This is a genomic window from Streptomyces sp. NPDC004111, assembly GCF_042874215.1.
Taxonomy (GTDB): Bacteria; Actinomycetota; Actinomycetes; order Streptomycetales; family Streptomycetaceae; genus Streptomyces.
Genome location: NZ_JBIAMU010000001.1, coordinates 622,645 through 666,757 on the forward strand (window position 1 = coordinate 622,645; position 44,113 = coordinate 666,757).

General features: G+C 72.3%; 42 protein-coding genes (1 of these 42 cut by a window edge). 16 read left to right on the forward strand and 26 right to left on the reverse strand.

Translation table 11 applies throughout. The annotated features are described in order from the left end of the window. On the reverse strand, nucleotides 1–1,440 hold the 5' end (the start) of the coding sequence (locus ACFYVL_RS02765) for a nitrate reductase subunit alpha (protein WP_389240950.1). The gene continues 2,202 nt to the left of window position 1, outside the view; 1,440 of the gene's 3,642 nt are visible here — the first part of the coding sequence; its start codon is at nucleotides 1,438–1,440; the stop codon falls past the left edge of the window. A 254-nt stretch (nucleotides 1,441–1,694) separates the two neighbouring features. Between ACFYVL_RS02765 and ACFYVL_RS02770 the strand changes: the two genes are divergently transcribed. After that, entirely contained in the window at nucleotides 1,695–3,059 is a 1,365-nt protein-coding gene (locus tag ACFYVL_RS02770; RefSeq protein ID WP_389240951.1) for a molybdopterin molybdotransferase MoeA, read from the forward strand. Further along, nucleotides 3,056–3,874: a YwiC-like family protein gene (locus ACFYVL_RS02775; protein WP_389240952.1), complete on the forward strand. Its 819-nt coding sequence runs from the start codon at nucleotides 3,056–3,058 to the stop codon at nucleotides 3,872–3,874. The genes ACFYVL_RS02770 and ACFYVL_RS02775 overlap by 4 nt, the downstream gene beginning before the upstream one ends. On the opposite strand, the gene cobG is transcribed toward ACFYVL_RS02775, so the two are convergent. After that, nucleotides 3,849–5,156: a precorrin-3B synthase gene (cobG, locus tag ACFYVL_RS02780; RefSeq protein ID WP_389240953.1), complete on the reverse strand. Its 1,308-nt coding sequence runs from the start codon at nucleotides 5,154–5,156 to the stop codon at nucleotides 3,849–3,851. The two genes, ACFYVL_RS02775 and cobG, sit on opposite strands and share 26 nt — an antisense overlap. A 180-nt stretch (nucleotides 5,157–5,336) precedes the next feature. Between cobG and ACFYVL_RS02785 the strand changes: the two genes are divergently transcribed. Both ACFYVL_RS02785 and ACFYVL_RS02790 read left to right on the forward strand, forming a co-directional pair. Then, entirely contained in the window at nucleotides 5,337–6,680 is a 1,344-nt protein-coding gene (locus tag ACFYVL_RS02785) for an anaerobic C4-dicarboxylate transporter family protein (protein WP_389240954.1), read from the forward strand. Between the two features lie 101 nt (nucleotides 6,681–6,781). Further along, on the forward strand, nucleotides 6,782–8,182 hold the full coding sequence (locus ACFYVL_RS02790) for a M20/M25/M40 family metallo-hydrolase (RefSeq protein ID WP_389240955.1): 1,401 nt from the start codon (nucleotides 6,782–6,784) through the stop codon (nucleotides 8,180–8,182). Nucleotides 8,183–8,269: 87 nt separating this feature from the next. Here the strand turns inward: ACFYVL_RS02790 and ACFYVL_RS02795 are convergent, their stop codons facing one another. Both ACFYVL_RS02795 and ACFYVL_RS02800 read right to left on the reverse strand, forming a co-directional pair. After that, entirely contained in the window at nucleotides 8,270–9,007 is a 738-nt protein-coding gene (locus ACFYVL_RS02795) for a universal stress protein (protein ID WP_389240956.1), read from the reverse strand. A gap of 156 nt (nucleotides 9,008–9,163) precedes the next feature. Continuing rightward, nucleotides 9,164–10,090: a universal stress protein gene (locus ACFYVL_RS02800; protein WP_389240957.1), complete on the reverse strand. Its 927-nt coding sequence runs from the start codon at nucleotides 10,088–10,090 to the stop codon at nucleotides 9,164–9,166. 264 nt (nucleotides 10,091–10,354) lie between these two features. Between ACFYVL_RS02800 and ACFYVL_RS02805 the strand changes: the two genes are divergently transcribed. Both ACFYVL_RS02805 and ACFYVL_RS02810 read left to right on the forward strand, forming a co-directional pair. Then, entirely contained in the window at nucleotides 10,355–11,299 is a 945-nt protein-coding gene (locus ACFYVL_RS02805; RefSeq protein WP_389240958.1) for a ribose-phosphate diphosphokinase, read from the forward strand. 128 nt (nucleotides 11,300–11,427) lie between these two features. Beyond that, nucleotides 11,428–12,369, forward strand: a complete 942-nt coding sequence (locus ACFYVL_RS02810) for a MerR family transcriptional regulator (protein WP_389240959.1) — start codon at nucleotides 11,428–11,430, stop codon at nucleotides 12,367–12,369. A gap of 65 nt (nucleotides 12,370–12,434) precedes the next feature. On the opposite strand, the gene ACFYVL_RS02815 is transcribed toward ACFYVL_RS02810, so the two are convergent. Continuing rightward, the gene (locus ACFYVL_RS02815; protein WP_389240960.1) at nucleotides 12,435–12,800 is read right to left on the reverse strand and encodes a hypothetical protein; all 366 of its coding nucleotides are present in this window, start codon (nucleotides 12,798–12,800) and stop codon (nucleotides 12,435–12,437) included. A 178-nt stretch (nucleotides 12,801–12,978) separates the two neighbouring features. On the opposite strand from ACFYVL_RS02815, the gene ACFYVL_RS02820 reads away from it, so the two are divergent. Continuing rightward, nucleotides 12,979–13,449 (forward strand): hypothetical protein, encoded by a 471-nt coding sequence (locus tag ACFYVL_RS02820; RefSeq protein WP_389240961.1) that lies wholly within the window; start codon nucleotides 12,979–12,981, stop codon nucleotides 13,447–13,449. Between the two features lie 17 nt (nucleotides 13,450–13,466). On the opposite strand, the gene ACFYVL_RS02825 is transcribed toward ACFYVL_RS02820, so the two are convergent. Together ACFYVL_RS02825 and ACFYVL_RS02830 are read right to left on the reverse strand one after the other, a co-directional pair. After that, nucleotides 13,467–13,703, reverse strand: coding sequence for a hypothetical protein (locus ACFYVL_RS02825; protein WP_389240962.1), 237 nt, complete (start codon nucleotides 13,701–13,703; stop codon nucleotides 13,467–13,469). A 58-nt stretch (nucleotides 13,704–13,761) separates the two neighbouring features. Further along, a complete protein-coding gene (locus ACFYVL_RS02830) occupies nucleotides 13,762–14,529 on the reverse strand; it encodes a class I SAM-dependent methyltransferase (protein ID WP_389240963.1) in 768 nt (255 codons plus the stop codon). A 93-nt stretch (nucleotides 14,530–14,622) separates the two neighbouring features. On the opposite strand from ACFYVL_RS02830, the gene ACFYVL_RS02835 reads away from it, so the two are divergent. Then, nucleotides 14,623–15,129 carry a winged helix-turn-helix transcriptional regulator gene (locus ACFYVL_RS02835; RefSeq protein WP_389240964.1) on the forward strand — a complete coding sequence of 169 codons (507 nt, stop codon included), beginning with the start codon at nucleotides 14,623–14,625 and terminating at the stop codon, nucleotides 15,127–15,129. Nucleotides 15,130–15,161: 32 nt separating this feature from the next. On the opposite strand, the gene ACFYVL_RS02840 is transcribed toward ACFYVL_RS02835, so the two are convergent. After that, on the reverse strand, nucleotides 15,162–15,530 hold the full coding sequence (locus ACFYVL_RS02840; RefSeq protein ID WP_389240965.1) for a winged helix-turn-helix transcriptional regulator: 369 nt from the start codon (nucleotides 15,528–15,530) through the stop codon (nucleotides 15,162–15,164). A gap of 69 nt (nucleotides 15,531–15,599) precedes the next feature. Between ACFYVL_RS02840 and ACFYVL_RS02845 the strand changes: the two genes are divergently transcribed. Continuing rightward, the gene (locus ACFYVL_RS02845) at nucleotides 15,600–16,040 is read left to right on the forward strand and encodes a YybH family protein (protein ID WP_389240966.1); all 441 of its coding nucleotides are present in this window, start codon (nucleotides 15,600–15,602) and stop codon (nucleotides 16,038–16,040) included. A gap of 151 nt (nucleotides 16,041–16,191) precedes the next feature. Continuing rightward, nucleotides 16,192–18,495, forward strand: coding sequence for a DUF4157 domain-containing protein (locus ACFYVL_RS02850; protein WP_389240967.1), 2,304 nt, complete (start codon nucleotides 16,192–16,194; stop codon nucleotides 18,493–18,495). Between the two features lie 114 nt (nucleotides 18,496–18,609). Here ACFYVL_RS02850 and ACFYVL_RS02855 read toward each other — a convergent pair whose 3' ends face one another. The 12 genes from ACFYVL_RS02855 to hemA form a co-directional block, all read right to left on the reverse strand. Next, nucleotides 18,610–19,158 carry a nitroreductase family protein gene (locus ACFYVL_RS02855; RefSeq protein WP_389240968.1) on the reverse strand — a complete coding sequence of 183 codons (549 nt, stop codon included), beginning with the start codon at nucleotides 19,156–19,158 and terminating at the stop codon, nucleotides 18,610–18,612. Nucleotides 19,159–19,276: 118 nt separating this feature from the next. Further along, complete coding sequence (locus ACFYVL_RS02860; RefSeq protein ID WP_389240969.1) at nucleotides 19,277–19,912, reverse strand: O-methyltransferase; 636 nt, start codon at nucleotides 19,910–19,912, stop codon at nucleotides 19,277–19,279. Then, on the reverse strand, nucleotides 19,909–20,679 hold the full coding sequence (locus tag ACFYVL_RS02865) for a sulfite exporter TauE/SafE family protein (protein WP_389240970.1): 771 nt from the start codon (nucleotides 20,677–20,679) through the stop codon (nucleotides 19,909–19,911). The genes ACFYVL_RS02860 and ACFYVL_RS02865 overlap by 4 nt, the downstream gene beginning before the upstream one ends. Next, complete coding sequence (locus ACFYVL_RS02870; RefSeq protein WP_389240971.1) at nucleotides 20,676–21,203, reverse strand: cupin domain-containing protein; 528 nt, start codon at nucleotides 21,201–21,203, stop codon at nucleotides 20,676–20,678. Before ACFYVL_RS02870 ends, ACFYVL_RS02865 begins: the two co-directional genes overlap by 4 nt. A 3-nt stretch (nucleotides 21,204–21,206) precedes the next feature. Next, the gene (locus ACFYVL_RS02875; RefSeq protein ID WP_389240972.1) at nucleotides 21,207–23,003 is read right to left on the reverse strand and encodes an FAD/NAD(P)-binding protein; all 1,797 of its coding nucleotides are present in this window, start codon (nucleotides 23,001–23,003) and stop codon (nucleotides 21,207–21,209) included. Nucleotides 23,004–23,019: 16 nt separating this feature from the next. Continuing rightward, nucleotides 23,020–24,300: a pyridoxal phosphate-dependent aminotransferase gene (locus ACFYVL_RS02880; protein WP_389240973.1), complete on the reverse strand. Its 1,281-nt coding sequence runs from the start codon at nucleotides 24,298–24,300 to the stop codon at nucleotides 23,020–23,022. 55 nt (nucleotides 24,301–24,355) lie between these two features. Then, entirely contained in the window at nucleotides 24,356–25,114 is a 759-nt protein-coding gene (locus ACFYVL_RS02885) for an iron-containing redox enzyme family protein (protein WP_389240974.1), read from the reverse strand. A gap of 654 nt (nucleotides 25,115–25,768) precedes the next feature. Next, entirely contained in the window at nucleotides 25,769–26,677 is a 909-nt protein-coding gene (locus ACFYVL_RS02890; protein ID WP_389240975.1) for a LysR family transcriptional regulator, read from the reverse strand. Nucleotides 26,678–26,714: 37 nt separating this feature from the next. Further along, a complete protein-coding gene (locus ACFYVL_RS02895; RefSeq protein WP_389240976.1) occupies nucleotides 26,715–27,959 on the reverse strand; it encodes an MFS transporter in 1,245 nt (414 codons plus the stop codon). Beyond that, complete coding sequence (locus ACFYVL_RS02900; RefSeq protein WP_389240977.1) at nucleotides 27,956–29,137, reverse strand: Gfo/Idh/MocA family oxidoreductase; 1,182 nt, start codon at nucleotides 29,135–29,137, stop codon at nucleotides 27,956–27,958. The genes ACFYVL_RS02895 and ACFYVL_RS02900 overlap by 4 nt, the downstream gene beginning before the upstream one ends. Next, on the reverse strand, nucleotides 29,134–29,745 hold the full coding sequence (locus tag ACFYVL_RS02905; protein ID WP_389240978.1) for a GNAT family N-acetyltransferase: 612 nt from the start codon (nucleotides 29,743–29,745) through the stop codon (nucleotides 29,134–29,136). Before ACFYVL_RS02905 ends, ACFYVL_RS02900 begins: the two co-directional genes overlap by 4 nt. Next, nucleotides 29,742–30,959 carry a 5-aminolevulinate synthase gene (gene hemA, locus ACFYVL_RS02910; protein ID WP_389240979.1) on the reverse strand — a complete coding sequence of 406 codons (1,218 nt, stop codon included), beginning with the start codon at nucleotides 30,957–30,959 and terminating at the stop codon, nucleotides 29,742–29,744. The genes ACFYVL_RS02905 and hemA overlap by 4 nt, the downstream gene beginning before the upstream one ends. 340 nt (nucleotides 30,960–31,299) lie before the next feature. Between hemA and ACFYVL_RS02915 the strand changes: the two genes are divergently transcribed. Continuing rightward, nucleotides 31,300–31,974 carry a DedA family protein gene (locus ACFYVL_RS02915; RefSeq protein WP_389240980.1) on the forward strand — a complete coding sequence of 225 codons (675 nt, stop codon included), beginning with the start codon at nucleotides 31,300–31,302 and terminating at the stop codon, nucleotides 31,972–31,974. A 100-nt stretch (nucleotides 31,975–32,074) separates the two neighbouring features. Here the strand turns inward: ACFYVL_RS02915 and ACFYVL_RS02920 are convergent, their stop codons facing one another. After that, a complete protein-coding gene (locus ACFYVL_RS02920) occupies nucleotides 32,075–33,136 on the reverse strand; it encodes an AraC family transcriptional regulator (protein ID WP_389240981.1) in 1,062 nt (353 codons plus the stop codon). A gap of 664 nt (nucleotides 33,137–33,800) precedes the next feature. On the opposite strand from ACFYVL_RS02920, the gene ACFYVL_RS02925 reads away from it, so the two are divergent. Both ACFYVL_RS02925 and ACFYVL_RS02930 read left to right on the forward strand, forming a co-directional pair. Further along, the gene (locus ACFYVL_RS02925; RefSeq protein ID WP_389240982.1) at nucleotides 33,801–33,935 is read left to right on the forward strand and encodes a hypothetical protein; all 135 of its coding nucleotides are present in this window, start codon (nucleotides 33,801–33,803) and stop codon (nucleotides 33,933–33,935) included. Between the two features lie 152 nt (nucleotides 33,936–34,087). Next, nucleotides 34,088–36,154 (forward strand): ATP-binding protein, encoded by a 2,067-nt coding sequence (locus ACFYVL_RS02930; protein ID WP_389240983.1) that lies wholly within the window; start codon nucleotides 34,088–34,090, stop codon nucleotides 36,152–36,154. A gap of 154 nt (nucleotides 36,155–36,308) precedes the next feature. Here the strand turns inward: ACFYVL_RS02930 and ACFYVL_RS02935 are convergent, their stop codons facing one another. The 4 genes from ACFYVL_RS02935 to ACFYVL_RS02950 form a co-directional block, all read right to left on the reverse strand. Then, complete coding sequence (locus ACFYVL_RS02935; protein ID WP_389240984.1) at nucleotides 36,309–36,644, reverse strand: peptidase inhibitor family I36 protein; 336 nt, start codon at nucleotides 36,642–36,644, stop codon at nucleotides 36,309–36,311. A 198-nt stretch (nucleotides 36,645–36,842) separates the two neighbouring features. Then, on the reverse strand, nucleotides 36,843–37,451 hold the full coding sequence (locus tag ACFYVL_RS02940; RefSeq protein ID WP_389240985.1) for a GNAT family N-acetyltransferase: 609 nt from the start codon (nucleotides 37,449–37,451) through the stop codon (nucleotides 36,843–36,845). Nucleotides 37,452–37,525: 74 nt separating this feature from the next. Further along, nucleotides 37,526–38,587, reverse strand: coding sequence for a methyltransferase (locus ACFYVL_RS02945; RefSeq protein ID WP_389240986.1), 1,062 nt, complete (start codon nucleotides 38,585–38,587; stop codon nucleotides 37,526–37,528). A 149-nt stretch (nucleotides 38,588–38,736) separates the two neighbouring features. Continuing rightward, complete coding sequence (locus tag ACFYVL_RS02950; protein ID WP_389240987.1) at nucleotides 38,737–39,519, reverse strand: class I SAM-dependent methyltransferase; 783 nt, start codon at nucleotides 39,517–39,519, stop codon at nucleotides 38,737–38,739. 94 nt (nucleotides 39,520–39,613) lie between these two features. On the opposite strand from ACFYVL_RS02950, the gene ACFYVL_RS02955 reads away from it, so the two are divergent. After that, a complete protein-coding gene (locus tag ACFYVL_RS02955) occupies nucleotides 39,614–39,868 on the forward strand; it encodes a hypothetical protein (RefSeq protein WP_389240988.1) in 255 nt (84 codons plus the stop codon). A gap of 28 nt (nucleotides 39,869–39,896) precedes the next feature. On the opposite strand, the gene ACFYVL_RS02960 is transcribed toward ACFYVL_RS02955, so the two are convergent. Next, nucleotides 39,897–41,234: a cytochrome P450 gene (locus ACFYVL_RS02960; protein WP_389240989.1), complete on the reverse strand. Its 1,338-nt coding sequence runs from the start codon at nucleotides 41,232–41,234 to the stop codon at nucleotides 39,897–39,899. 222 nt (nucleotides 41,235–41,456) lie between these two features. Here ACFYVL_RS02960 and ACFYVL_RS02965 point away from each other — a divergent pair, with 222 nt between their 5' ends. Together ACFYVL_RS02965 and ACFYVL_RS02970 are read left to right on the forward strand one after the other, a co-directional pair. Then, complete coding sequence (locus ACFYVL_RS02965; RefSeq protein WP_389240990.1) at nucleotides 41,457–42,326, forward strand: hypothetical protein; 870 nt, start codon at nucleotides 41,457–41,459, stop codon at nucleotides 42,324–42,326. Between the two features lie 248 nt (nucleotides 42,327–42,574). Next, nucleotides 42,575–43,915 (forward strand): esterase-like activity of phytase family protein, encoded by a 1,341-nt coding sequence (locus ACFYVL_RS02970; protein ID WP_389240991.1) that lies wholly within the window; start codon nucleotides 42,575–42,577, stop codon nucleotides 43,913–43,915. The last annotated feature ends 198 nt before the right edge of the window (nucleotides 43,916–44,113 follow it).

Genomic DNA, 44,113 nt, shown 5'->3' on the forward strand with positions numbered 1-44,113 from the left:
GGTGGGCCACTCGCCCGGCAGTCCCTCGCGGCCGACCCCGTACTGGGCGAGCATCAGGTCGTACACGGTGGTGACCAGCCGGTCGCCGATCCGGCGGACGGGGACGCCGCGCCGTACGGTGCCGGGCCGGTCCTCCTCGAAGCGGGGCAGCACGATCTCCGCCGCGCCCTCGCCGTACAGGGACAGCCGCGGAACCGTGTCGCCGAGGTCGAGGTGCCACTCGGGCGTCTCGTTCCTGCCCCAGCGGTGGCCGAGGGTGCCGTGCGGGACGACGGGCTCACCGGTGGTGTCGTCGACCAGGACGGTTTTCCACTGGGCGTTCTCGGTGTCCTGCCCGAGGTCGGCCGCATTGAGGAACTTGTGCGGCACCAGGCCCTGTTCCGTTTCGCGCAGGGTGACCAGGAAGGGGAGGTCGGTGTACTGCCGTACGTAATCCCGGAAGAAGGGGGTCTCGCGGTCGACGAAGAATTCCTTGAGGATGACGTGGCCCAGGGAGAGGGCGAGCGCACCGTCCGTTCCGGGGTGCGGGTGCATCCATTCGTCGGCGAATTTGGTGTTGTCCGCGAAGTCCGGGGAAACCGTGACGACCTTCTGCCCCCGGTAACGGGCCTCCGCCATCCAGTGGGCGTCCGGGGTGCGGGTGACGGGGACGTTCGAGCCCCACATCATCAGATACGCGGCGTCCCACCAGTCCCCCGACTCGGGCACGTCCGTCTGGTCGCCGAAGACCTGCGGCGAGGCCACCGGCAGGTCCGCGTACCAGTCGTAGAACGACAGCATCGGCGCGCCGATGAGCGAGTGGAAGCGGGCGCCCGCCGCGTGCGAGGCCATCGACATCGCGGGGATCGGGGAGAACCCGGCGACCCGGTCGGGACCGTGCTCCCCGATGGTGTGCACGTGCGCGGCGGCGGCGATCTCCAGCGCCTCGTCCCAACTCGCCCGCACCAGACCGCCCTTGCCGCGCGCCTGCTGGTAGGTGCGCCGGCGCTTCGGGTCGTGCTGGATGTCCGCCCAGGCCAGGACGGGGTCCCCGAGCCGCTGCTTCGCCTCCCGGTACATCGACAGCAGGGTGCCGCGCACATAGGGGTGGCGCACCCGGGTCGGCGAGTAGCTGTACCAGGAGAAGGAGGCGCCCCGCGGGCAGCCGCGCGGCTCGTACTCGGGCCGGTCGGGGCCCACGGAGGGGTAGTCGGTCGCCTGGGTCTCCCAGGTGATGATCCCGTCCTTGACGAAGACCTTCCAGCGGCACGAGCCCGTGCAGTTCACGCCGTGCGTGGAGTTCACGACCTTGTCGTGGCTCCAGCGGTCCCGGTAGAACGCTTCGGCGTCCCGGCCGCCGGTACGGTGCACCGACCGCAGATCGTCGGACACCTCGGACTTGGTGAAATACCGTCCGGCCTTGAGCAGTGCTTCCGCGGCGCCGCTCTGGTTCTGCCGCAACTTGATCCTCCGGGAAAAGAAAGAACTCCGGGCCGGGACCCACCGGCGGCTCGCCGGTGCATTCCATGGCCGCGTTCCGACCCTATGCCCCCGTTTGCGCGCCCCCCGGGGACTTTGGTCCCGCCGGACAGTGACCTAATTCCACAATCCGGCCCACCGGCTGGTGACAAGGTGGAATTCGACGACAAAGTGTTTGCTGAAAAGGGCTTTTGGCCCTGAAGAAGGCCCGATGGCCCCCGAGGACGGTCGATTTCATGCTCACCTGGGTGCAAGCCCGCTCGGTCGCCGCCACCGCCGGCCCGGCCCTGCTCGCGGAACGCAGGCCGCTGGCCGGCGCCGTGGGACGGGCGCTGGTCGTACCGCTGACCGCGCTCACCGACCTCCCCGCCTTCGACAGTTCCGCGATGGACGGCTGGGCGGTGCGGGGTCCGGGCCCCTGGCGGGTCCGGGGCCGGGTGCTGGCGGGCGGTGTGCCGGGCCCCCTGGCGGCGGGCGAGGCGGTGGCCATCGCCACCGGGGCGCCGGTGCCGGACGGGGCGGAACAGGTGCTGCGCAGCGAGGAGGGGGAGCTGAGCGGGGGCGATCCGGCCGGGGGCGGTGGGGTGGCCGGGAGCGGTGAGCCCGGTGGGTGCGGGCCGCTGCTGGTGTCCCGTACCCCCGTCGGTCCTCCCGGCCGGGACGTCCGGCCGCGCGGCCAGGAGTGCCGGGCCGGGGACCCGCTGCTCCCCGCGGGCACCCTTGTCACCCCCGCCGTCGCGGGACTCGCCGCCGCCTGCGGGTACGACGCCCTCACCGTGACCGCCCTGCCCAGCGCCGACCTGCTGGTGCTCGGCGACGAACTCCTCGACCGGGGCCTGCCGGGGCGCGGCCGGGTGCGCGACGCGCTGGGACCGCTGCTGGTGCCGTGGCTGGAGGCGCTCGGCGTCCGGATCGCCGGTCACCAACGGGTGCCGGACGACCTCGACGCGCTGTGCGCGGCCCTGGCGGGGGCGAGGGGGGACGTGGTGCTCACCACCGGCGGTTCCGCGCGCGGCCCGGTGGACCATGTGCGCCGGGCGCTGGCCGCGCTGGGCGCGCGGATGCTGGTGGACAGCGTGGCCGTACGCCCCGGGCATCCGATGCTGCTGGCGCTGCTGCCGGACGGCAGGCCCGTCGTCGGTCTGCCGGGCAATCCGCTGGCCGCCGTCGCCGCGACCGCGACCCTGGCGGTACCGGTGCTGCGCGGGCTGACGGGTCTGCCGCCGGCCGCCGTCGTCGGGCTTCCCTCGGCGGTACGGATCGCGGGGCGCGCCCCGTCCACCGCGCTGGTGCCGGTGGCCGTACGCAAGGGAGCGGTGCATCCGCTGGACCACCGCGGGCCGGCCATGCTGCGCGGCCTGGCGGCGTGCGACGCGCTGGCCGTCGTACCGCCGGAGGGCGCGGAAGAAGGCACCGTACTGGAACTGCTGGCGAGGCCGGGGGACACGGAGGCCCCGGGCGCGGAACTGGGCCGGACGGTGGCCGAATCCCCGGCCGCCGCTCTCGCCTCCGCTGCGAATCCGAATCCAGCTGCGACTTCGGCTCCGGCTCCGGCTCCGGCTCCGGTGCGGAACGCGAAGGACGTGGGGGCAGCGGTATGACCGACCGCGCCGCCGGGCCCCCGAAGCGCACCGCACCCGCCGGGCCCGCCCGGCGCGAGCCCGTAAAGCCCGCCCGGCGCAAGCCCGTCAAGTGGCTGCCCGATCAGCACGGGGCCTGGGCCATGCTCGCCGTGCCCTTCGCCGCGGGCACCTTCCTCGGCTCGCCCACCTGGCTGCATCTGCCGCTGTTCGGCGCCTGGTTGCTCGCGTACGTCACGGCCTTCCACCTCCAGCAGTACGTACGGCTGCGCAGGCTGTCGCGCAATCCGCGGGCGGCGGGGCGGCACGTGCGCCCGCTGCTGACGTTCGGGGCGGCGCTGGCGGTCCTCGGGGCGCCGTTGCTGGTGGTGCGGCCGTGGCTGCTGGTGGCGGTGGCCGCAGCGCTGCCGTTCTTCGCGGTGAACACCCTGTACGCGTGGCGCAACAACGAACGGGCCCTGGTCAACGGGCTGGTGGCGGTGGTGCCCGCGTGCGCCGTGCTGCTGGTGGCCCTGCGGCTGGGCGGCGGGACCCTCACCGACGGGCTGGAGCCCGCCGCCGCCTGTCTCCTCTGCTTCTCCGGCACGGTCCTCCATGTGAAGACCATGATCCGGGAGCGCCGCAACCCGCGTTACCTGTACGGCTCGGTGGCGTACCACGGCGCCGCGCTGGTCGGCGGGGTGCTGCTGAGCCCGTGGTACGCGGCCCTGTTCGCCCTCTGCCTGGGCCGGGCGGTGCTGCTGCCGGGCCGGGAGGTGCGGGTGCGGACGGTGGGGCTGATCGAGCTGGGCTGCTCGGTCGCACTGCTGGTCACCGTGCTGGCCGCGGGAGTGTGACGGTACGGGCGGCCCGGACGCGCTCCGCCAGGGTGCCGTGCGTCACCGGGATGTCCGGCTGCGCCGTGCCGCGCGCCCGTACCCGTACCTCGTAGTGCCCGTGGGCGGTCGCCACCACGTCCACCCGGTCGCCGTGCGGATGTCCGCAGCGCCTCGCGCAGCCGGACCAGTGCACCGGCAGCCCGCGGGCCCCGGCCCCGGTCCCGGTCGCGGGGACGGCGTCCGCGCGGACGTCGGCGTGGGCCCGTACACAGCCGGGCAGTCCGGTGCAGGCGCTCACGCCCGCCCAGGGCGACGCCGGGTCGGTGAGGAGTCCCGCCTCGCGCAGTACCTCCCGCCGCACCGGCAGCGCCGCCGGGGCGAAGCCGGGCACGACGAATCCGCGCCACGGTGTGACCCGCACCCATCCCCGGGGGCCGCGCAGCAGGCGCAGTTGGGCGGCGGTGAGCCGGCCGAGGCGGGGTGCCACGTTCAGTGCGTACGTGCCGTCGGCCGCCGGGTGCGCGCCGAGGGGCAGGGGCGCGGTCCGCCTCTCGGGCAGGGCGGCGGGAAGCCACGGCACGGCGGCCGTGTCGAGGGCGGCGGTGAGCCGGACGGGGTGGTCCGCGGGGAGTTCGGACACGCGCCAGGCGCCGGTGCCCGTCGCGTCCCGGGCGTCGAGGAAGGCCTCGGCGGCGGCGACCGCGGCCCTCGCCGCGTACTCGCCGGCTATCCGTACGGTCTCGTCGCCGACCTTGAGCCGGGTGGCGGCGGCCTCGCCGCCGTGGCCCATCAGCGTGATGTCGCCGCCGAGTCCGGTGACGTCCCCGCGTCCGTCGTCGAGCACGAAGAGGAACCGGCCGGACAGTTCGGCGGTCCTGGGGCGCTCGCGCAGCAGGGCGTCCAGTTCCCGCACCCGCGCGCCGAGGCCCGTGCCGCTGGGGGTGTCGAGGCCGGCCAGTGGCGAGGCGACGATGTTGCGCATGCGTTCGTGCGGGGCGGACGGGAGCAGTCCGGCCTCCTTGAGCAGCCATCGGAGCTGCGGCGTCCGGTGGGCGCCGATGCCGCGCAGTTCCAGGTTGCCGCGCGAGGTGACGCTCAGCCGTCCGTCGGCGAACCGTTCCGCGGCGGCGGCCAGCGCGGAGAGCTGATCGTTCGTCAGGAAGCCGCCGGGCACGCGGAGCCGGACGAGTTCGCCGTCCGCGGCCGAGTGCGCGCGCAGCACGCCAGGACAGGCGTCGCCGCCCGCTCCGCGTACCGGGGTGAGGGGCGCGGGAACGGCGCCATCGCTGTGTGAGTACATGCCTTTGAATCTACCCATTCAATGACAAGCAGCGTTTCAGGACTTAAGTCACGAGATCTATGGACTTTACGCGTGAATACCGCTTTAACCCGCCCACATATGATCCATTTACTTTCTACGGGTTTGGCGGCACTCGTGCTCCGCGGGTGTGCGACGTGCCCACGCCGACGGGATTCCCGCATGGAACTGTGGAAGATCATTCTTGAAGCGGCGATCGTGCTGGTGGCCATCGCGCTCGGTGTCCGCACCGGTGGCATCGGACTGGGTCTGTGGGGCGTGTTCGGCACCGGACTCCTGGTCTTCGGCTTCGGCCTCGCGCCCGGCTCCCCACCGGTCGCCGCGTTCTTCATCATCATCGCGGTCATCTCGGCGTCGGCCGCCATGCAGTCCGCCCGCGGCATCGACCACCTCGTGCGGATCGCCTCACGGATCATCAGACGGCGGCCCGAACGCATCACGTACGTGGCACCGTTCGTCACCTTCGTCTTCACCGTGGGCTCCGGCACGTCCAACATCTTCTTCGCCCTGATGCCGGTCATCTACGAGACGTCCCACCGCAGCGGCGTACGTCCCGAACGGCCGCTGACCGCCTCCACGGTGGCGTCCGGTCTCGGCATCACGGCCTCCCCGGTGTCCGCCGCGATGGCCGCGTACCTGACCCTGCTGCCCGCCGACTTCACCCTGGCCAAGATCCTCGCGATCACCGTGCCGTCCGCGATCGTCGCTATCCTCGCGGTCTCCGTCGTCCAGTCCCGGGTCGGCAAGGACCTCGCGGACGACCCCGAGTTCGCCCGCCGGGTGGCCGAGGGAGTGGTCGAGCCCGTCCCCGCGCGGACGGACGCGGGCACCGGACCCGGCGAGGAGTCCGACCTGCCGGCCGGGGCCGCCCGCAGCGCCTGGCTGTTCCTGGCCGGTGTGGCCGTGGTGGTGCTGCTGGGCCTGTTCGAGGGGCTGCGGCCGGTCGTGACGGTCGGCGACAAGTCCGGCCCCCTGGACATGTCCACGGTGATCCAGATCGTCATGTTCACCGTCGCACTGCTGATCATCCTGACCAACAGGCTGGATCCGGCCGACGTCATCAGGCAGCCGCTGATGACCGCGGGACTGGTGGCCGCCATCGCGCTGTTCGGCATCGCCTGGATGGCCGACACCTTCATCTCGGGCAACCAGACGACGATCATCGATCCGCTCACCGAGCTGATCAAGGACCACGCCTATCTGGTGGCCGTGGGCTTCTTCCTCGTCGTCGGTCTGACGACGAGCCAGTCCACCGCGACCCGCACCATCGCGCCGATCGGTCTCGCCGCGCTGAGTCCCGCCGTGGTCACCGCCATGTGGACGTCACTGACCGGTGTGTGGCTGTTCCCCGCCAACGGGTCGCAGATCGCCGCCGTGGAGCTGGACAAGACCGGCTCCACCCGGCTTTCGAAGTTTCCGCTCTACCACTCCTTCACCCTCCCCATGCTGGTGTCCTGGGTGGTCTCGGTCGGTGTCGGCCTCCTGATCGCGACGTTCGTCGCATGAGCCCGCGCACCGGCCCACGGGCATCTCCCACCGGCCCCTCCCGGGCCCCTTCACCGCACTCCGCACACTCCTGCGTCCCCGCAGTCGGAAAGGACCGCGCCATGGACACCACCGCTTCACCGCTCTCCCCCGGCACCCGCGAGGCCGCCGCACGCGTGGCGGGCCTGATGCCCGAACTGACCGAGGAGCTCACCGCCCTGGTCGCGCTGGACTCCGTCGCCTTCCCCGGGTTCCCCGCGGAACCGGTGCTGCGGACCGCGCGGGCCACCGCCGAACTGCTGCGGCGCAGCGGCGCCACCGACGCCCGGCTGCTCGACATCCCGGACGGCTACCCGGCCGTGTACGCGGAGGTGCCCGGTCCGCCCGGGGCGCCGACCGTCCTGCTGTACGCGCACTACGACGTCCAGCCCGCTCCCGAGGAACAGGAGTGGGAGACCGACCCGTGGACCGCGACGACGGGTGCCGACGGGCGGCTGTACGGCCGGGGCGCGGCCGACGACAAGAGCGGCGTCGTCGCGCACGCCGCGACCCTGCGGGCGTACGAGGGCAGGCCCCCGGTCACCCTCAGGATCCTGATCGAGGGCGAGGAGGAGACCGTCAGCCACCTCGGCCCCTATGTCACCGCCCACCCCGAACTGTTCGCCTGCGACGCCTTCGTGATCGCCGACATGGGCAACATCCGCACCGGGGAGCCCGCGCTGACGACGACGCTGCGCGGCACCGCGGTGTGCGACCTCAGGGTGACGACCCTGCGCGCCCCGGTGCACTCCGGGGTCTTCGGCGGCCCGGTGCCGGACGCGTTCGTCGCCCTCAGCCGCATCGTGGCCTCCCTGCACGACGACGCGGGCAATGTGGCGGTGCCCGGACTGCACGGGGCCGACTGGCCGGGGGCGGACATGGAGGCGGGCGAACTGCGGGCCGCTTCGGGGCTGGTCGAGGGGGTCGAGGTGATCGGCTCCGGGTCGGTCGCCTCCCACCTGTGGTCCCGCCCCTCGGTGAGCGTGCTCGGCGTGGACGTCCCGCCGCGCGACGGCGCCCCCAACGTCCTGCACGCCTCGGCCGCCGCCCGGATCTCCCTGCGGGTGCCGCCCGGCGCGGACGCGGCACACGAACTGGGCCTCCTCATGGAGCATTTGCACGCGGTCGCGCCGTGGGGCGTACGGGTGGAGACCGAGGCGGTCAAGGCAGGCTCCCCCTTCCGCGCCGATACCGAACACCCGGCGCTCGCCGCCGCGCAGCAGGCCCTGAGCACGGCGTTCGACCGCCCCGCGGGCCGGATCGGCAGTGGTGGCGCCATCGGCCTGGTGGCCACGCTGCACTCCGTGGCACCGGGTGCGGGCGTGATCCTGTGGGGCGCCGAGGACATGGCGGGCGCACGCATCCACGCGGGCAACGAGAGCGTGGACCTGGACGAACTGCGGCGGATCATCGAGGCACAGACCCTGTTCCTCGGCCTGTTCGCGGCAGGGGCGGACGGGGCGGGGTCGAGGGACGGGGGCTGACGGGGCGGACCGGGGCGGGGTCGGCGGACGGGGGCTGACGGGGCGGACCGGGGCCGGGTCGGCTGGGGCTGACCCTTCCGGTTGCCGTTACCGCGCGGGCACGAGCCCCTCGCCGTCCCGGTCGCCGCGCGACCCCTGGCTGGAATCGCCACGCGGATCCGTACGTGAGCCGGCCCGGGGGTCCGTACGCGAACCGGCCCGGGGGTCCGTACGCAAGCCGGCACGCGAGTCGGCCCGCGACCCGGGACGCGACTCAGTGCGTGAGCCGGTGCGCGACTCCGCACTCGAATCCGTACGCGATTCCGCACGCGGACGGACGCGGGCAGCCGCCGGGAACGCACCCGCCCGGCCCTCCCGTACGACCACGACCGTGCACGGGGCGTGTGCCACGACGTCCCGGCTCACCGAGCCGAACAGCATCCGCTTGGCTCCCACGTAGCCGCGCGTACCGACCACCAGGAGTTCCGCGTTCTCCGCCGCCAGGGCGAGCGCCTGTGGCACCGCACCCTGCACCACTTTGCACTGGATCTGGACCGGCGGGTGCTCGCCGACGGCGTCGGCGACGCTCTCCCGCAGCCGCAGTTCGGTCAGCTCCTCCAGGGTGAGCATGTCCCGCCGGCCACCGCGTCGCGCACCGGAGCCCCGCCCGCCGGCAGCCCGCTTCTCGGCGGCGAACCTCGCCCCGAACGGGCTCCACGCCCAGGTCCAGCACATCACCGCACGCACCCGGCCGCTGCGGGCCGCCGCCTCGGCGACCGCCCACCGCAGCGCCGCCCCGGACCTGCGCGAGCCGTCCACACCCACCACGATCAGCGGCGGGCCCACGGGAGGAACCGCGTCCGACGTCCGCGCGTGAGCCGCGCTCGTGCGAGCCGATCCCGTTCGAGCCGTGCTCGTGCGAGCCGTGTTCGTGTACGTCATGTTCACCGGACTCCTCCCACGGGCCGAGGCCCTTGTCTGCGTACGTCCGTCCGAGCCCGCTCAGCCCAGCGGGCTCGCGGGCTGCGGCGGTACCACGGCGACGGGGCAGTGCGCGTGCTGGAGCACCGCGTTGGCCGCCGAGCCGAGGAACGTGTCGGCGCTGAGGCGCCGCCGGTGCCGACCCACCACCAGCAGCCCGGCCGTCTGCGAGGCGACGACGAGCCGGCCGGCCGCGTCGGACGCGGCGACCACCTGCTGGACCTGCACCTCCTCGTACCGCTGCACGAAGGGCCGCAGGCGGTGGCTCTGGGTCTCCCGCAGGTCGGCCTCGATCTCGGGCCGGCCCGTGGCGCCCGCGCCCTCGATGTCACCGCCCATCAGCGCGAGCGTGGACAACGGGACGGGGTACGTGGTGATGACCTGGAGCGGCGCCCCGCGCCGCTTCGCCTCCTCGAAGGCGAACTCCACGACGACGTCGCTGGTCTCCTCCAGCGAGAACCCCAGCACCACCGGCGCGGGCCCGTCCGCCTTCGCCGCTTCGGCCTCCTCGGTGCGGGCCGCGTGCGGTACGACGACGACCGGACAGGCCGCCCGCGCGGTGCACGCACGGCTGACGGAACCGAGCAGCAGACTCGCGAAGCCGCCGCGCCCGCGCGAACCGAGCACGAGGAGCTGTCCGCGTTCGCTGAGCGCCACCAGCCCGGAGCCGGGGCTTCCGTCGACCGTCTCGTAACGCACCGGCGGCAGTTCGGCGCTGTCCTCCCGGGCCTCGATCTGCTCCTGGACGTGGGTCAGGAGCGGTACCGAGTCGACCGGCGGCAGGATCGGCACGGAGCCGGCCATCGGCAGTGCCTTGGTGTGGTCGGTCCTGATGTGGGCGACGAGCAGCTCCGTACCGCGGCTGCGCGCGGCTGCCAGCGCCCATTCGAGGGCCCGGAGGCTGTGGTCGGATCCGTCGACTGCGGTGATGACCGGGAGGTTGTCCATACCTCCATCCTGGGGTGATCAAGGCGTTCAGGGCAGGGACGAAAGTCCCTTGTGTCCCGATTTCCCGAAGCGAACCGCACCCGGAACGGCGCCCCCGCACGCTCCCGCGCTCCCACCCGGGTCACTCGCGTCCCGCCGGCCCCACCCGCCTCCGCCACCCGCACCCGGCGCGCCCGCCGGGCTCTGCCATCATGCACCCGTAGCCCGCCTTCGCCGCCCCAGCAGCCAGCAGCCAGCAGCCAGCAGCCAGCAAGGAGCTATCTCGTGCGTGACATCGCCGTGTTCAGCGGGAGTGCCCATCCGGAGCTCGCGGAGGAGGTGTGTGCGCACCTGGGGGTGCCGTTGAGCCCGGTACGGATCGACCGGTTCGCCAACGACTGTCTGGAGGCCCAGCTCCAGGCCAACTGCCGGGAGCGCGACGTCTTCCTGATCCAGCCTCTGGTGGCCCCGGTCCAGGAGAACCTGTTCGAACTCCTGCTGATGTGCGACGCGGCGCGCGGCGCGTCCGCCGGGCGGATCACGGTGGTGTTGCCGCACTACGCGTACGCCCGGTCGGACAAGAAGGACGCGCCGCGGATCTCGATCGGCGGCCGCCTGGTCGCCGACCTGCTGGCGACGTCGGGGGCGGGCCGGGTGCTGGCGATGACGCTGCACTCGCCGCAGGTCCACGGGTTCTTCTCGGTACCGGTCGACCACCTGCACGCGCTGCGCGAACTCGCGGAGCACTTCCGCGGGTGCGACCTGTCGCGGACCACGGTGGTCTCCCCCGACCTCGGCAACGCCAAGGAGGCCGCGGCGTTCGCGCGACTGCTGGGCGTACAGGTGGCGGCCGGGGCGAAGCAGCGTTTCGCGGACGACAAGGTCAAGATCAGTTCGGTGATCGGCGAAGTCGCGGACCGGGACGTCATCGTCCTGGACGACGAGATCGCGAAGGGCAGTACGGTCATCGAACTCCTGCAGAGGCTTCGGGAGTTGGGGGTCCGCAGCGTGCGCGTGGCGTGCACGCACGGCCTGTTCGCGGCGGGTGCGCTGAAGCGGCTGTCCGAGCAGCCGGACGTACTGGAGATCGTCTGCACCAACACGGTGCCGGTGCCCATGGCCGAACGCACCGACAAGCTCCGCGTCCTGTCGATCGCGCCGGCCCTGGCGGAGGCGGTGCGCCGCATCCACAACGGCGAGTCGGTCAGCGCCCTGTTCGACCCGTCGTAGAACCCGGGGGCCGGACGCAGCCTTCCCCCACCCACACCCCCGAACAAACCCCAACAAACAGCCCCCTGCCTCCCTCATCCCTCCCCGGCCTTGAGTCTCCAGTAACTGGAGACCCGATGCTGGGGCGCATGAACGGCAACGACACCTCCCTGTGCTCGATCGGCGACCTGTCCCGGCTCACCGGGCTCCCGGTCAGGACCATCCGCTTCTACTCCGACTCCGGCATCGTCACCCCGGCGGTACGGAGCCCGGCCGGGTACCGGCGCTACGGCAAGGACGCCGTGGTCCGGCTGGGTCTCGTGCGGACCCTGCGCGAACTGGGCATCGACCTCCCGGCCATCCGCAAGGTCATGGACCGGGAGGTCGCACTGCCCGAGGTCGCCGCGGTGCACGCCGAGGCGCTCGACGTACAGATCCACCATCTGCGTCTGCGCCGGGCGCTGCTCACGGTGGTCGCCGAGCGCGGCTCCACACCGGAGGAGCTGGACCTGATGTTCCGGCTCGCCCAGCTGTCCGAGGAGGAACGCACCCGGCTGATCGGCGACTTCCTCGACTCGGTCTTCGACGGACTGCGGTCGCACCCCGCGTTCTCCGCGGTCACCCGCTCGATGACCCCCGAACTCCCCGACCACCCCGAACCCGAGCAGTTGACGGCCTGGGTGGAGCTGGCCCAGCTCTGCCAGGACCCGGAATTCCGCGACTCCATGCGCGGCATGGCCGAGAACCTGGCCACCGACCGGATCACCGAGACCGCCACCGGCATCCCGCTCGTCCTCGCCGCGGCCGTACGCTCCCTGGTCGAGCCCGCCCTGGCCGACGGCATCGCACCGGCCTCGCCCGAGGCCGCGCCGGTGATCGCCCTGCTCACGGCCCACTACGCGAAGATCACCGGCGCCCCGGACGACCCCGCCCTCCGCGTCCGCCTGGCCGCCCACCTGGAATCCATGAACGACCCCCGCAGGGACCACTACCTGCACCTGCTCGCCCTCATCAACGGCTGGCCGCCCCCGGACACCATGGCCCCGGTCCTCGACTGGGCGGTACGGGCACTGCGGGCGGAGGGACGGTGAAAGCCCCCGGCCGAAGCGCCGGACCGGCTGCCTCTCCCCGGCCAACGGCTCGCCCCGTGATGGGACTACGCACCCGTTTCCACGCGCACCGCGACACCTTGGCTCCGCAGGCGGACCGCCAGGACCTCCATCTCGACGAGCGTTCCGACGAGCCCGGTCCCGACGAGTTCCACGGCCCGCGCCCGCGCTTCACCGAGTGACAGCCCGAGTCCGGTACGCAGCGCCCGCATCACGGGAACGAGCGTCGGCACCTCGGCGTCCGGCCGAAGGCGCGCGGGACCGTACGCGCGCAGCAGAGCTTGCCGGACGTGCTGGGGCGTGACACCACTCCCTGTTTCGCACCACGCGTTCGGACAGCCCGCACAACTGCCTTCGGTGCCCCAGCGGAGCACATCGCGGTCGAAGAACTGGCCGACGTCGAAGCCGGTCACGGACCCGCACTCACCGCACCGGCCAGTGGCCCATACCCCTTGGCTGATCAATGAGGACTCCTCGGAACTGGGTGCGGCACGGCCACACGGGCAGGACAGGGCGGCTCGATCGGGAACCAGGGTGATCGCCGTGTGGTCAGTGTGGGTGAAGCCGCCCGGTCACGGGCAGGGTCGACCCGTGCGCGCGTTCGACACGTCACACGACTTCGAGGGAGGAACCCCGAGGATGCGCGAAGCCGGGACGGAGGTCGAGGCGCGCGCTTCTGCCCCTGGGTGCGGTGGATACGTACTCGCTGCCTTCCTCGCCACGATCGGCTCGTTCGCCGGCACGGTGTGGACGATTCACTCGTGGGCGGATTGTCCACTCGGGAACGACGCAGGCGGCAACCTGGGGCTGCATGCCCTCCTGCTCGTCATGTGGCTCTGCATGACTCTGCTGCTGGCTCTGCTCCAGTTCGTCATCCAGCGATGGCCCCTTCCTGGCGGGCGAGCGACCAGGTGGCTCGTGCTGCTCGTGGGTGCTGTCGCCCTGACCCTGTTGTACCGCGTAGGGATGGACTGGCCGTACTACCCTGCCGCGGGCCCCTGCGTGGACGGCTATCCGCTGTTTCCCTTCACCGGCAAGACGGGACCGGGGTACGCCGGGTAGGCATGGCCGGCGGGCCGTCAGCGTGCGTCCCGTTCTGCCTCCGCCCTCGCCTCGCGGCGGAGGTCGGGGCGGGTTGTGCGGGTGCGGCCGTCCGCCGCCGTCCAGTGGGGGTGGCGCTCGATGCGGACCGAGAGGCGGCGGAGGCGGCGGCGCAGGGCCGTGCGGGTCGGGTCCTGGGCGAGCAGCTCATAGGCGGCGGTCCAGTCGCGCTGGAGTTGGATCAGGTCGGCGGGGAAGGGGTGGGATCGAGCCATGGCTTAAATTAGAGCACGTGTTCGATTTACTGGGTGGGACGGCTGGGCGCGTGGCGTGTCACGGTCCGGGGACCGCGTACCCCAGATACGTCACCACCGCTCTCCCCTCCGGCTCCAGGACCATGTCGACCAGCTCCGGCAGCTGCGCGTCGGTCAGTGTGCCGCGCCTGCGGCCCCGTGCCGCCCGCACCAGGGCGCGTACGTCGCGCGGCTTGAACGCCGAGACGTCCCGCGCCGACAGCCCCACCCTCCCCAGGGCCTCCGCCAGCTCCGCCGGGGTGCGCAGCCGGGCGGCGGCGTATCGGCCCCGGGGCATGATCCGGGTGCCGGGGAAGGTCTGGAACGCGCCGAGGTAGACGAGGCGGGCGACGGCGGTGCGGTTCACCGTGTCGTAGACGAAGGCGCCACCGGGGCGCAGTACGCGTGCCGCCTCCGCGAGGACCGCGTCCGGGCGTGCGGTGATCTCCAGCGTGTCGGCGCAGTAGACGAGATCGAACGAGTCGTCGGGCAGGGCGAGTTGTTCGGCGGGGGCGGTGAGGTAGGTGATGCCGAGCCCTTCGTCCGCCTCCCCGGCGAGGGCCGTCGCGGCGGGCGACGGGTCGGTGGCGACCACCTCGAAGCCCAGCCGGGCCAGGCCGCGCGCGGGGAGTCCTCGCCCGCTGCCGACCACGAGCGCCGTCCCGCCCGCCGCGGCGAGGCCCACCTCCGCGAGTACGTGCCGCACGTACTCCAGCCGTACGGACTGGAACGTCAGGGCCCGGATGTGGCGGCCGTCCACGGTTCCGGGTCCGGAGGTGTCGACTGCGATGTGCGGGGCGGTGGCCATGCCGGTCTCCCTCGACGCTGCGGGTCAGGTTCCCCGAGTGAACCTAGCATCGGCGAGTTCCCTCAGGGAACCCTTCGCACTACGATGCTTCCCGTGACCCGTACTCCCCTCTCCGGCGTCGCGTGCTCGATCGCCCGCGCGACCGACCTGTTCGGCGACGCCTGGACGGCGCTGATCATGCGCGACGTGCTCCTCGGCGTCCGCCGCTTCGACGAGCTCGCGCACGACCTCGGGCTGTCCCGCAAGGTGCTCGCCGCCCGGCTGGCCAGGCTGGTCGAGGAGGGCGTGCTGACCCGCGAGCGGTACCAGGACAGCCCGCCCCGGGAGGAGTACCGCGCCACGGAGAAGGGCCGCGAGCTCTACCCCGTACTGCTGGCGCTGATGGCCTGGGGCGACAAGTGGTACGCGGAGCCCGCGGGTCCGCCCGCGCTCGTCCGCCACGACACCTGTGGGCACACCACGACGCCCGTCGTCGCCTGCGACTCCTGCGGAGCGCCGCTCACGGTGGCCGACACCACGCAACTGCCGGGCCCCGGCGGGCGGGTGGGGCCGGGCACCCGGGTGCTCGGACCGCTGATCGCCGCGCGGCAGGAGGAGTAGCGGAGCAAGGGAAGAAGGTGCTGGTGGGGCTCTCAGTGTTCGGGCTGCGAGCCCCAGTCCCACAGTGCCTGCAGCACCGGGCCCAGCCGGCGCCCGCGCGGGGTGAGCGCGTAGCGCACCCGGGGCGGCCAGCCCGCGCGGCGGTCGCGCTCGACCACCCCCGTCGCGATGAGCTGCGCCAGCCGGTCCGACAGCACCTTGTCCGACAGCCCGGTCAGCGCCGCGCGCAGCTCGCTGTACGAGTGGTCGCCGCGCAGCAGTTCGCGTACCACCAGCGTCGTCCAGCGGCCCTGGAGCGCCGCCATCGTGATCTCCACCGGGCAGTCGGGCGCGGGTGCCCCGGCGTTCGCGTGCGGGTCGTCGGGAAGTCCTGCCGGGTGACCAACCGTTCGGTGAGCCACGAGATCGCCTCCTAGCGTGTGGGCGTCCCATTCTCCCGGCACCCGAGCACGGAAGGACGTCCGTCGATCATGCGAGAACTGGCCGAACGGCCCGAAGAAGTACCCGCGGTGTTCGCCGCGCGGTTCAACAGCGGCGACGCGCGAGCGCTGGCCCAGGTGTACGAGGACGCGGCGGTACTGGTCCCGCAGCCGGGCACGCCGGTCACCGGGCCCGACGTACGCACCGCCAACAGCCGCCTCCAGCAGCTCGGCGTACCCATCTCGGTCCGGCCACGGCACGTCTACCGCAACGGGGACCTGGCCCTGCTGATCGTGGACTGGACCATCGCCGGAACCGGCCCCGACGGCCTGCCCGTGCACGTCGAGGGCACCGCTACCGACATCGCCCGGCGCGGCCCGGACGGCCGCTGGCGCTACGCCATCGACAACCCCTTCGGCACGGCACGGGCGGGGGAAGCGGGCGGGGCGGGCTGCCCCGTACGCGGTGCGGGTGCCACACCCGCCAAATAAGTCGGGTGACGACCCGGTCCACCTCCCCCACCGCACCCCTCACTGCCCTCGCCGCCCCTCCAACTGCCTCCAACCCTGCCCTCTTTGCCACCTCCCCCGCCTACCCGCGCCCCTACCCTGGCGCGAAGGACCAGCGAGACCGAGGACCGCGATGAGCATCCGCAAGAACCGGGACCAGCAGGAGGCGGCCAAGTCCGCACCGGTGTCCCGGCAGCCGTCGCCCGCGCCGCAGCAGCGGCTGCTCGCGCTCCAGCGCTCGGTGGGCAACGCCGCCGTCGTTCAGGCGCTGCGGCAGTCCGGGCACCTCTCCTCCGTCGAGGGGGTGGAGGAGACCGCGCGGCCGGACGCCGGCGCGGAGATCAAGGACGTGACGTCCCGGAGCGGCACACCGCTGGACCCGGCGAAGCGCGCGAAGGCCGAGTCCGTCTTCAAGGAGGACTTCTCCGACGTACGGCTGCACACGGACGCGGTGGCCCAGCGGTCCGCCGCGAACATGGACGCGCACGCCTACACCGTGGGCAACAACATCGTCGCCGGGTCGGGCGGCATCGACGACCGGACCCTGTTCCACGAGCTGACCCACGTCTCCCAGCAGCGCAGGGGCCCGGTCGCGGGCACCGACCGCGGCGACGGCGTACGGGTGTCGGACCCCGGCGACCCCTTCGAACGGGCGGCCAGCGCCAACGAGCGGCTGGCCGACGTCCCGTCACCCGTACAGCACCACGCCGGTGACGGACACGACCACGGCCACGACCACGCACCGGGCTCCGCCGTGCAGCGCAGCACCGCACGGCCCGGCACCGCCGTACAGCGCGCCAAGCAGGACGGCGGCAAGGAGGAGTCCGGCGAGGGCGAGCCCCGCCGCAGGGTGCTGGTGGTCTGCGACGAGAGCGGGCTCGGTCTCGGCGGCGTCCCGGTCTTCAACATGGAGCTGGTCAAGGGGCTCCAGCACGACCACGACGTCTCCCTCCTCACCGTCAACAGCAACAAGGACTACGACCACGAGGAGACCACCGCCCAGCACGGCGGCGCCAACATCGTCAACGCCTCGGTGCCCGGGGTGAAGGAGGGCCGGGACCGCCTCGACGTCGTCGCCTCCGGCTCCCCGGGCCAGTACAAGCTGCCCAGCGGCCCCGACTCGTTCGACATCGTCATCGGGCACTCCCGCTTCTCCGGCCCCGCCGCGCAGAAGATCCGCGACTCCTGGTACCCGAGCGCACGCGTGGTGCACTTCCTGCACACCAGCCCCGTACGGCTGGACAAGATCAAGCAGAAGCCGGAGAAGGGCGCCGAGAAGGCCACCACGGAACGCCGGGCGATGCAGAAGGCCGACCTGGTGGCCGGTGTGGGATCGCTGCTCGCCAAGGAGGCCGAACGGCTGTCGGCGGGTGTGCTGCGCACCCCCGCGCTGCACGACTTCGTCCCCGGCACCGAGGTCGGCGCACCGATCGAGCCGTCCCTCACCAACCGGGCCAAGCACATGCTGCACCTGCCGCGGAAGCTGAAGGTGCTGCTGCCCGGACGGGCCGCCGACGAGATCAAGGGCGTCGAGGCGGCCGTGCAGGCCATCGGCATCCTGCGCCGCCCGAAGAAGCAGGGCGGTCGCGGCCTCGACGTCCGTATGACGATCCGCGGCACTCCGGACCCGCAGAAGGAGCCGGAGGTCTTCGCCAAGTGGCAGTCCCTCGTCGACACCTACGGCGCGGGCGGGGTCGTCATGCGGCCCTTCAGCAAGAACTCCGAGGACCTGGTGCGGGACCGGGAGGAGACCCACGCGGTGATCATGCCGTCGCTGCACGAGGGCTTCGGACTGGTCGCCACCGAGGGAGCGGGACGCGGCCTGCCCGTCCTGGTCAACGGCGAGAGCGGGGCCGCCCAGTTCCTGTCGCAGGTGACCAGCGGTTCCTTCACGGGCGTCGTCGAGACCCCGTACAACGTGGACTCCGAAGGCGGCAAGGAGGTCGAGGGCGGCGCCGACGCGCGGGCGCAGGCGTGGGCCGGGGCCATCGAGGGCCTGCGGGACAACCTGCCGGACGCGCGCGGCGAGGCCGGGCAGCTGTACGAGCTGCTCAAGGGCTACTCCTGGCAGCACGCCGCGCAGGCGCTGGTGGCGGCCACCATGGCGACCGCGCCGCCGCTCAACGGGAGGTCGCAGCCCGCGACGGAGGCCCAGCGCGGCGCGGTCACCCGGCAGGGCCCGAACGGCACCGTGGAGCAGGTCCAGGGCGAGCGGGACGACTGGTCGGCGCACGACTACTGGGACGGCTCCACCCCGGAACCGGCCGTCTGGAAGGAGGAGGACCAGGTCGCCCACCTGAAGAAGCTGGTCGTCGCCATGCGGCCGGACCCCAGGAGGAGCAAGTCGGCCGAGGTCCTGCACTCGGGCCGCCACACCGGCATCGACGGCAAGGAACGGCCGAGGCCGCCGAAGAAGAAGGAAAAGGAAGAGGAGTGAACGGGTCGGGCCGGGTCAGGGGTGTCCTGCCCCAGACCCGGCCCGTCCCTGACCCGGCCCGTCCCTGACCCGTCCCGTCCCGTCCCGATGACGCGGAAGCGGGGCGCCCGGACGTCAGGTGCGCAGGACGCACATGCGGTCCGTGACGTCCTCGACCCTCCGGCGGTCCGGCCGCACCCGGACGCCGGGCGTCCCGATGTCCAGGGAGCCCAGCAGCTGTTCGTCCGGGCCGATGCCCAGCAGCTCCCGGCTCCGCTCGCTGCGGCACCACCGCCCCTTGCGCCAGACGCTGCCGAAGCCGCGGGCGTGCAGCAGCAGCATCAGGCCGTAGGCGACGTTGCTCGCCGCGGCGAGCTGCTCCCACTCGGGCACCCCGCCCTCCTCGCTCGGCGAGAAGACGAGCACCGCCTTCAGGGGTGCCCGTACGGACTCCTCCCCGGCCGGGGTTCCTTCCGCGGCGTCCCCGCCGTCCTCCGCGTCGGCGCCGAGCCGGTCGCCCACCGCCGCGAGTTCCGCGTCCCGGAGCAGGATCCAGCGCCACGGGCGCAGTCCGCCGTGGTCGGGGGCGGCGGCAGCCCCCTTGAGCAGGTAGGCGAACTCCTGGTCGGAGGGTGCCGGACCGGCGAGTTCGTGGATGCTGCGGCGCGTCAGAATGGCCGTCATGACGTCCAAGGCAGGTACTCCTCAGTACGGATCCGGGTACGGATGAGGCTGCGGATACGGGCCCGGTACGACATCGGATACGGGTACGGGCCCGGTGCGAAATCGGGTACGGGTACGGCTAGGACGCGCTCCCGGACTCCTTGAGGAGCACCAGCTCGCCCTTGCCCACGGGCAGCAGGACTCCGGAGAAGTCGTCCGACGCCTCGACCAGCTTGGTGAACTCCTCCAGCTGGTGGGCGTGCGAGACGGCGTTGTCGATCACGAGCAGGCAGCCGTCCGCGAGGATCCGCCGCAGCGAGTCCCACCAGCCGACGTACTGCGCGCGGTTGCTGTCCAGGAAGAGGAAGTCGTACTCGCCGGCGTCGCGTCCGGCGATGAACCGGCCCGCGTCGTCGGTGATCTGCCGGATGCGGGAGTCGAGTCCGGCGCGCCGGAAGTTCTCTCTTGCCATCTCCGCCTTGTCCTCGGCCAGTTCGACCGTGGTGACCGTGCCGCCCTCGCCCACGGCGTCGGCGAGCCACAGCGTCGAGTAGCCGTTGGAGGTGCCGATCTCCAGGACGTTGCGCGCCTTGCACGCCTTGACGAGCACCGCGAGGAACGCGCCGGTGTCGTGCGTGATGTTGAGCATCTTCCGGCTGCGCTCGTCCGTGGACGAGTCGTTGGCCTCGCCGAATTCCTCCAGCTCGCGCAGTAACTCGGTGAAGGCCTGTTCCATGATGTGTGTCTCCTCGTCAATTAACTGGTCCGGTGTCATTTGGCAAGATTCTGGACCGTGATGTAGAGGCCCAGCAGCACCAGAGCGGTACAGAGTACCGTGTGGAATTTCTCCTCGGGAATGCTGCGGCGGATCTTGTTTCCGAGCGACATTCCCAGAAATGCCGGTACCAGGGCCGCCGCCGACATGAGGAGGAGGTTCACTTCCAGGAGGTCCTGGGTGCGCAGCGACCACGCCAGGGAAACCGTCGACAGCGTGAACAGGATCCCCATGCTCTGGATCAGCTGGTCCCGCAGCAGACCGATCGACTGAAGGTAGAAAACACCCGGTACGGCCGAGGATCCGGTCATTCCGGTAAGGAATCCGTTGACCGCTCCGAGAAGGACGCCGACCGGGTGGTTCCACCATTTTCCCCTGATGTTCACCCGCAGTCGGAAAAGGCCGAGAATTCCGTAGACGGCGAGCCCGACGCCGAGCAGGGCGGACATCACGTTCGCCCGGAAGTAGCTCAGCGTCAGGGCCCCCGACAGGGTGAACACGGTGGCGGCCAGGAGGAACGGCCAGGTGAGCCGGATGATTCTGCGGCCGTGGCCGCCCCGGACCGCCTGGGCGACGTTGGTCAGGAACGTCGGGATGACGATCAGCGCCTTGGCGGGCTCGATGCCGATCGTCGCGGTGAGCACACCGAGCACGACGGGCGGCAGGCCCAGACCGGTCAGTCCCTTGAACAGGCCGCCCACGAAGAACGTGAGGACGATCAGTACGAAGGTGGTCGGCCCGAACGAGAAGGGAGCGGCGTCGGTCACGGCTGGACGGCGGCCCTCGGGTGCTCGGCGGCGATCCCGCGGTCCACGAAGCAGCGCAGCGCCTGCACCACGTCGCCCTGTTCCTCCTCGGTCAGGACCTCGGGCCGCTTCGCCGCGAAGTGTTCGGCGAGCTTGCGGATGTCCCCCTCGCGGTTCTCGATGTACACCTCGGCGTCCGCCACGTGCGTGGCCTCGCGGTCGGCGACCTTGTCCGCGAGCCCTTCGGCGGGCGGTACGAAGTTGATGTCGAACGCGCCGATCTGGAGGAGGACGTACCGCGAATGGGTTCCGACGGGGGCTCCGTTGACGAACCGGTGCTTGTTCGTGCGGGGCACCTGGAAGACCTGTCCGGGGTGCACGGTGAACACCTCGCCGGCCTCCGGGAGTTCGATGGCTATCTGCCCCCGGGAGCAGTACACCATGTCGGACACCTCGTTGTGGAAGTGGTAGGGCACCGCTTCGTGGTCGAGGTTGAAGACGCTGACCCGCAGACCGTCCTGGTAGTAGAACTCTTTCATTTCCATGGTTCAGCTCCGTGTTTCGGTGGTGATCAGCTCTGAGTCGTCCGGGACGGGGGTGCTCTCGGGGTTCTGGGGCTGCTGCGCAATTCCTCTCGCGGTCTGGGCCCAGTCGGCGGCGACCTGTTGGGCGGCTCGCACGAAGGCCCCGGCGTAGTTGTTCTCGGTCTGCCAGAACCTGACGGGGGAACCGTACGACGACAGGTGCGGCGAGGGGCCGGTGATTCCCCCCACGCGCCTGGTCACCCGGTAGTCGCCGTGCGGGTCGAGGGCGAGTCCGCCGGTGGCGTAGCCCGCTTCCTCGTGGCGCACGATCTCGCCCCGCCGCAGCAGGTTGCGCACGAGGGGCGAGGGGTGGCGCTCCAGGCCGAAGTCGTGCGCCTTGGCCCGTACGACGCAGTCGGCCCGCAGCCGGGACCGCTCCCCGTCGGCCGTCTCGTGGGCGATCACGAATCCGCCGTCCTCGTGCACGCCGACCGGTGGGTCCGCGTAGCCGTGCCGCACGGTGGACAGGACGCCGGCGTCCATGAGGGCGAGCAGCTTCTCCGCGTTGGCCGTCGGCATCGGTACCGCGGTGCGGATGAAGTGCGTGTCGAAATGCCGGTCGTACAGTGCTTTGTCGGCGGATGTCAGTTCCCGGTAGAAGCACATGCGGCGTGCTTTCAGGACGAGCGTGTAGACGAGGTTGCCGTGGCGTGCGTCGTGGAGGTCGCTTTCGAGCTTCTCCCTGGCCGAGGCGAAGCGGGGCTTCTCCACGTCGTGCCACCCGAGCGCCCCGTCGGTCGCCCGGCGCAGGTCCTTGTCCAGCAGGTCCAGCACGGGTTCGAGCCGCAGCTGCCCCCGGTTCTCGCTCCGGATGCCGGCCAGGGCGTCCGGGGTGAGATGGTGCGGTTCGTGGTCGGTGAGCGGGCCCCGGACGGGTGGGAAGAAGCCGGAGCGCGACCCGACGACGATGTGCAGGGGTTCCGTCCCCCCGGCCGTCGGGGCGGGCCGGTAGGAGTCGATGTGTCCGTCGGCGGTGTATGTGAACGTGCCCTCGTCGCACAGGGTCATGACGGCGTCGATGCCGCTGGGCCCCATGCCCTGGACGTAGACCCGCGGACGGTCGCCCGCACCGCGCCGCGCGCGGACGCGGTCGGCGACGGCGGGCAGGATCCTGCCCGGCGGGTAGGGCGCCGCGAAGTAGCCCGGGTGTTCCGCGAGCGGGTCGCCCTGCGCGGACTGCCAGTGCCCGGTGCTCAGCAGCACCCGGTCCAGCCCGTCCAGGTCGAACTCGCGGCCCGTCGCCAGGTCGCGGAGCCGTACGCGGAAGCCGTCCCGCGCGCTCCACCCGTCGACGGCCTCGTGCTCCGTGTACTGCCGCACGTCGATGCCGTGCTCCCGGGCGGTCCGCACGGCGTCCTGGAACCGGTGCTCCAGGTACAGGCCGAACAGGGCGCGCGGGTAGAACTCGCCGTTCTCCGGCCGCCATTGCTCCAGATCGGTCCCGGGGTGGGTCTCCAGGACGAGTTCCGGGTGGTCGGCGACGAGCCGGGGCTTGTTCTCGGCGAGCCAGTCGACGAAGTCGTTGCCATGGATGCCCATGGTGCTCGCCTCGTTGTTGCACCGGTGCCCGAGCTGGGCGTTGTCCTTGGCGTAGGGGTATCCGGGGCCGCTGACCGGCCCCCGCTCCACCGTGGCGATCGAGACCGCCGTACGGGAGAGCGGGGACCGACGGCCGGGAGCGGTCAGTTCTCGGACCAGGTGCCACAGCGCGCAGGTTCCGGCGAATCCGGTGCCGATGACGCCGTACCTGACAGTTCCCACCGTGTTGGCTTTCAGCTCAGGACTCCAGACGGCTGAGGGCACCCCTGATGCGTGTGCCGGCTTGGCTCAGGGTGGAACCCGTACGGCCGCAGTTGATCCGTACGTAGTGGTCGAACTCCTTCTCCTGGGCGAAGTGGTTGCCGCAGATGGTGGCGACCCTCGCCTCCTCCAGCAGGAACTGGTCCGCCGTGACGTACCCGTGCTGCTGGTAGGCGTGGGCGTAGTGCGACAGGTCGACGAAGAGGAAGTAGCCGCCGTCGGGGGGCCTGACCCGCAGTGCGGGCACGGACTCCAGTTCGCGGAGCATGACCTCCAGGTTCGCCCGCGCGGACCTGGCCCGTTCGGTGGCCACCTCGTCCATGTCCGGCTGGAGCGCGAGGTGCGTCGCGACCTGGCCGTAGGTGGAGGCGAACGACGTGAGGTTGACCTGGGCACGAGCGGCGGCCTCGACGATGTCGGGCGGTCCGCACAGGTAGCCGATCCGGTCGCCGTGCATGCCGTACGTCTTGCCGGGGCCGGTCACCGTCAGCGTCCACGGCCGCATCGGGGCGGGGGTCCCGTCGGGGAGGGTGGCCTCGATGGCGGCGAAGGTCCGGGCGCGCTCGCCCAGGACGTGGGCCTCGTAGGGACAGTCGAACAGGACGTAGACCGGGCTCGCGCCGTCGGCCTCGCGGCGCTGGTTGTGCCGGGCGAGGACCTGGGCGAGCGCGGAGAGCTCCTGGGTGGAGTAGATCTTGCCGGTCGGGTTGACGCAGTCGCCGAGCACCACGATCTTGGTGCGGTCGTTGAGCGCCTGCTCCAGGGCCGGCGCCGTCAGCCCGTCCTCGGCAGTGACGCGGACCGTCGTCGGCACGGCCTCGTGGAGCAGCACCATGTCCCCGTAGTGGGGCCAGTTGGGCACCGGGACGACGACCTCGTCGCCCGGGTCCAGCAGGGCGTGGAAGGCCACGGAGATGGAGCCCTTGACGCCGCCGGGCGTCACCAGGATCTCGGTCTCCGGGTCGTAGGAGATGTCGTGCAGGCGGTTCACGCGCGCCGCGACGGACTCCCGCAGGAAGGGGAATCCCTTGATGGGGGCGAACGCGTGGAGCACCTCGGGCCGCGTGCGGATGAAGTCGATCACGCCGCGGTCGATCCGGGGGTCGGCGGGCGTGTCCAGGGCACCGATGCTGAGGTCGATGACCTGGTCCTCCGGGGCGAGCGTGCTGTTCATCGCCAGGAGTTTCGCGGCGGTGCCGTGGGTCACCGATTCCGGGATGTTCAGGATGGCGCGGGAGATTCCTCGGTTCTTCTGCACAGTCGTGCGGTCTACCTCTCTGGAGTCGTGCGGGCAGCCTCGGGGAACCGCTGACTCAGTTGGTGACGGCCTTGTGCATCGCGTTCCACATGCGCAGCTGGATGTCCAGCGTCTCCGTCGCGGCGGCGGCGATGGCCGCCACGTCCGCCTCGCTGTGGCAGTTGTTCACCACGCACTTCTTGGCGTCCGCGGCGTGGCGTTCCTCGACGCCCGCGTCGCCGACGTGGACGTTGAAGTAGACCTCGACGTCGTGGACGAACTTGTCCTGCGGCAGGTTCTTGTTGGTGTTGCGGAACGCCGTGCGGCAGATCTTGAGCATCCGGTCGGCGTGGGACTCCAGGGCCATCGCGACGCCCAGCATGCTGTGGTAGCCGGCCGTCAGCAGGTCCAGCGTGCGCTGCCGGTACTCCAGGGTCTCCGGGATGACGAGCTTGCTCTCCCGCGCCTCCTTGACCAGCATCGGAGCCACCCCGAACTCGACCTGGCCGTGCAGGTTGTGGGTGTTCTCCATCAGCACCTCGTGGCAGTGCGCCCGGTTTCCGTCGCCGGTCTCCTCGTTGAGGATGTGCGAGAACAGGACGAGGGTGTCCATGTCGTCGTGGGCCGCGGCCTGGGCGCACACGTGGGCTATGCCCTTCACGGTGCCTTCGGTGCGGTGGTAGAAGTTCGCCCGGTGGAAGTCGAACGCGTCACCGGTCCAGGGCGTTCCCTCAAGGAGCTTGAAGTACTCGTTCTCGTAGACCGGGTGCCGGTCCAGGTCGTCGATGAGCGTGGTGACCGAGTCGTGGATGGCCGTGCTGGGAAACGTTGTCATTCGTGTGTCCACTCTGTTTTCAGGCGCGGTTGACTGACGGAACGACTTTGCCGAGCAAATGGAACGGGAACGCAACTGGTCGATGCACGGATCGGACCGGGAGAAGAAGGGCTCCTCCACCCGTTTCCTTGCGGACCCGGATGAGTGCTGCACCGTTCCTCCACTCGTCGGCGTGCCTGCCGCCGACCCGTCACGATCATCCTGACGGACGGATCTTGGGCCCCACAGGACGGAAACTCGCCATTGCCAGCACGAACGCGGGCCGGGCGGGCGCACGGGGGAGGCGCACAGGGGGATCGGAGCGCCTGGTCTGCGGAAACGAATGCGCCCACCAACTATCAACACCGCGATTCAGGACAGGACCGCCGTGGAGATCAGGACACCGCTCGTACGGGGGCCGACGTGCGGAGAACTCCCTTCGCTCGCACACTCGTTCTTCGCGATGGCGATCGTTCGACGGCGGCACCGGGCCCCAACTGCGGGTTTCCCCGGCGGGCCGGGGCGGCCGGAGGGGCGGGTGCCCGTACGACCGCCGGATGCGCGACCGGTCGTCCTGATCGCGCCCTTGCGAGCGATGTAAGCGCCGTCATCGCGGAAGCAGGGCGTCCGAACGCTTTCCGAAAGAGGCGCCCGAGCCCTGGCCCGGCACTCCCCTCACGCCTCCGCCGGGGCCGTCAGCCGGGCCTCCGGCAGGTCGGGCCGGGCGGGGGCCCGTTCGGCGGTCCGGCCCTCCCGCAGCGCGCGGCCGAAGACGGCCGCCGAGGGATGCGGGTTGCTGCGCGGATAGGCGTACGTGAGGACGGCGGGCGGGGCGCCCGTCAGCGGCAGGTACAGGACGTCCGGGTCCGGGTGCTGCGCGGCCACCGACACCGGGAGCAGGCCGACCCCGCGCCGGGCCGCGACGGCGTGCAGGTACTCCTCGATGTTGGCGGCCTCGGCCCCGATCTCGGGGGTGGCGTCTGCGGGCCAGTCCTGCGGGGTGAGCGAGCAGCTGACGGTGTTGACGACCAGACAGCGGCGCCCCAGGTCGCGCCAGGTGACCCGGTCGCGCGCGGCCAGGGTCGAACTGCGGGAGACGGCCGCGATGCGCGGTTCCCGCAGGATCTCGGTGGTCACCAGCCGCGGGTCGCGCACCGCCCCCCAGAGCAGCGCCGCGTCGACGGACCCGTCGCGCAGTCCCGCGGTGCGGTCGTCCCTGCGCACGATCTGTACGAGGACGTGGTGCCGCTCCTCCAGCATGGCCTGCGCCTGCCGGCCGCGCTGGAGGGGGAAGCCCCACGCGTAGCCGAGCCGCAGCGAGGGCTGCGGCTCGGCGGGCTGGAGCGCGTTTTCGAGCTGGGGCAGCAGGACTTGGAGATCGGCCCGCAGCCGGTCGCCCTCGGCGGTGAGCCGGGGGTGCCGGGTGCTGCGGTCCAACAGGGTCTGGCCGAGGACCCCTTCGAGCCGCTGGATGTGCCGGCTCAGGGTGGGCTGCGAGATGCCGAGACGGTCGGCGGCCCAGGTGAAGTGCTTTTCCTCCGCCAGGGTGAGGAAACATCTCAGGTGCTGCAAACCGATATCCATGGCCCCAATGCTAGCCATTTTCGACTGTTTTCCCAGCTCAGGGGGTTGTGGCGGCCCTCTCACCGCGCCGGGTCGCGCCCCGTACGACGGTCAGGTGCAGGACGAGGGCGAGGGCGGTGAGGGCCGCCGTCCAGTAGGGCAGCGCCGCCGCGTCGGTGCCCAGCCCCAGCACGACTCCGCCGAGCGCGGACCCGATGCCGCTGCCGAGGTAGACGGCGGAGCTGTTGAGGGAGACGGCGACCGTGGCCTGTTGGGGCTGGGCCGCGATGAGCTGGTGCTGCTGCGGCACCTGTACGGCCCAGCCGGCCGCGCCCCAGATCACCAGGGGCACCACCGCCAGGGCGGCTGCGGTGTGCGCGGCGACGGGCAGCACCGCCTGGCTGACCACGATGAGCACCAGGATGCAGGTGACCGCGGCGAAGGGTCGGCGGGTGCGGTCCACGACCGGACCGATGAGGAGGCTGCCGAGGATGCCGCCCGCGCCCCAGGCCCACATGGCCCAGACCGTCCGATCGGTGTGTGCGGCGTCGGCCAGGAACTCGGCGAGGTAGGTGTACAGGCCGAGGCTGGAGATGCCGCCGAGCAGCGAGACGGTGACGATGCCGGCGACCCGGCCACTCGCGAGCGCGCGTACCCGGCGGCCCAGCGGGGGCGGCGGGCTCACCTCGATCCTCGGCAGCCGGACGATGCCGATCAGCGCGACCGCACCCAGTGCGGTGATCAGCCACATCGTGCCGCGCCACCCCACGTCGGAGGCGAGCAGCATGCCGGCCGGCACGCCGATGACCGTACCGATGCTCAGTCCGCCCATGACGGTGGCCAGGGCACGGCCGCGGCGCTCGGGGGTGGTGAGGCCGGCCGCGGTGGCGGCGGCGATGGGCGAGTAGACGCCCGCGCCGATGCCCGCCACCGCGCGGGCGATCAGCAGTACGGCCAGGGAGGGGGCGAGGGCGGTCAGCGCGTTGCCGAGGGTGAAGACCACCAGGGCGACGGCGAGCAGCACCTTCGCGGACCGCTTGGCCAGGACGGTCGCGAAGACGGGTCCGCCGAGCGCGTAGCAGAGCGTGAAGACGGTGACCATCTGGCCGGCCGAGGACGCCGAGATGTTCAGGTCCCGCGACACCTGGGGCAGCAGTCCGGCCATCACATAGGCGTCGACGCCCAGGGCGAACGTGCCGAGCGCGAGCAGCGGGATGAACCTGCCGCGGCCCGCCGCCCTCTCCTCCCCCGGTGCGTTCGTGGGTGCGTGCGGCCCGGTGGCCGACTTCTCCGTGGTGCTCATCCCAGGCGCTCCAGGTCCGTTTCCGCGGTGGTCTGCCGGCCGTGCGGGAAGTAGCCGGCCGGTCCGGTCGGCAGGGCCGACCGCTCGATGTCGTTGAGCAGGCGCTGAAGCCGTACGGACTCCTCGATCCCGGCGAACGGCACGACGGGCCGCTGCCGGTGGTGCGCGAAACGTACGGCGTCGGCGACGATGCGGCGCAGTCCGACGATGGTGTCCAGCCCTTCGGGCACGGGGTCGTGGCGGGTGTCCACCGCGCAGAGCGTCTCCTCCTGGCCGTCCACCACCCGCCAGATCCGCAACTGGTCGGCGTCCCACGTGGGGTTGGAGTACTCCGCCGCGGCGTAGACCAGTCCGCCCTCCTGGTCGCGGAAGACGCAGTCGATGGTGCGCTGCCGGGTGACGTTGACGAAGCTGCTGTACGCGCTGACCACGGCGTCGCCCAGCCGGGCGGTCAGCGCGACGCTGTCCAGTACCTCGGGGCCGGAGACGGAGTAGTCGGAGGTGACACCGACGGCGTTCTCCAACTGGAGGTGCTGGCCGTAGAGGCCGAGCCGCTGGACGAGGTCCAGGGAGTGGATCACTTCGCTGGTGACGCCCACCGTGGGCCGGTGGTCGTTGATCCGGTTCTTGCCCCAGGTGGCGTGGGCGCGCACCAGGGTCAGCCGGTGGCGGTGCACGTACGCGTGGAGGGCGGTGCTCGCTTCGGAGTACCGGCCCACCAGGTCGAGGGCGAACCCGGAGACCTCGGAGAGCGCCTCCGTCACGGCGTCGAGGTCGTCGTGGACCGAGGTGAGCGGCTTCTCGGCGAGGACGAAGCCCCGGTAGCCCCCCAGCCGCGTCAGGATCTCGGCGTGCGCGGAGTCGGTCACGGCGACGACGACGAGGTCGGGCGCGAAGTCGTCGAGCGCGCCCTCGACCGTCGGGTAGTACGGGATGTCCTCGACCGTGCGGTGCCGGGCGTGGTACGCGATCTCGATGTGCGGGCCCAGCTCGTGCGGTCCCGAGAGGCTGCGCAGGGCGTTCCGGAAGCGGGTGCCGGCGTAACCCATGCCCGCGATCAGGACCTTGACGGTGCTCGGGCCGTCCCCGGCGTCCGTGGGCTCCACGGTTTCCCCGAGGTCCCGCACGTCGGCGAGGTGCACGGCTTCCGCGGGGTTCCTGGTGTTCCTGTCGTTCACGGGGTTCGGTCCTCCGTCCGGCCCGGGGCGACCGGCTGGTAGTAGAGGCCCTCGCCGGTGGGCAGCCAGCCGGCCCGGCGGTGGAACTCCACCGCCCCGTCGGCGCTCTGCATCACGGCGACGTCCACCCCGCGCGCTCGCGCCCAGTCGAAGAGGTGGTCGACGACGGCGGTGCCGAGCCCCTGGCCCCGGTCGCGCGGATCGGTGACCAGCGTCTGCATCCAGGCGGCCCGGCCGCTGGGGTACGCGGGCGACGGGGGCCGCTGGTCGAGCACCGCGAGGGCGCAGGCGCGGAGCCGGCCGGGGCCGGGCGCGACCGCGACGCACACCTCGGCGTCGTGCGGCAGCTTCTCCTGGAGCCAGGCCCGGTAGCCGGCCCGCCAGGCGGCACGCGCCGCCGCGCCGGTGGCGGTGTACGGGAGGGGTACGGAGCCGCCCCCGCGGTCCGCCGCGCCTCTGCCCTGCTCGCCCGGCCCGCTCCCAGGGCCGGCTCTCCCGTCGTCGTCGGGTCCGTCGCCATCCAGCAAGTAGGCGCGCAGCCGGATGAGTTCGTCGATGTCGGCGGGCTCGGCCGCCCGGACGAGGGGGGTGGTGGTCGCTGTCGTCACGCGGTCCTCCCGTGGACGCCGAAGTGGGTGAAAACCTCGTCCAGGCTGCGGACCAGGTGGGCGATGTCGTCGTCGGAGTGGTGCGGCGTCACGTTGACGCGGAACCGCTCGGTGCCGACGGGGACGGTGGGCGAGTTGATCGGCTGCAGATAGACGTCGTGCACGTCCAGCAGGCGGGCGGCGGACCGCTTGCACAGTTCGGAGTCGCCGATCAGGACCGGCAGTACGTGGGTCGTGCTCTGCGGCATGACCTCGATCCCGGCGGCTTCCAGGGCGGCGCGCAGGAGGGCGGTCTTGCCCTGGAGGGCGTCGCGTTCGGCGGTGGAGGTCTTCAGGTGCTCCACACTGGCGTGGCAGGCGGCCACGACCGCGGGCGGCAGCGAGGTGGTGAAGATGAAGCCCGAGGCGAAGCTGCGGACGGTGTCGACGAGAGTGGTCGATGCTGTGATGTACCCGCCGATGACGCCCAGGCCCTTGGCCATGGTGCCCTGGATGATGTCGACGAGGTGGTCGACGTTCAGCTGGGCGGCCATGCCGGCGCCCCGGGGGCCGTACATGCCGATCGCGTGGACTTCGTCGAGGTAGGTGAGCGCGTTGTACTCGTGCGCGAGCTTGACGATCGCCTCGATGGGCGCGACGTCGCCGTCCATGGAGTAGACGGACTCGAAGACGACTATCTTCGGCCGGTCCAGGGGCTGGGCGGCGAGTATCTCTTCCAGATGGTCCACGTCATTGTGGCGGAATATCGCGCGGTCCGCCTTTGTGCTGCAAATTCCGTTGATGATCGATGCGTGGTTCAATTCGTCCGAGACCACAAAGGGATCGGGCAGCTGACGCAGCAGGCACTGCAGGGTCGCCTCGTTGGAGCTGTATCCGGTGGGGAATACCAGAGCGGCCTCCTTGTGGTGCCATTCGGCGAGCGAGGCTTCCAGCGCGGCGTAGTGGGAGTGGGTGCCTCCGATGTTCCGCGACCCGCCGGAGCCGGCCCCGTACTCGTCGATCGCCCGGTGCATCGCCGCGACCACCTTGGGGTGCTGGGACATCCCCAGGTAGTCGTTGCTGCACCACACGGTCACGTCCTGGGTGCGTCCGTCGGGCGTGCGGCGGGTAGCCTTCGGGTACGCGTTCGCGCGGCGGTTGATTTCCACGAAGGACCGGTACTGGCCGTCGCGTCTGAGCTTGTCCAGCTTTTCCGAAAGATAGAGCTCGTACATTCCATCACCTTGCAACTGACGTGCGCACCGGGTCGCACGAAACCTGTAAACGATGGGATTACATACAGCGCACACGGCCCCCGCAAAACCGATTGCCCGCATCTCTTATGCAGTATCCGTATGCCCGCAGGTCACCGCCGCGCGCGGCGGCGCCTGAGATGCCAGTCACACCGTCCGGACGTGAATTCCCTGTGACGGCGTCCTTGCGGGAATGTCTCGGCCGACGGGCCGCGCCCGCTGTCCGGCAGGGGAGTTCGCGCCCCGACCCTGACGAAAGTGGGGTGCGGTCCGGACCGAAAGTCCACAGACCGCGGCTCCGCTGATTTCTACGGTGGTGCCCATGAACGAAGCCATCGTCCAAGCCGTAGAAGGATTCGTCACCACGCCCTGGGTCTACGTGGTCCTCTTCGCCATCGCCGCTCTCGACGGGTTCTTCCCCGTCGTCCCCAGCGAGACCCTCGTCATCACGCTCGGAGTGTTCGCCGCCGCCACCGGGGACCCCTCGCTGCCGCTGGTGATCCTCGTCGCCGCCCTCGGCGCGTTCACCGGGGACCACATCTCGTACGCGGTGGGCCGCACCTCCGGCAAGAAGATCTTCGCCAGACTCACTCCGGGCAGCCGCACCCACAAGGCGTACACGAGGGTCGGCACGCTCCTCGAAGAGCGCGGCGGCCTCGTGCTGGTGGTCGCCCGCTACATCCCCGGCGGACGCACCGCCGCCACCCTCACCACCGGAGCCACCGGCTTCCCCCGCCGCTCCTTCACCCGCTACGACGCCGTCGCCGCCTCCACCTGGGCCGTCTACTCCGCCTGCCTCGGCTACCTGGGCGGCGCCGCCTTCGAGGACGAGCCGCTGCTCGGAGTGGCGCTCGGACTGGGACTCGCCTTCTCGATCACCGTGCTGCACGAGGGCGTACGGATGGTGCGAGCCCGCTCCGCCCGGAAGGCGGCCGATGTCCGCCAGGAGCCCGAAGCCCACCGGACGGCCGACGCCCACCAGAAGGTCAGTGCCTGAACGTCCCCTCCCCGCAACCGTGTTCACCCACCGACCGCCCCACCCGACCGAGCATTCGACCCCGTGGCCGGGGACGCCACCCGCTCCCCCGCCTCGTGGGTCACCGGCCGCCCTGGTACAGGGTGCGCGAGGGAGGGCGGTGGTAGTGCTGCTGGTAGAGGGTGGCGAAGCGGCCCGGGTGGGCGAAGCCCCAGCGGGCGGCTATCTCGCTGACCGTGGCCGGGGGTTCGGCACTCAGGAGTTCCTCGTGCGCGGCCCTCAGCCGCAGGTTGCGCAGGTAGCCGAGCGGGGTGGTGCCGCGGTGCTGTCTGAAGGCGTTCTGCAGCGCGCGGGGGCCGACGTTGGCGATACGGGCGAGTTCGTCGAGCGTGAACGGGTGCGCCGGGTCCGCCTCCATCGCGGTGATGGCCCGCAGCAGGGTGCGCGGGCTGAGCCTGGCGGTCGGGGTGCGGAGTTCCTCGCTGTACTGGTGGCGGGCCCCGTACAGGAGCGATGTCATGACCGTCTCCCACAGCCGGTCGGCGACCGGCCCCGGGTCCAGCAGGCCCGTCGGGCGGGTGACCTCGTCCTCCAGCAGCCGCATCAGCCGGTCCGGGACCAGCCCCTTGCCGGTCCCGGCAGTGGTGGTGTTGTCGCAGCGCAGCCGTTTGACCGGGCGTTCGAGGTGCTCGGCGAGGAGGCTTTCGAGCACGGCCGGCTCGATGCCCAGTACGCAGAACTCGGCGGGCGGGCCGTGCAGGATGGTCGTGTGGGCCCGCGGATCGAGCAGGATCGGGCTGTCGTGGTGCGGCGAGAGCACCACGTCCTGACCGTTCTGGTGCATGGAGAGCCGGCCGCTGCGGACGGCGCCCGCGTAGTACAGGCCGAGTTCGGACGCGAAGAGGTCCAGCTCGCACGACATGGTGATGCGGGTGAGGTGCGCCGGTCCGGTGGCCAGGATGTGCGCGCCGAAGCGGACCGGTATTCGCTTGTCGAACCGCACGGTCAGCTTCCGGTGGTGGGCGAACATCTGGTGCATGAGGTACTCGGCCTCTTCGGCGGTACTCGCCCCGAACCCGCACGGAACAGCCCGCTCCGCCCCCTCGCCCGCCTCCGGGGCCCTCTCCCCGTGCTCGTCCCGGCCCGCGTCCCGCCGCGTGCTGCCCTGCGAATCCCGCGTCATTTCCCCGTCCCCGTCCCCGTCGAACCGCTGTGGTGCCGGTCGCGCGCCGCGCGCCCGGGGTGGCCCCGAGCGGCGCTGATGATCGGCTCGTTGATCGTCGGGTAAGTGTGCGAGGCAAGCGGGAACTTCGGCACGGAAAGCGGGTATCGCCATCCGTTCGTGTGGCCACCAGGTGATGCGTACGGCCGTGGCGTGCCGTCACCAGGTGATGCGTACGGCCGTGGCGTGCCGTTTCGACGGGGTGCCTTCCGTCGCCGACTACGGAAGGCACCCCTGACCACACCGCACACCGGTGCCGATCGGCGGCACCGCTGCAGGCGGGGACGAGTCTGGCTCACGTCCGGCGGATCTTCGTACCGTCGCGCGCGCCGAGCACCAAGGGAGGTTCGCCACGCGGACAGGACATGCGTTTGACGGCCGGTTCCGAAGGCGCGCGCGAGCGTTCCTCCGACGGGGACGCCCCGCGCGCCCGGCCGGGCGCCGCGAGCCGCCGAAGTGGCCGTCGAGCGAAGGGGCAGGCCGCGACACGCACCCCGGTCGGCCCAAGCCGAATCCGGACGCGGTTCCGCGCGTTGAATCGGTTATGCATAAGAGAAACGCTTCTGCACCCCTGACCCACGCTCCGGGGCCGCCGCCGGGCGTCCGGAACAAGGACGGCGGCGGCGTGCGCACCCGCGGTGCCACGCCCATCTACGACACCGTGTGCACGCTGTGGCGGCTCCAGAACCGCGAGCTGCCCGGCAGACCGGACACCCCGGGCGGACGGCCGGGCGCCCCGGAGCCGGCGCACCGCGCCTGACCGCGCGCGACGCCGGCCGCACCGCCCGGGAACAACGGCCCGGGAAGAAGACGCACGCAGACAGCACGAGGACGTACCGCGCCGGGGGACGGGCGCGCAGGGGGCCGCACGCCGCGCCCCGGATCGTCGAATCACAGGGGAGAACCAAAGCAATGTGGACAAGCACCAGTGGCGCCCACGCCCCGGCCGCCGCCCAGGGCCGGCACGTGGGCCGGCTGGTCGGCCGCGCGGAGGAAGTGGCGGCCCTGCGTGGGCTGTTGGCCGGGCAGCGGCTGGTCACGGTGGCCGGACCGGCGGGGGCGGGCAAGAGCAGGCTGGCCGCCACCGTCGTCGCCACCATGCCGGACCGGCCCTGGCAGCACGTCGTCCAGGCCCGGTGGCAGGGCAGCGGGCCCGCCGCCCCGAACGCCCTGACCAGCGCCGTCGCCAGGGCCCTGACCGGCATCGGCACTCCGCCCTCCACGCACATCGGCCATGTGCTCCGCCATCTGCCCACCGCCCCGACGCTGCTCGTCCTGGACGACGTCGACCCGGTGCACACCGAGTGCATGGGCCTGGTGCAGCACCTGTTGATGGCCGCGCCGCGGCTGCGCGTGCTGGTGACCTCGCGCCGGGTGCTGGGCCTCGGTGACGAACACGTGCTGCGTCCCGCTCCGCTCGCCGTCGAGGCGCCGAACGGGCGCCGCCGCCGGGCCCCGGCGGTCGACCTCTTCCTCTCCCGCGCCCGGATGGCGGCCGACCTGCGCGTGAAGGACTCCGAGCTGCGGTGGGTGGAGCTGATCTGCCGCCTCGTGGAGGGCAATCCGCTGGCGATCGAACTCGCCGCCGAGCACACCCGGCACTACTCGGTGCGCCGGCTCGCCGAACTGCTCGGCGACAACCAGGGCTGGCCGACCAGCCCGCACCGCGTCCTGCGCCGCCACCGCTCGCTGCGGGAGTCGATCGGCGCCAGTTACACCCTCTGCGAGCAGAACCTGCGCATCGTCTGGGGCCGGTCCAGCGTCTTCATCGGCTCGTTCACCGAGGCGACGGCGGTGTTCATGTGCGCCGGTGGCCGGGTGCGGGCGGAGGAGGTGCCGGGCTGCCTGGCGCAGCTGGTCGCGCTGGGGGTGCTGGAGGCGGTGCACGACCCGGGCGGCCCCGGCCAGCCCCGGTACCGGATGGCGCGCCTCGCACGGGACTTCGGCATGGAGCGGCTGCGGGAGGCGGGCGAGCTGACGACCACGTACGAGCGGCGCCTGATCCACTACCGGAATCTGGCGGTGGCCGCCGGGCACCTGTGGGACAACGGCTGCCAGAGCCAGGCCGCCCTGCTCGTGCAGGACGAACGCGAGGACCTCAGCGCCACGATCCGGTACGCGCTCGGCGACCCCGACCACGCGGAGGCCGCGCTGCGGACGGTCACCAGCCTGTGGTTCTGGTGGGCGGTGCACGGCAGGGCGGAGGAAGGGCTGGGCCACCTGCGGCAGTTGCTCGACGGGCGGCTGCCCGACGGGCCCGGGACGGCACCCGCCCTGCTGCTGGCCGCGTGGCTGACCGCGGGCAGCGACCCGCAGTACGCGCGTACCCTGCTCGGCCGGGCCTGGGCCTGTGCGGTGCTGGCCGCGGACAGCGCCACCCTCGGCCGGATCTCCCACGTGCACGGGGTTCTCGCCCTGCACCAGCACGACCACCGGGCCGCCGCCGCCCACTTCCAGGAGGCGGCGGACACCATTCCGTACCACGCGACGGGCGGTCCGTCCCCGGCCGTCAGCCAGGCTGCCGCCGCGCTCGCCCAGGCGTCGTTCGCCCCGGGCCTCGCGCGGGTCAGCGCGCGGCGGGCCCTCACCCACCCGGGTTCCCACACCGACGACTGGGCCTGCGTGACCGCGCGTTACGCGCGCGCGTTCGTCGACCACCACGACCGGCACAGTGCCCGCGCCTGGCGCCGCGCGCAGCGCACGCTCGCCACGCTGGACGACCGGCTGCCCACCCCGCACGGCTACATCGCCCTGCGGCAGCTGATCAGCGACATCGAGTCCGGCGGTCCGGCCGCGCCGTCCCTGCCCTGCGGGCCGCCGCCCCGCATCCCGGCCCCGGCGAAGGCCCCGGACCGGGGCGCGGAACCGGCGGCGGAGGCGGCGGAGACGGCGGAGGCCACCGCCGAGCCCACCGCGGACCCGGTAGCGGACCCGGCCGCCGACTCCGCCGCCCGTTCCGGCCGGATCGCCGGTCCGTGACCGCACGCCCCTGACGCACCGGCAGCGGCATCTCCGGTGAGCGGCAGCCGCAGCGGGCACGACCACGGGGTACGGCCCCGGCCACGTCGCGGTGGCCGGGGCCGTACCCCGTACATGCGGATCCCCGGTGCCTACCGGATGCCGGAGGCGGCGGTCACGGACCCAGGACCGCGATGGACTTGATCGTCGAACTGGGCTTGGTCTCGCCCCAGTGCTTCGACTTGATGTCGACGTACTGGCCGTAGCACGAGACGTCGCTGTACACACGGATCGTCCGCTTGGTCTGGTTGGAGACGGTCTTGCCGCTCCACGCCTTGCAGCCGGGCGAGGGGTTGAGCCCGCTGGTGCGCTTCGTGCCGCGGAAGTCGTTCTGGGACCACGTGCACACCGAGCCGTTGCGGCAGCTGGGCGAGTCGGCCGCGTGCGCGGTGGCGGCGGGCAGCAGCGCGATGAGCGCGGCTCCACCGAGCGCGATCAGTTTCGTCCTCAAGGGTGGTGCTCCTGTTTCCCTATGGATCATGGACGAGGACGACCCTGCCAGGGCGCGATCGAAGGGGTCAACGATCTCCTTGACCCCCTCGGCCAACCTCCACCGCCCCCGCGCTCGTCCTCCTTGCGCCCACCATGCCCGGTCGTGGAGGGCCGCTGCCGCAGGCCGCCCGCGGTTCAGCCGTTCGGCCGCCCGGTGCTACGCGTCGGCCGGGCGCCGCGGCTCGCGCCACATCCCCCACAGCACGGGGCCGCCGCCCGGCAGGGCGAACTCCTCGCGCACGGTGAAGCCGAAGTGCTGGTAGAAGGGCAGGTTGTCCGGCTTGGAGGACTCCAGATAGGTGGCCTGTCCCGCCGCGTCGGCCTGGGCGAGGCCGGAGCGCAGCAGTGCCGCGCCGTGCCCCTGGCCCCGGGCGGCGGGGTCGGCGCCGATGAGCGACAGCGACCGGTGCGGCTCGCCCGGGGCGTGCCCGGCGGCGGTCTCGACCGCCGCACCGAACCGGGCGACGCCGTCCCCGAGGATGCCCTTCAGCTCCTCGATGGTGTCCGCATCGGGAACCGCCTTGGCCTGCGCCTCGGCCGGCACCCAGAAGGCGACCGCGGAGCCGGTGAGCTCGCAGACGCCGTGGTGGACGTACTGCCGGGTGAACAGGGTGCGGAAGTACCGGGCGAGCGCGGCTTCGCGCGTCGCCGCGTCGGCGAAGAACCAGCACATCATCGGGTCGTCGAGGAAGGCTCCGGCGAGGGTGCGGCCGATCCGCGCCGCGTCGTCGAGGGTGGCCGTCCGAGGGGTGATCGTTATCGGCATGGCCCCATTCTGCACACCCGCCGAACTGCGACGACGAGGGGGCCACGCGGCCGGCGCAACGGCCTGACGGACACTCAGACACGGGCGGTGCGGGGCATCCTGGTGGCCTCGACCACGCACATCGGGCCGCCCGTCGCGAGAACCCGGTCGAGCCGGAAGTCCGCGTCGGCGAGCAGCGTGCGCCAGTCGTCGCGGGTGCGTTCACGGCCGTCGAGCATCCCCAGCATGGTCAGGTCGAGCAGGGTGGCGACCTCCGGCGGGGTGCCCTCGCCGACCACGGTCTCCACCAGGAGGAGCCGGGCGTCCGGGGCGGCGGCCTCGTGGACCCGGCCGAGGATGCGCAGGGCCTGCGCGTCGTTCCAATCGTGCAGGACGAAGCAGGCGAGGTAGCAGTCGGCGCCGGCCGGTACGGCGGTGAAGAAGTCGCCGCCCTCGGTGGTGATCCGGTCCGCCACGCCGCGGTCGCGCAGCAGGGCGGGCGCCGCCGCCACCACGTGCGGCAGGTCGAAGACGGTGCCGCGCAACCGCGGTTCGCGCAGCGCGAGTTCGGCGAGCGCGGTGCCGTCGGCGCCGCCGATGTCCACGAGGGTGCGGACGCCGTCCAGCCGCACGGCGGCCAGCGCGTCGGCCCGTACCGTGCGCATCATGTCGCCCATCGCGCCGCTGAAGGTGGCGATGCGCGCCGGGTCCTTTCCCAGCCAGTCGAAGAACGGCATGCCCAGTTCCGCCTGTGCCGCGGGGATGCCGTCGTGCAGGGTCTGCCAGAGCCCGGCGAAGGGACGGTAGTGGGTCTCCATCCACATCAGGGCCACATTGCGCACGGACCCGGGCGCACCGGTGCGCAGGGTGTGGCCGAGCGGGCCGAGCGTCACCCGGTCCTGCGGCTCGTCGTACCCGAACACGCCCTCGGCGGCGAGCGTGCGCAGCAGCCTGCGCAGCAGTTCCGGGCGCAGATCCGCCGCCTCGGCCAGCTCGGCGACCGTTCGCGGTCCGTCCGCGAGCCGGTCGGCGATCCGGGCGCGCGCCGCGACGTACAGGGCCTGGGAGACCTGGAACCCGCCGAGCAGCCGGAGCATCGACACGGCGGGTGCGGGGGCCGTCGGGGTGGGGACGGGGTCGGGCGCGGAGGGGATCATGGCGCGAAAGTACCGGCCCGAGGGGTACGGGGCCGGGTGCGCGCGACCGCGGTTCACCCGGCCGGACGGCACCCGGCCAGGAGTTCCGGAAGGCTTTCGGTGCGCGCGCCGCCCGTGCTCGGCGGCACCCGCCACGGTCAGCCGGGGCCCTACTCCACGTGCCCCTCCTCCTCGTTCCGGCGCGCGAGGTGGACCGTGATGTCGGAGGTCAGTTCCACCGTAGGGGGCAGGACGCGCGCGATCCGGGCGAACACCTCCTCCCGTACGTCGTCGGGCAGTACGAGGTAGGCGGAGACGGTGCCGAGGTGGCCGACGTAGTCCGGGGCGGTCATCGTCAGGGTCCGTCCGATCAGCTCCTGGCGGACGTCCGTGAACCACGCGGACGCCATGAGTTCCGTGCCCGGCCACTGCATGGCCCGGTCCGCGGGCGTGCCGTCCGGGGACGGGACCTCGTCGCTCTCCAGAAGGGGTGCACGCGCCGCGCGTACCGCCGCCTCCAGTGCGGGGTCGGCCAGGTGGACCTGCCCGCCGAACGACGCGAACACGCCACCCGGCTCCAGCAGTCCCGCCACGCGCGGCCACCGCCCCTCGGGGTCGGTCCAGTGCAGGGCCGCCGCCGCGCAGACCAGCCCGTACCGCTCCGGGCCCGGCCGCAGGTCCTCGAACGCGGCCCGCACCGCGCGGACGTTCGCCGGTACGTGCCTGCGCAGTTCGGCGAGCATCTGCGCGTCGGGTTCGGTCGCGGTGACCTCGACCCCCTGTCCGGCGAACAGCCGGGTCGCCTTGCCGGTCCCGGCGCCGATCTCCAGCGCGGTCCGCAGGGGCCGGCCCGCGTAGGCCCGCACCATGTCGTACAGCTCCGTGGGGTACCCCGGCCTGAACCGTTCGTACGCCTCTGCCATGACTCCGAAACTCAGTGCGCGACTCGCCATGACGGGCATCCTGCCCGGTCCGCACGGTCGGTGCAGGTGCTTTTCCGCGCGCCTGCCGCGCCCCCGAGGGACTCAGGGACTTGAATGTCGGACCATGACGACGCAACCGCCGCAGTTCACCGTCCTGCTGGTTCCCGGGCACATCGAGAGCGGCGGCACGGCCGCCGAGGGGGCGGCCGTCCGCTCGGCGGTGGTCGAGGCGACCGGGGAGACGGGCGCCTCGGGATACCCCCGTTACGTCGGCGAGGGCCTGGAGGCCGACATCGATCCGGCCTCGCGCACCGTGGAGGCCCTGCTCGTCGACGGGGCGGAACTGACGTACGGGCTGAGCGCCCGGATCGCGGACTGACGGCTCCCGCCCCGCCGGGTGCGGCCCCTCACGTCCTCAGCGTGGCGGGGGCGGGCCCGTCAGGGCGGACCGTGATGCCGTAGACGGTCCTCGTGGGCACGGCGGAGAACACCGGTGTGTGCACCGGCAGCAGGTGCTCCAGCAGGACGGTCGTCTCCCGCAGCGCGAACTGGAGCCCGAGGCAGGCGCGCGGGCCGATGCCGAAGGGGAAGTAGGCGCCGGGCCGGGCGGGCCGGTTGTCCGGGGCGGCGAAGCGCCGGGGGTCGAACCGTTCGGGCTCCGGCCAGAGTTCGGGGTCGCGGTGCGTGAGGTACGGGCAGACCAGCAGGTCCGTACCGGCTTCGATCGCGAAGCCGCCGAGCAGGTCGTCCTCCGCGGCGTGCCGGGGCAGTATCCAGGCGGACGGGTAGAGCCGGAGTGTCTCGTGGACCAGGGCCTGGAGGGCCTGGCGGCGTTCCGCGGAGCCCTCCTGCCCGGCGGCGAGGGCCTGTTCGCGGGCGCCGGGGTTCCGGTCGAGGAGCAGATACAGCCAGGTCAGGGTGGTCGCGGTGGTCTCGTGCCCGGCCGCGAGCAGGGTGACGAGTTCGTCGCGGATCAACCGGTCGTCGTACTCGGGGCGTTCGGCGCCCGCCTGGATCAGGACGTGCAGCAGGCCGGGGCCGTCGGCTCCCGCCTCGCCGCCGCGGGCGGCGTCGATGGCGTGCCGGGCCAGCGCGTCGATCCGGGCGAGGTCCTCGGCCACCGCGTCCCGGGCGCTCGCTGCATCTTCGGGCAGTGTCGGCAGGGCCTCGGCGATGGCCCCCACCGAAGTCAGTACGTCCGCGGTGGTGTCGTCGAGCGGGTGCCCGGTGAGGGAGCGCCAGATCGCGTCGAGGGCGAACCTGCGCATCTCGTACCCGACGTCGAAGCTCTCCCCGGTACGGGCGTACGCGTCCCAGCGTGCCGCGGTGGTACGGGCGGCGGCGGTGATCCGGTGCTCGTAGCGGCGCATTCCGGGGCCGGTGAACTGGGACTGGAGCAGGCGGCGTTGGCGCTTCCAGGCGTCGCCGGTGGCCGCGAGCACGCCGTCGCCGACCAGCAGCCGGGCCCGGTGGGAGCGCTTGACGTAGCGGTCCGGGTGCTGGGCCAGGACGTGCTGGACGGCCTGCGGGTCGGTCACGAGCACGGTGGCCGCCGCCCCGTGGGGGAACGCGGCGACCCCGCCGCACCGCTCCCGCACCTCCGCCAGCAGCTCGACCAGTTGCCCGCCGCCCGCACGCCACCGCGCCACGGCCTCGCCCCCGATCCCGGGCACCGGCCGCCCCTCGGTGCGCGGCCCCCGCGGACCTGCCTCCCGCCGGGACGTTCCGGCCGCTTCGGTCTCCATGGTCCGCCTCCAGATCGCCTGCCGGGCACTGCCCCACGGAATGTACGGGCTCGGGCACGTTCGGTAAAACCGCCCGGACTCCGGCACCCACGCCACCGCCCGCCGGCCCCGGCCCCTTCGCGGGCGGTGCGGACCGGCCGGCCGCCGCCCGACGCCCCCGGTTCACCGGTTCCACGTCCAGGGGTCATCCGGATCTCATCCGGGGCCGTGATCGTCAGCCGCATGACCACAACTTCTCGGGCCCTTCGCCCGGCCGCCACCGTCGGTTCGGTGCTGGCCCTCGCCGTTTCCGCCGCGCTCCTCTCCCCCGCCTCCCCGGCGCAGGCGGCCGGCAACGCCGTCCCCTCCTACGAGGTGAAGATCAACCTCACGGTGGCGGCGCTCGACTCGTCGCACGCCCCGAGCGCGGCGGTGAAGTCCGCCTTCGGGATCACGGGGTCCGCCAAGGCCCGTTCGTACAGCTACTACGACACCGACGACCGGGCACTGGACGCCGAGGGCTGGAGCGTGCGTCTGCGCCACAAGGACGGCTCGTCCTTCGAGGAGACGTACAAGAAGCGCTTCCCGGTCACCGACGGGAACATCGACGCGGCCCTGAACGCGGCCAACGCGGCGGGCTTCAGCAGCTCCGACACCAACTACAAGGCCGAGGTCGACTGGGGCTACGGCAAGCAGACCCTCAGCTTCAGCAACGAGAAGAAGCGCAGCGCGGGCGACTACCCCGGCACCTCCCTGCCGTCCGGCGACACCGGGCGCGGCTGGCTGGTCAACGACGTCCCCGGCAAGCTGAAGGACTGGAAGTCCGCCGGCTGGGGCGCGGGCAAGCTGGGCGCCTCGCGCGCGCACGGCCCGGTGACCGCGAAGGTGTACGGCGGCGCCTGGGGCGCCTCCGACGACGCGAGCATCGAGGTGCTGCCGGTCGTCGGGGCCGGCGGTACGGGTACGGAGTACGTCGTCGAGCTGTCGTTCAAGACGGACTCGCGCACCGACGCGGCCACGCTGCACAAGGACGCCATCGCGCTCGCCGACTCCAAGGGCTGGCTGTACAAGGGCGACATCCTCAAGACGCAGCTCATCCTCGACCGGTACTAGGACCGGTACCAGGACCGGCCTCTGGTGAACGCCCGAGGTGAACGACCCGGGTGAACGCCCGTCCCCGGGGAGGCGGGCGTTCACCCGGGGGCGGGCGTTCACCCGGGGGCGGGCGTTCACCCGGGGGCGGGCGTTCACCTGGGGATTGCCCCGGCGTCATGAACGCGTTGTTCCGTGTTGCGCGGGGCTGCGGAGCATGGGGGCGCAGCCATGGGCGTACACCATGTGCTCAGTACAAGGGAGTTCAGATGAATCCGCGCCTCCTGCGCCGCCCGGCCGCCGTGGTGCTGCCGCTGTCCACCGTGCTCGCGCTCTCGACGGTCGTGGGGACCGCCGACGCGACCCCGGCGCGGCACCACCACCACGACCCCCGGGTCGTCTCCACCTCGACGCTGCCGGACATTCCGCTGGGTTCCTTCAGCAACCGGCTGATACCCGGCAGCGTCAAGGACGACCGCGGGGTCGACCTGGGCGGTATCGGCAGCGACCTGTACCCGGCGGGGCGGCACGGCGAGTACTGGACGGTCACCGACCGGGGGCCCAACGGCCAGATCGAGGTCGGCAAGGACAAGCGCCGCACCTTCCCGGTGCCCGGCTTCAACCCGGCCATCGTGAAGATCCGCGCCGTCGGCGGCCGGATCCAGGTGCTGGAGTCCCTCCCGATCACCACGGCGTCCGGCGCGCCGGTGACCGGTCTGCCCAACCAGAAGGGCCGCGACGAGGCCCCGTACAACTACGACGCCTCCACCCCGCTCGCCTACAACCCGAACGGGCTGGACACCGAGGGTCTCGTCCGGGACCGGGACGGCAGCTTCTGGCTGGTCGACGAGTACGGCCCCTCGCTGGTGCACGTCTCGTCGCGCGGCCGGGTGCTGGCCCGCCACGTGCCCAAGGGGCTGAACCTGAAGGGGGCCGACTACCCGGTCGTCGAGTCGCTGCCCGCCGTCTTCCTCAAGCGGAAGATCAACCGCGGGTTCGAGGGGCTGGCGCTGCTGCCCGGCGGGGACCTCGTGCTCGGGCTGCAGAGCCCGCTGCTCAACCCGGACAAGGCCGGCGGTGAGGACTCCCGCAACACCCGGCTGCTGCGCTTCTCGCCCCGCCAGAACCGGGTGACGGCCGAGTACGCGTACCGGTTCGACCCGGTCGGCGTCGTCGAGCCGGGACAGACCAAGACCTCGGAGCTGAAGATCTCCGCGCTGGTGGCGCTCGGCGGGGACCGGCTGATGGTCCAGGAGCGGACCGACAAGTCCGCCCGGCTGTACGAGGTCAGGCTGCACAGGTCCGCCGACATCCTGCGCTCGCGCTGGGAGTCCGCGACGAGCCCCTCGCTGGAGCAGCTGGAGAACCCGGCCGCCGCCGGTGTCCCGGTGCTGCGCAAGCGGCTGGTGGTGGACCTCAACAAGGTGAAGGGCGTGCCCGGCAAGATCGAGGGCATCGCGGTCGAGGGCTCCTCGACCCTGGTCCTGCTCAACGACAACGACTTCGGCATGAGCGACGGCCCGAAGGCCTTCGACGCCAAGGGCCGCCTGGTCGACAGCGGGATCGAGACGAAGCTGGTCAAGGTGCGGCTGCCGCACGCGCTGCGCTGACCCAATGGACCGTGCGGAACGGGGGCCGCACGGAGGGGGAGGCTCACGGGGGAACGGGGGACGGGGGAACGGGGGTCCCGCGTGAGCCGACGGGGGGAAGCGGGAGGGCCGGGGGGCCCGGGCCGGGGGGCCCGGGCCCCCCCCCCGGGGGGGGGCGGCCGGCCGCCGCACCCCCGGCCGCCCCGCCCGCGGCCCGCC

What these genes read in the sequence shown, in the direction of transcription:
- ACFYVL_RS02770 (WP_389240951.1), top strand. Translation starts at nt 1,695, where the DNA reads ATGCTCACCTGGGTGCAAGCCCGCTCGGTCGCCGCCACCGCCGGCCCG.
- ACFYVL_RS02775 (WP_389240952.1), top strand. Translation starts at nt 3,056, where the DNA reads ATGACCGACCGCGCCGCCGGGCCCCCGAAGCGCACCGCACCCGCCGGG.
- cobG (WP_389240953.1), bottom strand. Translation starts at nt 5,156, where the DNA reads ATGTACTCACACAGCGATGGCGCCGTTCCCGCGCCCCTCACCCCGGTA.
- ACFYVL_RS02785 (WP_389240954.1), top strand. Translation starts at nt 5,337, where the DNA reads ATGGAACTGTGGAAGATCATTCTTGAAGCGGCGATCGTGCTGGTGGCC.
- ACFYVL_RS02790 (WP_389240955.1), top strand. Translation starts at nt 6,782, where the DNA reads ATGGACACCACCGCTTCACCGCTCTCCCCCGGCACCCGCGAGGCCGCC.
- ACFYVL_RS02800 (WP_389240957.1), bottom strand. Translation starts at nt 10,090, where the DNA reads ATGGACAACCTCCCGGTCATCACCGCAGTCGACGGATCCGACCACAGC.
- ACFYVL_RS02810 (WP_389240959.1), top strand. Translation starts at nt 11,428, where the DNA reads ATGAACGGCAACGACACCTCCCTGTGCTCGATCGGCGACCTGTCCCGG.
- ACFYVL_RS02825 (WP_389240962.1), bottom strand. Translation starts at nt 13,703, where the DNA reads ATGGCTCGATCCCACCCCTTCCCCGCCGACCTGATCCAACTCCAGCGC.
- ACFYVL_RS02830 (WP_389240963.1), bottom strand. Translation starts at nt 14,529, where the DNA reads ATGGCCACCGCCCCGCACATCGCAGTCGACACCTCCGGACCCGGAACC.
- ACFYVL_RS02845 (WP_389240966.1), top strand. Translation starts at nt 15,600, where the DNA reads ATGCGAGAACTGGCCGAACGGCCCGAAGAAGTACCCGCGGTGTTCGCC.
- ACFYVL_RS02850 (WP_389240967.1), top strand. Translation starts at nt 16,192, where the DNA reads ATGAGCATCCGCAAGAACCGGGACCAGCAGGAGGCGGCCAAGTCCGCA.
- ACFYVL_RS02855 (WP_389240968.1), bottom strand. Translation starts at nt 19,158, where the DNA reads ATGACGGCCATTCTGACGCGCCGCAGCATCCACGAACTCGCCGGTCCG.
- ACFYVL_RS02860 (WP_389240969.1), bottom strand. Translation starts at nt 19,912, where the DNA reads ATGACACCGGACCAGTTAATTGACGAGGAGACACACATCATGGAACAG.
- ACFYVL_RS02870 (WP_389240971.1), bottom strand. Translation starts at nt 21,203, where the DNA reads ATGGAAATGAAAGAGTTCTACTACCAGGACGGTCTGCGGGTCAGCGTC.
- ACFYVL_RS02885 (WP_389240974.1), bottom strand. Translation starts at nt 25,114, where the DNA reads ATGACAACGTTTCCCAGCACGGCCATCCACGACTCGGTCACCACGCTC.
- ACFYVL_RS02890 (WP_389240975.1), bottom strand. Translation starts at nt 26,677, where the DNA reads ATGGATATCGGTTTGCAGCACCTGAGATGTTTCCTCACCCTGGCGGAG.
- ACFYVL_RS02895 (WP_389240976.1), bottom strand. Translation starts at nt 27,959, where the DNA reads ATGAGCACCACGGAGAAGTCGGCCACCGGGCCGCACGCACCCACGAAC.
- hemA (WP_389240979.1), bottom strand. Translation starts at nt 30,959, where the DNA reads ATGTACGAGCTCTATCTTTCGGAAAAGCTGGACAAGCTCAGACGCGAC.
- ACFYVL_RS02915 (WP_389240980.1), top strand. Translation starts at nt 31,300, where the DNA reads ATGAACGAAGCCATCGTCCAAGCCGTAGAAGGATTCGTCACCACGCCC.
- ACFYVL_RS02920 (WP_389240981.1), bottom strand. Translation starts at nt 33,136, where the DNA reads ATGACGCGGGATTCGCAGGGCAGCACGCGGCGGGACGCGGGCCGGGAC.
- ACFYVL_RS02930 (WP_389240983.1), top strand. Translation starts at nt 34,088, where the DNA reads ATGTGGACAAGCACCAGTGGCGCCCACGCCCCGGCCGCCGCCCAGGGC.
- ACFYVL_RS02940 (WP_389240985.1), bottom strand. Translation starts at nt 37,451, where the DNA reads ATGCCGATAACGATCACCCCTCGGACGGCCACCCTCGACGACGCGGCG.
- ACFYVL_RS02945 (WP_389240986.1), bottom strand. Translation starts at nt 38,587, where the DNA reads ATGATCCCCTCCGCGCCCGACCCCGTCCCCACCCCGACGGCCCCCGCA.
- ACFYVL_RS02950 (WP_389240987.1), bottom strand. Translation starts at nt 39,519, where the DNA reads ATGGCGAGTCGCGCACTGAGTTTCGGAGTCATGGCAGAGGCGTACGAA.
- ACFYVL_RS02955 (WP_389240988.1), top strand. Translation starts at nt 39,614, where the DNA reads ATGACGACGCAACCGCCGCAGTTCACCGTCCTGCTGGTTCCCGGGCAC.
- ACFYVL_RS02960 (WP_389240989.1), bottom strand. Translation starts at nt 41,234, where the DNA reads ATGGAGACCGAAGCGGCCGGAACGTCCCGGCGGGAGGCAGGTCCGCGG.
- ACFYVL_RS02965 (WP_389240990.1), top strand. Translation starts at nt 41,457, where the DNA reads ATGACCACAACTTCTCGGGCCCTTCGCCCGGCCGCCACCGTCGGTTCG.
- ACFYVL_RS02970 (WP_389240991.1), top strand. Translation starts at nt 42,575, where the DNA reads ATGAATCCGCGCCTCCTGCGCCGCCCGGCCGCCGTGGTGCTGCCGCTG.